This is a genomic window from Bacillus thermotolerans, from assembly GCF_000812025.2.
GTDB classification, from domain to species: Bacteria; Bacillota; Bacilli; order Bacillales; family Domibacillaceae; genus Quasibacillus; species Quasibacillus thermotolerans.
In genome coordinates this window covers 1-56392 of sequence record NZ_JWJE02000026.1, presented here as the reverse complement: position 1 = coordinate 56392, position 56392 = coordinate 1, and the positions used below count along the sequence as shown (strand labels likewise).

Below are 56392 nucleotides of genomic sequence, written 5' to 3'. Positions count from 1 at the left end.
AGTCTTTTCTATAAATGGTGTCAACGCCAATAAAACGCTGAAAAAGGGTTCGGAATAAGACTATTCCGAACCCCTTTTGTCTACAAACTGAAACCACTTCCTAGTAACCTTAGGAAGTGGTTTTTTATGTTGTCAAAATTTCCTTTCTTATATAATAAATAGGGACACCTTTATTAATATAGTGGTTGTTGATCAGGACAAGACGGAAATCCGTGTATATCCTGAATCGTATACAGATCATACTGCATTAAGGCGAATTGTGCTTGATACAGGTATTGCATAATAAGAAGCTTTCCAGCAGAGACACCGCATAAAACCCCTGAAGCTCCTGTGCCGTCTATGAATGAGACTCCAATAGGCTGATCGATTAAGTATGGGACTTTCTGTTGCCAAGGCATAGCTGATACTCCTTTTACCCTATTGTATAACCTATAGAGCTTTTAAGTGCTTGTATGAATTTAGCAGGTTTGAACATGTGTACCGTTTAGTGCATAGGTTACTGTATCTATTAAATTTATGCAGGGAGTCCAATATGAGTAGACATTATTTCAATCCAAACACGAGAGCTTCTAGTGTGGTTGTTTCAGTAACAGGCGATGTAAATGGTGACTTGATCCCCGATATTGTATACGTGACTGGTTACAGAGAAACAGATGTTTCCATTATACAGAATATGACACTCGGAATCCGGGATGGAGCCACAGGAGTGTCTGTGAATATTCCTCTGAAGAAAAATATGGGATATGATCCTATACTGTTTTTAGGAGATTTCACGGGGGATGGGATCAATGATATTTTAATTGTCATCCCTACAGGCGGCAGTGGGGGAACGACAAATAGCTATGTTTATTCCTTCGTTAATAACGAACCACGTTTGTTGTTCGATTCTGATGGGTTTAACCAAGCGTACCAATATGATGTGACCTACAAAGATAACTACAAGGTAGAAGTATTTAGTAAAAGAGATGATACAAGATATATGATCGATCTGTCACTAAGAGAGCCTGATTACTTAAATCAGATATATGATGTGGATGGTAAATTAAAGATGCCTGTCAGTGGGTGGGTGGACCCCATAAGCGGTTTATACCCGGTTGATTTTGCATTTGATAATATGTATGATCTAATTGCTTATCAGCAGATTGCTGGAACATACCATGCAGATTCTTTAGGTACTATTCAAAGCAGGTTAAAATGGAACGGCTTTATGTTTATACTGGACTACCAGGATTTAGCCATTTATGGATCCCAAGGATAGGCTGCTTTAAATGTATTAAGTATTGTGATGAGGAGTAATGAAGACGCTCTTTTTTATGCAGATTTTAATTCGGCCAGCATCATTCCAGTAAGAATATGACAGAAAAATAAAAAAGAATAGCATAATAAAACATTGAACTGAAATACAAACTGTTTGGTAATTGTGAATGCTCTCTAGCCAAGGATTGCTTTAGTATAGTTTTATTACTCACACCGCCAAAAAACTTGTGTCGATCGAAGAGGCAGAGGGGCTAAAATAAAGACTTTCAATCAATCTGACTTTAATAATATAAATGTAAAAATGACCCTTGATGAATATGTTTCAAGGGTCATTTTTTGCTATGGATTATACTATTAGAAAATTTCATAGAAATTGTAGGACGCTGTCGCTTTATCTACTGGGAGTTCCAGAGAAGAAACAAACATAAAAGAATCATCAAATTAAATTATTTACAAAGTGACTTTGCCGTGATAAACTACATTTGGGTGTTCTTTTAAACGAACAAAATGTTGTTTGTTTAGAACTTATTATCAGAAAGGTGAGGTGGAATAGCTTTAGTATATAAAGCGTATTTTGAAAAACGAGATATATCTGCCATTAAAAGTTGGGATCGATAAAAATTTTTAAGATGATTGTTCTTTATAAAGAACAAAATTACTCGTGATAGAAATAGTTACTCCCACTAAAGAAGAGACAATTAGTTATAAAGGAAAATATTTTTTTGGAGAGAGTTGAATAGTCATTCAGGAAATGCAGCAAATATTTGGATGATGGCCGTATTGCTAATTTAGCATACGCCGATGGTCATCTAGCTGTTGAACTGTTAAACCAGATGGTTAAGCATCTGAAAGAATTAGTAGGGTGAGGGAATGAGATGCAGAATTTTGATCAATTGCCAAAGTCGATTAAAAGAGCAGTACGGTACATCAAGCAGGATGCCTCTGAAGAAAAGCTAAAGCAAATTAAATACATCATGGAGAGGGCATTCCAGTTAAGGGAAGAAAAAAACCGAAGGAATATAACAGCGCCTAAGTAGCTGCTTGCTTATAAAGAAGTAAACCAGTGCATTGCTATAGAAATCAACTGCCTTAAGCAGTAGATACTATATATTTTTGAAATGAAAGCAGGGGGGCAACTTGATTGGGGCAAACATAAAAAAATTACGCCAAGAGAAAAATCTTACAATATCGGAATTTGCAAAGCGATCCGGAGTAGCGAAATCCTACTTGAGCAGTCTTGAAAGAAACAGTCAATCAAATCCATCCATAGAAGTTTTAATAAAGGTCAGTAAAGTTCTAGGCGTTTCAGTGGATGACTTGATTGAGTATGATGACTGAATAGCATTTAAGTCATTAACGTTCATTATCATACTTGTTACACCGCTTGCTTAATTCCTGTTTTACTAGCTCTTTCTCCCACTCGGGATAATTGTGATTTAGTATCCATTTTAATTGGTGTTCGTCTAGAGTAGATATCAATTTACGGAAGAAAAACCTTTTTACTTTATTTGCTATGTTCATCTCCAACCTTTATACACTGTCTATTTTAGCTATTGTTTTTTCTTAGAATTCATTCAGATATGAAAGCCCAGTTTTCAATAAAAAACTTTATCCCACTTGTTCCTGATTAAGAAATATTTTTTGCTTGTTCTTTTATGCAAAAAATGTATACCAGATTGCAAATAGAATTGTATCATAAATCAAAATCCGGAACAAATTCTGCTGAAATCGGACATTCCTAACTATTTATAGAAACGTCTATAAGCAACAGAAAGAAAGTTTTTTATTATGCTCCATTATTAACAAAGGAGAGGTTTTTTTTGAAGGATCATACAAAGAAACTCCGCGTAATGAGCAAGAGACGAAAGAAAAAAATGCGGACTATATATTTCAGGATCGTTCAGGCAGAAGATGGCCCATCGTAGTGATCCTTTCACTTATCTCATTTAGCCTGATTATAACCGTCATATCAGTCGTTGCTTATACTTTATTTAAAAGTCCAAATCTTTCTGATGTAAGCTTTAATGAACCCGTTAATATCAGTCCTCTAAATGAACGATTACTTAACCAAAGTTCGGATACAGCTGATGTGGATTTAAATAGCAGTACATATCCAAAAATTGATAAAGGTGAAATTTATGGATTCTATGTAAAGGATATTGAGCATTCAGGGGGTTCCCTGGAAACCAACATTGATTCTATGGGAGTGCTTGTTCCGAATTGGTTTACTGTAAAATCTGATGGCTCGATTGTAGAAGAATCGGAAAAGAGTATTGATTCTTTAGCTAGAAAAAATAAAGTCAAATTGATGCCTCAGCTCTCCATTCCGGATGGACAACATTCTCAAGTGATGAACGTGGTGGCCAATCCAGATTCTAGAACAAAGCTAGTAAATCAGTTATATGAACAGGTTAAAGTTGCTGACTATCGAGGAATGACTATTGATTTTAACGGCATAGAAAGTGAGCACAGGGAAGCTTTTACTGCATTTGTATCTGAACTGTCAGCTGTGTTCTCTAAAAATGGCCTCGAAGTTGCTTCCGTGGTTACAACTGACAGTGAAACATATGACTACGCAGCCCTTTCAGAATTTGCTGATCGTATCATTGTTAATCTTTATGGTGAACATCATAATGCCACACAACCGGGACCTATTGCATCCAATGAGTGGACCCAAAGGATGTTAAATGAATTACCTATCCCTGAAGAACAGTTAATCATTAGCTTCGGGAGTCATGGTTACGACTGGAACATTGGAAAATCAGAACAGACTCAATATCTCACACGTGAAGACGTTATGAAATTAGCTTCGGAGAATAACATCGACGTACAATGGGACCAATCCAGTGGAAATCCATATGCAAGATATAAGAAAAATGGTCAGGAACATATTATATGGTTTTTAGATGGAGCCACATTATATAACCAATTAATGATTAGCCTGGACTATGGAATCAAAGGGGTAGCCGTTAGCACGCTTGGTTATGAGGAGCCTTCGACATGGACATTATTACAGCATTCTGATCAACTGGACCAATATGTGAAAGGGTTAAATCATATTAAGCCTGTACTTCCCATCGTTAACGAAGGAGATGATGAATTCATTAACGTTACTTCTGCAACGAATGCAGGGTTACGACAGATAGAGGTAGATAGAAATGGTTTAATTCAGGCTGAAACGTATAAGCAATACCCTATTCCTTACTACTTCAAAAAGTATGGTGGTTCACAAGGTAAAAAGATTGCGATTTCATTTGATGATGGGCCTGATGCAGAATATACGCCTAAAATACTGGATATTTTGAGTGAAAAAGGGGTAAGAGCTAATTTCTTTGTTATTGGAAAGCAAGCAGCCCTTCATCCTGAAATTGTAGAACGGATGTATCGAGAAGGGCACGAAATCGGCTCACATACGTTTACCCATTCAAATATTGCCGAAGATAGCCCATTAACTTTACAAATGGAACTGAATTCGACTCAGTGGTTAATTCAGGAGATTACCGGACATTCAACGAGCTTATTTCGTCCGCCGTTTACGACCGATGCTGACTACGGTCCCGATGAACTGAAGAATGTGGCTGCCTTTCAAAATATGGGCTATACATTTGTTGGGTCATTAATAGACAGCCGGGACTGGGAATCGGAATCAACTGATGAGATTGTTAATAAAGTCATGAATAGGCTTGATAGTGGAAACATCATTCTGTTTCACGATTCCGGAGGTGACCGGTCGGCAACTATTGAAGCCCTGCCGATTATTATTGATCAGCTTCGGAAGAATGGATATGAATTGGTTGCGGCTAGTGAGTTGGCCGGAAAGACCCGCAGCGACTTTATGCAGCCAGTGAGTGAAAGTACAAATGCCTATATGGCATTTTATAAGATTGCTGATTCCATTTATATATTTGTCGTTACGTTCGTCAAGTGGTTTTTTATTATTAGTATCGCACTCGGAATTTTGCGTTTGCTATTCTTATTATTCTTTAGCATGAAGCATAATAGAAGATATAAAGCCAGAACTAAGCTGGGAAAGAGGAGTCCAGACTTTGCTCCGTTTGTTAGCGTAATTATCCCGGCATATAATGAAGAAAAAGTCATTAAGAATACGATTGAGTCTATCTTAAGAAGTGATTACGCAAATATTGAAATTGTCGTTGTTGACGATGGTTCGACTGACCATACAGTCAATGTAGTTACTCGGTATTTTAAACAACATCCAAAAGTTCGTCTAATCCAAAAGTCAAATGGCGGGAAACCATCTGCCATCAATAAAGGCTGCAGTGAAGCGAATGGCGAAATCATTATCATTTTTGATGCTGATACGTCGATCGCGGAGAATGCCATTTCATTGCTTGTTGATCACTTTACTGATGAAAAGGTAGCAGCTGTAGCAGGGAATGTGAAAATTGGGAATGTAAGAAACATCATGACCATGTGGCAGCATGTAGAATACGTAACAGGTGCTAATTTAGAGAAACGAGCGTTTGATGAACTAAATTGTATTACTGTCGTACCTGGAGCGATAGGTGCATGGCGTAAACGTGCGATTGCCGAAATCGGCTATTTTGAAGATGATACGTTGGCTGAGGACACAGACATTACCTTGAAACTCTTGCGCAAAGGACACCGGGTGACCTTTGAACCGAATGCGAATGCTTATACAGAAGCGCCAGAAAACATCAAGAGTTTCATCAAGCAGCGTTTCCGCTGGACTTATGGCATCTTTCAATGCATGTGGAAGCATCGTGGTGCTTTGTTTAATCCAAAGCAAAAGGGGTTAGGATTCATTGGGATACCAAATATGTGGTTCCAGTATGTCGTACAGGGCTTAGCTCCGCTGGCAGATTTATTCTTCATCGTTGGTTTATTAATCGGAGACACATCTACAGTCCTTGGATTTTATCTAGCCTTTCTCATCGTAGATTATTTTGTCGCACTTTATACCTTTAAATTGGAAAGGATAAACGTGAAACCTTTGTTACTACTATTTATCCAGCGATTTGTGTACCGTCAGTTTTTCGCGTTTACGATCTGGAAATCCGTTATCTTTGCTTTAAGGGGAGTATTAGTCGGATGGAATAAATTGAAGCGCTCTGGACATGCACAGCTGCCGGCTAAACAGTTAGAAAAGAATGCCTAGTTAAAATTAGAGGGGAAAAGCAAAAATATGATGAAGAGGAGAATGGTGTACTTGTTAAGTATTACTGCTTTTGTGACTGCAACATTCCTATTGTTCAACCTATTTAACAGACAGTCAGAGGCAGATGAAAAATATGTATTTTCCTACATTTATAATGATAGCGGTAGTCAACATACTGAAAAGCATATTGAAATCGTTAAAAAGGCTGGGGATACTGCTCATACCGTGTCCCCGTCCTACTTTAACTTAAATGCTGAAGGAATGATAGAAAACCCGGCAATCGTTGATCCTTTATTCATTAAAGCCATGCACGAAGCCTCCATTAAAGTTATTCCTTACTTAAGTGATCAGTGGAATGAGACAAAAGCCAAGGCAGCTTTTCTAAATAAGAATCAGCTGATTCCTCAAATGCTCGATTTAATTGATCAATACAACTTAGATGGTGTCCAAATAGATATCGAACATGTCACAGAGGAGGACAAAGAAGGCTATATAAATTTTGTGAAAGAATTAAGAAGCAAATTACCAAATCAAAAGGAGCTATCTGTTGCAGTTGCTGCTAACCCGAATGGGTGGAAGGAAGGGTGGCATGGTGCTTATGAATATGCTGAGTTAGCCAAATACAGTGACTACCTTATGCTGATGGCATATGATCAACACTCAATGTCCAGCCGAGAACCAGGTCCTGTTGCCAGTCTGCCTTTTGTTGAACAGTCCATTCAATATGCTTTATCTGAAGGAGTTCCTCCTGAAAAAATACTGCTGGGGATCCCTTTTTACGGAAGAATTTGGAGTGAAGATGGGAGCATTTCAGGGCTCGATGTGTCTTTAGAAATCGCAGAAGATTTAATTAAAAAATACAATGGAGAAGTCAGCTATGACCATGAATATGAGTCCCCTGTTGCTTACATAACTATTAGTCCCGAAGATGAGTGGACTATACTAGAGAAGTGGAAGGTGCCGCTTACTCCGGGAAATTATACATTATGGTATGAAAACATGAATTCTTTAAAGGTGAAACTCCAATTAGTACAAAAATATAATTTAAAAGGCACGGGAAATTGGAGTCTTGGTCAGGAGACGGAACAAGTTTGGAATAATTATAAGCAGTGGTTGAATACGCCGGAGGAGAAGTGGTAGCAAAACACACCGCCTGCAGTGTGTTTTGCTCGTAAACCTGAGCCTTGTGAGTTTCTCTCACCTGTCTCGTTCATCTCGCAGAAATCTATGCGTCTTTTATTCTAATCAACGACGGTTTATGAAGGATGGATAACCACATAACTTTCACATACATAAGAGGACAGACACTTTCAAACAGTCATATTGTCTGCATCTTTTTGTTGGTAAATTGAATGAAATTGCTTTTTAATAAATGTTTTAGCCTAGTTTCAGTTGCTCTTCTTTCCTTCTTTTTCTGACATTCAACCTGTATGAGCGTTAAGCTGCTTTCCTTCATTGATGAAAATTTGTAAATCTGAAAAAATGCTTGTACTTCAAGACCTTAATAGGTAACGAAAAAATGCAGTAAATGGCACTTCAGGAACTGTTTTGAACCAAACGACATAAAAAGCGAAAATCGATATCTAAAAGCAGCAAAAAAAAGCGGCATAAAAATAAAAAAGTGTGTTATAATTTGTCGGGAAAGTTGAAATTTCAATGACACTGTAATAAAGTAATTAAATAGAGTTGAAATTTTACTACTACTGCAAAAAACTGTTTAAATAGAAAGGAATGTGACAGAATGAGTAACGGAATCTTTAAAATCCCAACACCTAAAAACGAGCCGGGCAATACATATGCTCCAGGCACAAAGGAAAGGGAAACATTAAAAGCGGAATTAGAACGTCAATCTAATATTGTTGTCGACATCCCTGTAATTATTAATGGAGAAAATATAAAGACAGATACAGTCAAGCAAGTAGTTATGCCGCATGATCATCAGCATGTTTTAGCAAACTATTCGCAAGCTGGAGAAAAAGAATTGCGTGATGCAGTAGAAGCAGCGATGGCTGCAAAAGAATCATGGGAGAATATGCCATGGGAACACCGTGCGTCCATTTTCTTAAAAGCGGCTGATTTAATTTCTGGCCCCTACCGTGATGTAATGAATGCTGCTACTATGTTAGGACAATCTAAAACGGCATTCCAATCTGAAATTGATGCTGCACAAGAATTATCAGATTTCTTACGTTTTGGTGTTGATTGCGCTAACCAAATTTATCAAATTCAACCAGATAGCATGAAGAATATTTGGAATCGTACAGACTACCGTCCACTAGATGGTTTTGTATTAGCGATCTCTCCATTTAACTTCACAGCCATTGGTGGAAACTTGCCAGCAGCTCCTGCGATCATGGGGAACGTAGTCGTTTGGAAGCCAGCAACAACTTCCTTACTAGCAAACTACTACTTCATGCGTATTTTAGAAGAAGCAGGGCTTCCGAAAGGTGTTATCAACTTTATTCCTTCTCGTGGATCTCAAGTATCAGAAGTGGTATTAACAGATCCTCGCATGGCTGGATTCCATTTTACTGGATCAACAGATACGTTCCAAACTATCTGGAAAACAGTAGGAGAAAACATTGCGAACTATAAATCTTACCCTCGTCTAATTGGGGAAACAGGCGGCAAAGACTTTGTATTTGCTCATGAAAGTGCCCAAGCGGATAAAGTGGTAGCAAACCTTGTTCGAGGTGCATTTGAGTACCAAGGACAAAAATGTTCAGCAGCCTCTCGTGCTTACATCCCGGCAAGCATGTGGGAAGAAGTGAAAGCTGGTGTGTTAGAGGAAACAGCTAAACTTAAAGTGGGAGATGTCCGCGACTTTACAAACTTCATGGGAGCGGTCATCGATAAAGCGGCTTTTGATACAATCACAAGCTATATCGATTATGCAGCAGCTTCTGATGAAGCAGAAATTATTGCGGGCGGCACATATGATGATTCTGTTGGCTATTTCGTTCAACCGACAGTCATTGTGACAACAAATCCAAACTTCAAAACAATGGTAGAAGAAATCTTTGGCCCAGTGTTAACAATCTATGTATATGAAAATGATAAATTAGAAGAAACATTGGATGCAGTAGATACAGCGTCTATCTATGCATTAACAGGCGCGATCTTTGCACAGGATCGTCAAGCGATCATGCACCTAGAGCGCCGCTTGTCTGGCTCTGCCGGAAACTTCTATATCAATGACAAACCAACTGGCGCAATGGTTAATCAGCAGCCATTTGGCGGTTCACGTGGTTCCGGTACAAACGATAAAGCAGGCTCTGTTTTCAACATGGTTCGTTGGACAAGCCCTCGCGTAATCAAAGAAAACTTTGCACCGACTACAGATATTGCTTATCCATTTATGGATGAAGAATAATTAAAGGTAAAAGAGGTTGGAGCCAATTGGTTCCAACCTCTTTTTATATGAAGATGTCCGTGACGGGTTAGTGAGCAACCGGGTTTAGCAGGCTGCAAGGGAGGGTTTAGTTTTGGTGAATAGTATAAGTTTGTATAAAGAAGGTGTACTGTTATCAAACTAACGGAACAGGAGGGAAAAGATAAGGTGAAAGGCTATTTATTTCTATGCCTGGCTTTTAATAAGCCTCTTATGCATACTTACTAACCGATTCTATTGTATTGCACGAAGGGCATGTCTAAAGATCTTAACATTTTAATAAAGGAGGGGCCACCTTGAATGCGTTGTTAGTGATCATTAATATGATTATCTTTCTAGCTGTCATTGCTGGACTATACAGGATGCAAAAGAAACACGTCTCATTTTCAAAACGTGTCTTCGCCGGGCTGGGCCTAGGCATATTATTTGGCTTTATTCTTAACCTTTTATATGGCACAGCTTCTGATATCACTGCAACTACCATTGAATGGTTTAACATTGTCGGTTCTGGTTACGTCAAGCTGTTGCAAATGATTGTCATGCCATTAGTATTTATCTCCATTGTTGGAGCATTTACAAAGGTTAAGCTCTCAGAAAATCTTGGTAAAATCAGCTTTTATGGAATAGGAATTTTATTAGTAACCACCGGGATTGCTGCTGCGATCGGGATTGGCTCTGCCGTTGGTTTTGGTTTAGAGGGTATTCAATTGCAAGCAGGAGAAGCTGAGAATACCCGTAATGAAGAACTGACAGAGCGAGTGGCTACTGTTGAAGATTTGACGATTCCTGAACAAATTCTAGCCTTTATTCCAGCAAACCCTTTTGAGGATTTGACTGGCTCCCGTCCAACCTCTACTATAGCTGTGGTGATTTTTGCATCATTTATTGGCATGGCGTATTTAGGTGTGAGGCGGAAACAGCCGGAGCAGGCTGAGTTATTCGCGAAAATGGTAGATGCTTTATATGCTATTGTCATGCGCGTGGTGACATTAATCTTGCGGTTAACGCCTTTCGGAGTACTGGCCCTAATGACAAAAGTAGCTGCGACTAGTGATTATGAAGCGATCGTGAACTTAGGCAAATTTGTTCTAGCCTCTTATGTTGCGCTCATTGCTATGTTCCTAGTTCACTTAATACTGATTAGTCTCGCAAGGTTAAGTCCTGTCACGTATATTAAAAAAGGATTGCCTGCTCTAACGTTCGCCTTTACGTCCCGCTCAAGTGCAGGTACTTTGCCGCTTAACATCAAAACTCAAACGAACGGATACGGTGTATCTGAAGGAGTGGCAAACTTTGTCGGACCATTTGGTTTAACGATTGGACAAAATGGATGTGCGGGGATTTACCCAGCGATGTTAGCAGTCATGGTAGCTCCTACTGTCGGCATTCATCCACTAGATCCGGGCTTTATCTTAACGGTCATTGCAGTCGTTATGATCAGTTCATTTGGAGTGGCAGGCGTAGGCGGCGGGGCAACATTCGCTTCCCTAATCGTTCTTTCCGTACTAAATTTGCCTGTAGCTATTGTGGGCTTATTAATCTCTGTTGAACCTCTTATTGATATGGGCCGCACAGCATTAAACGTAAGCGGAAGCATGACATCCGGTGTGTTAACAAGTAGAATCACTGGAGACTTAGATAAAGAAGTCTATAATGATAAAACTGGTTTAGATAAGGTAGTAGAAGCGTAAACGCATAACAAGGAAGCTGTTCTGAAAGTCATGAGACTCGACTTTCAGAACAGCTTTTTTCGTTTCGGCCTATACTATGTTCACTACGCAAAAAGGATTGTCACAGATGATGAAATACTGTTTATCAGGCTTATGGTGGCGGGTAAAAGAAAATGAACACCAAGAGGAGGGAGACAATAAATATGATTCAACTGGATACAGCATTGGAAGGCAAAAGAGCATTGTATGGAGAAATCAGTCAACCGCTTAGAGAATATGGATTTGATATTGGTGGAAACTGGGACTTTGACCAAGGAATGTTTGACTCAACGTTAGCCAGCGAAGGCAGTGAGACTGTTTACTTGCGTCTGCCGTTTGATGTAGAGGAAGGTATGATGGATGAGGACGATGCGATGATTGTTTTTAAGAAGCCTTTCGTTATTAAACATGTCGCAAACATTGGTTTAGAGAAGGACGGAAGCGGTGCCCTTACAGCCACGGGGATCGAACAGTTCCAAAGTCCGGAAGACAAGGATGCTCCGATTAACCATAAGAAAGACTGGGTTCAAGAAGGGAAGGAGAAGGTTAATCAAATATTAGAAGAAGTCCCGTTAGATAAAGTGTAATCACATCTGCGATGAAGTAGAAGCCCATTGAACATACTGCTCATACATTGCGTACCGCACTCTCTGCCGTTTGCTCAATTGGCAGAGATTTTTCTATTGCTGTCTTCCTCTGTCGTTTGTTTAATTTGTTTTGTTAGGTGCGCTTGTCTTTAAATGAATAGAGAAGGAAGAGTAAGCTGCTTTCCAAAGAGGGAGGCAGCTTTTTTAACTCTGTGTACTTTGCTCCAGTCCTTCTTTATAAATACTTAATAAAACGTTACAGCAAATTAATAAGAGATTAAAAGTAGGTTGTTAACTTAATAGGCGGGGATAAGATTAGAAATACTGGAAAGATAAGAAATTACAGGGAGGCAGGAGTGTGTGGAATCGAATAAATCAGGCTTGAACGGACGGGACTTTTTGAAAGCCGGAGGAGCAGGTACATTAGCCTTAGCCTTGGGGGCAACAGGTATTTACTCCTTTACTGGTGGAGCATCCAATGCGCTTGCAGCAAGCAATAATAATCCGACTAGCGGTTTCGGCGGCTTTGGACCTCTAGTGAAAGACCCGAACGGAATTCTCGATCTTCCGAAAGGCTTTAACTATCGCATTATCTCGAAAACAGGAGATAAGATGTCTAACGGTGACCTCGTTCCTGGAGCATTAGATGGCATGGCCGCTTATAAGGGAGAAAAAAATACAACCATCCTTGTTCGGAACCATGAACTCGGAACGAACTCTGACTATCCTGTAAACGGAAAAAACCCATGGAGTATTGGAGCAGCCGGTGGAACGACTGCTTTAGTAGTAGGACCTAACCGTGAAGTAATTAAAGAGTATGTAACCAGCTCAGGGACAATCCGTAACTGTGCGGGTGGTGCTTCTACGTGGGGCACGTGGCTCACATGTGAAGAAACCCGTGAGATGGGACATGGCTTCGTTTTTGAAGTGGATCCGCTTGACCCGGAGAATGAATTATCTAAGACGCCGATCCGTGACATGGGATACTTTTCGCACGAGGCCTGTGCTGTGGACCCCGCAACAGGGATCTGGTACTTAACAGAGGATAGCAGCCCAAGCTTCCTTTACCGCTTTACACCAAATGACCGCAGTCAGCAGCGAGGCTCCCTCCAAAAGGGTGGTACTCTTGAAGCGGCAGCGATCGATGAACTGCCGTCTGCTTCTGCAAGCACCTTTGAGACGAGACAGAAGTTTGGCATAGTGTGGAAGAAGATCAATCCTGAGCGCGCTCAGCAAGATGCCAAGGATCTTGGTTGTATCCAGTTCAGCCGCCTAGAGGGAGCCTTCTTCAGTGCTGGAACCTTCTGGTTTGACGATACAAGCGCAGGGAAAGGCAACCACGGTCGAGTGTATCGCTACTTCCCGGCAACAAATACACTGGAGCTTTTCTACGAATCTACTTCTGCGAATACGCTGGAAATGCCTGATAACATTGCCATGGCCCCTTGGGGAGACCTTTGGATTGCAGAAGACGGAGGAGGAAATGACAAAATCATAGGAATGACCCCGGAAGGAAATGTGTACACGTTCGCTGAGAATCGTCTAAATGGATCCGAGTTTGCGGGACCGACTTTCTCACCTGACGGCAAAACATTCTTTGTTAATATGCAAACTCCTGGTATAACATTTGCGATTTGGGGACCGTTCGCTCGCCGAAACGCAGCACGCCAGCGGGCGATGGGGCATGCAGCCCCGCCGGCAAACCTAGGACCGGTTGTATCTGACAAGGTGGCTGCCTTTGCGGAGGAACAGGGCATTTCCACTCTAGAAGCGGCCGCGTTAGAGCGTCACGGCGCGCCAATTGTTTAATGACAGCATGATTACTATATTAGGAGGTGAGATGAATGCTTCAAAATATCGGTGTACCTGGATTGATTTTAATTCTTGTTATTGCTCTTGTTATTTTTGGTCCTTCCAAGCTGCCTGAAATAGGGCGTGCTTTCGGTAATACGTTAAAGGAGTTCAAGAAATCCACTCGTGATTTAGTGGACGATGAAGAGGAAAGTCCGAAAGAGCAAAAAAAGTTGGAGGTTGTGGAAAAGGCGGAAGAAAAAGTAGCGAAGTAAAGGGAAAGATGCAGGTAAAAGCGGCCTGCATCTTTCTTTATTAATAGCTGTCCCGATGTAGACAGGGAAGTTATGAAAAGTAAGCATTCCAATCATGGAGCACCTCTCCGATATTCCGGTTGTGAATTGTTTCATCAGCATAACCATCAAGGTCTGTTGGCTCCCTGTTAACGATGACAAGCTTTGCCCCGTTCTCTTTAGCGATAAGCGGAAATTGGTTAGCAGGTGTGACGCTCAAGGAAGAGCCGAGAACAATGAAAAGCTCCGCTTTGCTAGCCTCCTCGAAAGCCATTTGAAACGGCTCTTCCGGCAGGGCCTCCCCAAATAGAACAACAGAAGGACGGAGCACTCCGCCACATGTACAATGGTACGTGCGGTTTACATATTCTTCACTGCTGTACGTCCGACCGCACGACTGACAGAACACCGTCTGCAGGGTGCCATGCAGCTCCGCTACTTTTTGACTGCCCGCCTGCTGGTGAAAGCCATCTACATTTTGTGTAATAATCGATTGGATGATGCCCTTTTTCTCCCATTCCGCTAAAAGATCATGCCCTTTGTGCGGCTTGAACTCCTTCACGCCCAGCACCCGATTCCGGTAGAAATCAATAAATTCCTGAATATTATTATTTAAGGCATCTGTACTGGCGATCTTCTCAGGGTTTTTCTGATTCCATAATCCTTGGTTAGCTGACCGAAAATCCGGCAGTCCGCTTTCTGTAGACATGCCTGCCCCTGTAAATATGACTGTATAGTTAGAGATACTCAGCCATTCTTTCAGCAAACTAGATTCCTCCCATCCCGTTCTATATGCTTATCATTTATTATAAAACCGATGATAAGGGAAACACAAAGAAAGAAGCGTGAACTGAACAAATATCTAAATATTTTAAATATAAAGAATAATAATTGAAAACGCTTTTATGCTCATTGTATAATTTAGTGTGAAAGTTCTAGGTCCTGCATCATTGTGTAAATCTCCTGAACTCTTCATTTATAAAATCGAGGAGGGGAACCATGAACGTACCATTGACATTACCAAGCTTTCTAGACCGGGCTGTGTCGCTGTATGGAGATAAGCGGGCGGTTTATTATGAGGGGCGCGTATTTACCTACCATCAACTGAATGAAAGAGTGAATCAGCTTTCACGCGGGTTAGAGGATTTAGGAGTTGTGAAGGGAGAGCGGGTAGCCTATTTAGCTCCCAATACAGTAGAGATGCTTGAGGGCTTCTACGGCACCTTCCAGATAGGCGGCATTATGGTGCCGCTGAATATTCGTTTAAAGCCCGAGGACTATGTGTTTATTCTGAATCATAGTGAATCGAAGGTGCTGTTTGTTGATCAAGACCTCTATCCGCTAATTGAACCGATCAAGAACAAGCTGGAGACTGTTCAGCATATCATTGTTCATGATAAAAAGGCCGACACTGAAGAAATAGATTATGAGAAATGGCTGGCATCCTATTCACCTGCCCCATTTAACCGGGCAGCATTAGATGAAAACGATGTATGCAGCCTGCTCTATACGAGTGGAACGACAGGCAATCCAAAAGGCGTTATGCTGACCCATCGCAACAACTATTTACATGCGTTGAGTGCGATGCATCACCTGCGTGTCAGCGATCAAGATACATACCTGCATGTACTGCCAATGTTTCATGTCAATGGATGGGGAGCACCGTTTTATTACACGGCGAACGGAGCAACGCAAATATGCTTGAAGAAAGCGACGCCTGAGGCTATCTTTCAGGCGATTGTGGAACATAACGTATCAGTGCTGCATATGGCGCCAACCGTACTAAATGCTCTATTGCAGTATTATGAAAAGCACAAGCCGGTGATCGAGCAGGATGTTCGTGTAGTAATTGCTGGTTCAGCTCCGCCGCCCGCGTTTGTAGAGCGGGTAGAGAAGAAAATGGGATGGGAATTTATTCAAGTATATGGCATGACAGAGTCTGCGCCTCTCAGCCTGGTTTCCACTATAAGATCGGAGCTTGACGATTTACCTGAGGAGCAGCAGCTGGGATTAAAGGCAAAAGCAGGGTTCCCGATGATTGGCTCTGACGTACGGGTAGTGAACGGGAATGGAGAAGAAGTAGCACCTGACGGAAAAGAAATCGGTGAAGTTGTTACTAGAAGTCACGGTGTCATGAAGGGCTACTGGAAGAACGAAGAGGCGACGGTGGAAGCGATTCGAAACGGCTGGCTGCATACGGGAGACATGGGTACCGTAGATGAGTACGGCTATATTGACATCGTGGATCGGAAGAAAGATATCATTATCAGCGGTGGAGAAAATATTTCCTCTATTGAAGTAGAAGGTGTGCTGTATGAGCATCCATCTGTGCTCGAAGCCGCCGTAATTGCTGTTCCGCATGAGAAGTGGGGAGAAACGCCTCATGCCTACATTGTCTTAAAAGAAGGCGAAAAGCGGACGGAAGAGGAGCTGATTGCTTTCTCAAGAGAGAAACTGGCACATTTTAAGGCGATTACAAGTGTTACATTCGTCGATGAACTTCCGAAAACGGCCTCCGGTAAGATTCAAAAAGTTCATCTTCGTAATGAATATTGGAAGTCGAGCGGGCGTTCCGGGCGATTAGTCAATTAAAGATAAGAGAAGGGCTGCGCATCTAAATGATGGGCGGCTTTCTTGATGGAAAGAAGGTTTGTAATGGTCTATGTATATTTTTCCTTTTGAAGATAACGATATAGAAAGGAGGAAAGAAATTGGTTTAGATAAGGAGGAAGAGACACATGGCAATGAACGTCACACAGAAGCTGATACAATCCCATCTTGTGTCAGGTCGAATGACACCTGGCGAAGAAATCGGCTTAAGGATTGATCAGACGCTTACCCAGGATGCTACCGGTACAATGGTAATGCTGGAGTTAGAAGCGATGGGACTTGACCGTGCAAGGACAGAGGCATCTGCTCAATATGTGGACCACAATTTAATTCAGGTAGACAGCAAAAACCCGGATGATCATTTGTTTTTACAAAGTGCTGCACGCAAGTTTGGTCTTTATTATAGCCGGCCGGGAAATGGTGTCAGCCATCCTGTACATATGCAAAGGCTTGCTAAGCCGGGAAAAACATTGCTTGGGTCAGACAGCCATACATGTGCCAACGGCTGCATGGGCATGCTGGCGATGGGAGCCGGGGGAATTGATGTAGCCATGGCTATTGCTGGAGAGCCATTTTATGTGAAAATGCCCCACGTATGGGGAGTCCGTTTGACAGGCGAGTTAAATGACTGGGTCAGTGCCAAGGATGTTATTCTCGAATTGCTGCGGCGGTACGATGTGAAGGGCGGTGTCGGCAAGATCATTGAGTATTATGGGCCTGGGGTAGATACGCTGAGCGCGATGGACCGTCACGTGATTGCCAACATGGGAGCAGAGCTGGGAGCAACCGCTACAGTCTTTCCATCTGATCGGGAAATCAAGCGCTTCCTGAAGCAGCAGGGCCGGAAAGAGGATTGGATCGAATTGCAGGCTGACAGAGAAGCGAATTACGACCTTCATGAAGAGATCGATCTTTCTAAGGTAGAACCCCTTATCGCCAAACCGTCAAGCCCGGGGAATGTTGTTCCAGTTAGTGAGGTGGCGGGAACACCGATTTACCAATCCTATATCGGTTCCTCTGCGAATCCGGGCTACCATGATTTTGCAGTAGCAGCTGAAATCGTGAAAGACCGAAAAGTGGCAGAGGGCATTTCTTTTGATATTAATCCGACTTCAAGACAACTATTGACGGATTTAGTAAAGGAAAGCCGCATTGCGAGCCTGCTGGAAGCAGGGGCACGTCTTCACCAGGCAGGCTGTAATGGCTGTATCGGAATGGGGCAGGCACCGGCCACTGGTCGCAACAGCCTAAGAACCACCCCGCGCAACTTCCCGGGCCGCTCGGGGACAAAAGAGGATAGTGTCTTTTTGTGCGGCCCTGAAACTGCCGCTGCTTCTGCGTTAACGGGAGTTATTACGGATCCTCGAACGCTGGATATGGCTTATCCAAAGATAAAGGAGCCAGACCAAGCAACGATTGACACCAATCTTCTAGAGAAGCCGCTGCCTCCTGAAGAAGCAAGAAAGATAGAATTATACAAAGGGCCAAATATTGCCTCTATCCCTGAAATGGATGAGCTGCCTGACCGATTAGAACTGCCTGTCCTTTTGAAGATGGGAGATAACATTTCTACAGATGAGATTTTAGCAGGTGGGGCACGAGTGTTGCCGTATAGAAGTAATTTGCCTGAGATCAGTAAATTCACCTTTGAAATTATTGATAATACGTATTATAAGCGCGCCCAGCAAAGCACTCTCCAAGGAGGACATGCCGTACTTGGTGGCTACAATTACGGACAAGGCTCCAGCCGTGAGCATGCCGCGCTTGCACCAAGATATTTAGGGCTGCGAGTCGCGCTAGTAAAGGATTTCGCGCGTATTCATTGGCAAAACCTAATTAACTTCGGCATACTTCCGCTAACTTTCAAGAATGCGGAGGATTATGACAAGCTAGTGCAGGGAGACATATTGGAGCTCTCAAACGTGCGAACAGCTATTAGGCAGGGCCGTGACCTTTTCATTCATGTAAAAGGAAAGGACGAGCAGATACCGGTACAGCATACGCTGTCAGAGCGTCAAATTGACATCATTCTGGCAGGCGGGCTGATTAATTGGGTAAAAGCACGGAAAAAGAGAGCTAGCTAATCATTTATTATAGAAAGGATGGAAGAATATAAAATGGTCGATAGAGAACATATGTGCAAGGCATGTGAAGGCACCGGCATGTTAGCCGATGACGAAGGCTGGCAATATACATGCAGCGTCTGCCGCGGAGCAGGTACATTTATGGAAGAGAGCAGTTCACCTTCCGCTAGAGTGATGTCCGTTGATGAGAATAACCGTCTGCTGGATTGAGGGATATAAAATAATTTCAGCGATCTACAGGAGAGCAGTGTCATGCTGCTCTCTATTTTATTTTTTTATTTAAAAGAATTCCATATATTTGTACGAGTGTATTGGGAATCCGCCTATGGAAGCGTAAGGGGATATTTCCTGGGATAATATAGTTGACTTTTTTCTTGATTATTATTAGGATGTAAGGTATTCTTTTTTATTTTGGAAATCAATTATTTAAACAATAGAAGAGCTTGAAATTAGATAGGGGAGAAGTATAGTGAGAAACAAAAACAATGGAGGGTCTTTTCTCTTAAGCAAACCGCTTGTGTTTTTTACGTTAGCTGTGTTTCTTCTCTGGATGAAGACTTATACAGCTTACCAAATTGAGTTTGACTTAGGCGTGGATAACGCCATGCAAGAGTTTCTCTTGTTTATTAATCCTGTTAGCTCAGCCATCTTGTTTTTAGGGCTTGCGCTGTTTGCGAAAGGAAGAAGGTCTTTCGTATGGATGGTAGCAATTGAGCTTGTATTATCTTTCTTTTTGTATGCCAATATTGTATATTATCGTTTTTTTACGGATTTCATTACATTGCCAACTCTTACCCAAACAGATAACGTCGGTGATTTAGGGGGAAGCGTCTTAGCGCTTATGCACCCGACTGATATCCTTTATTTTCTGGATACGCTTATTTTAGCAGGATTGCTGTTTTCAAAATATGTGAAGCCTCAACCGGTTAAGCTGGAACGCCGCAAGCTGACAGCCGTATTTCTTACAGCAGCAGTCGCTTTTGTGATTAACCTGGGGCTGGCTGAAGCTGATCGTCCGCAGCTATTAACAAGAACATTTGACCGGAACTATATTGTGAAGTATTTAGGAATGTATAACTTCGCTGTTTATGATACCGTGCAAACAACGAGAGCTTCCACCCAGCGTGTACTGGCGGATAGCAGTGATATTACCGAGGTCATTAACTTTACGAAGTCCAATTATGCAGAGCCTGACCCGCAATACTTCGGATTAGCGGAAGGAAAGAATGTGATTTATATTCACCTTGAATCTATTCAGGAGTTTATTATAGATTACGAGCTGAATGGTCAGGAAGTAACTCCGTTCTTAAACTCGCTAACTCGTGATCAGAATACATTCTACTTCGATAATTTCTTCCATCAAACGAGTCAAGGAAAAACAGCAGATGCAGAGTTTATGCTTGAAAACTCCTTGTATGGTTTGCCGAAAGGTTCGGCCTTTTCTATGAAAGGACATAATACGTACCAGGCAGCACCCGCTATTTTAGGACAGAAAGGCTACACATCTGCTGTATTCCATGGAAACACGGGTTCATTCTGGAACCGTGATGTCATTTATAAGTCACTCGGATTTGACCGTTTTTATGACTCCGAGTACTATGATATGAATGAAGAAGATGTAGTGAACTATGGACTAAAAGATAAACCGTTCTTTAAACAATCTATGCCGCTCTTGCAGGCGCTGGAGCAGCCGTTCTACGCGAAGTTTATTACTCTAACTAACCATTATCCATTCACGCTTGATCCGGAAGAAGCAACTATTGAAAAGCACACAACAGGGGATTATTCTGTTGATAACTATTTCCAGACAGCAAGATACCTGGATGAGTCGCTTAAACAGTTTTTCGCTTATTTAAAAGAGTCCGGGCTGTATGAGGATACGATGGTCGTTATGTATGGGGATCACTATGGTATCTCCGACAATCATAACCGGGCCATGTCAGAAGTGCTTGGTACGGAAGTCGGTGCATTTGAGAATGCCCAGTTGCAGCGAGTGCCTCTATTCATCCATATCCCGGGTGCTGAAGGCAGTGTACAGCACCAATATGGCGGGCAGATTGACCTGCTGCCGACGGTGCTTCATTTATTAGGGGTAGATACGAAGGAATACGTGCATATGGGGACCGACTTATTCTCCTCTGAACATGATACTGTTGTACCATTCCGTAATGGTGATTTCATTAGTAAAGATGTGACAGCCATTAACGGTAAGTTTTACAATACATTGACAGGTGAAGAGATAGAGGTCACAGAGCAGATCACACAAGAGGCTGAATTAGTCCAAAGGAAGCTGCAGCTTTCCGATAAAGTTATTAATCAGGACTTGCTGCGTTTTTACACCCCAGCTGGCTTCACACCAGTGGATCCATCTCAATATGATTATTCTCCTTCTGCAGAAGGGTCTAATGAAACAGAATTAAGTGATCAATAAAGTAGTAAATAGAAAAGCGCTGCTGAGAGTTTCTCAGCAGCGCTTTTCTTATGTGTAAAATGGCTGATACAAGTCGATAGACCAAGCCTTTAAAAACTTAAATTATGTTCATTTGGCCTTCTTTGTCTGAATATACACTTCCCTGGCGATATCATCAATAAACCTTGCGCCTACTTCTCTGTTAACATACTTCAATTCTGCTGCAATCTTGATGATGAATACACACTTATCTGCAGATGAAGGGATAAGAGACAGCGTCGTGTTTAAAGCTACTAAAAACTCTTTATAATCTTTGCATTTGCCGTCGTAAATGATACAGCTATCATTATAAGTTGGTTGAACTTCATCTTCCTGGTCGGTTGGTACGTCATGAACGACGGAAAAAGAATAGGTACCGGTCATCTGCAGTTCAGGAAGGTCTGTTTTATAAAGATATTTAGCCTGTTTGACTAGCTGCTTAATCTTCTTATCCTGAAATGAGTGCTTAAGCTCCTCAATGCGGCGGGCTTCTTTGGAGTCTTTCTCTGCATAATTCCACCATATCAATAGCTTTTCGTTCATAGTACTCTCTTCTCCCTCTGTTTTGTCATCACTTTATACCCTTTTTTCTTGGAAAAAAGACTTTTTTGGAGGAAATTATTGCGAGGAACTTAATTACTATTAAGGAAGGAGTTTCTTTAAAAGAATAACAATATTTCAGTAAAATGACAATGGGAAGCTAGATGATGCGAATAAGGATTGAAGTGGGGAAAAGAGTGGTAACATATTAAAAAAGGAGCGATGCACATGAAGATGCCGTACGAAAATGACAGTCTTTCTTTGCATACCGATCTATACCAAATTAATATGGCGTATACCTATTGGAAGGATGGCGTCCATGATCGAACAGCTGTGTTTGACCTTTTCTTCCGGAAGATGCCATTTGAGAATGGATACGCGGTCTTTGCGGGGCTTGAGCGTTTAATCGCTTACGTCCAGCAGCTTCAATTTTCGGATAGTGATATTGAATATTTACGCTCGATTGGCGAATATGATGAGAATTTTCTTGAGTATGTAAGGGACTTAAAGTTCTCGGGCAATATCCGTTCCGTTAAAGAAGGAGAGGTTGTCTTTGCTAATGAACCGCTTTTGCGGGTAGAGGCACCATTAGCCGAAGCGCAGCTGATCGAAACGGCCCTCCTGAATATCGTGAACTTTCAAACGCTTATTGCTACAAAGGCTTCCCGAATGAAAACAGTTGCCAAAGACGAGGTGCTGATGGAATTTGGCACACGGCGAGCTCAGGAAATGGACGCCTCTGTCTGGGGAGCGCGGGCTGCATATATTGCCGGTTTCGATGCAACTAGCAATGTGCGTGCAGCGAAAATGTTTCACATTCCGCCAGCCGGAACGCACGCTCACTCCATGGTTCAGGCCTACCAGGATGATTATACGTCCTTTCGTAAATATGCGGAGTCTCATCGCGATTGTGTGTTTTTAGTGGATACATACGATACTTTAAAGCTGGGAGTACCAGCGGCGATTCAAGTAGCCAAGGAAATGGGGGACCGCATTAACTTTAAAGGAATCAGGCTTGACAGCGGAGATCTTGCCTATTTATCGAAGGAAGCGAGAAAGCAGCTGGATGAAGCTGGTTTTCAGGATGCTGCCATTATCGCCTCAAGTGATCTGGATGAGCATACGATTATGAACCTGAAAGCGCAGGGCGCGGAAATTAATATGTGGGGAATTGGCACCAAGCTGATTACCGCTTTTGACCAGCCGGCTCTTGGAGCTGTATATAAGATTGTAGCTATTGAAAATGAGCATGGAGAGCTTGAGGACACCATCAAGATCTCCAGCAACCCGGAGAAGGTCTCCACACCTGGCAAGAAGCGGGTGTACCGGATTATTAACCGTTCAAACGGCAAGTCCGAGGGGGATTACATCGTGCTTGAAGGGGAGAATCCAAATGAAGAAAAACGCTTAAAGATGTTTCACCCGGTTCATACCTATATTTCAAAATTTGTAACGAACTTTGAAGCAAGGGATATACATGAGGATATTTTCGTAGATGGTGAGCTGGTTTATAGTCTTCCTTCGCTTGAGGAGATGAGACTTCATTTAAATGAGAGCTTAGACCTGCTATGGGATGAGTATAAGCGAATTTTAAATCCAGAAGCCTATCCAGTCGACTTAAGTGAAAGATGCTGGAATAATAAGATGGAGCTTATTCAAAGGGTAAAAGAAAAAATAGAGAAGAAATTAGGCGATAATCATACAGAGGAGGAATAAACATGACGGATTTACAGAAGAGAATTATTGAAGAATTAAAAGTAAAGCCGGAAATTGATCCGAGGGAGGAAATTCGAAAGAGTGTGGACTTCCTGAAGGCATATATTAAAAAGCACTCTTTCTTAAAAGGTTTTGTTTTAGGTATTTCAGGCGGACAGGATTCTACACTCGCTGGCAAGCTGGCTCAGATAGCAGCGGATGAGTTAAAGGAGGAGCAGGGCTCGGATGAGTACAAGTTCTACGCTGTGCGTCTTCCAAACGGCATTCAAAAGGATGAGGAAGACTGCCAGGATGCACTTGAATTCATTCAGCCAGACGAGACCTATACTGTTAATATTAAACCGGCAGTGGATGCTAGTGAACAGGCTCTGCGTGGTGCAGGTATTGAGCTTTCGGATTTTGCCAAAGGCAACGAGAAAGCACGTGAGCGGATGAAGGTGCAGTACAGTATTGCGGCGATGAAGAGCTGTGTTGTACTCGGGACAGATCACGCAGCGGAAGCGATTACTGGCTTCTTTACGAAACATGGAGATGGAGCGGCTGACTTGATGCCGCTGTTCCGTTTGAATAAGCGCCAAGGAAGGCAGCTGTTGAAGGAGCTGAATTGCCCAGAGCATTTATACACGAAGGTTCCGACAGCAGACCTTGAGGATGAGCGCCCGATGATTCCGGATGAAGTCGCTCTCGGAGTTTCATATGAACACATAGATGATTATCTAGAAGGAAAGGAAGTACCTGAGGAAGCTAGAAAACAAATTGAGCGCCACTATTTAAATTCCCAGCATAAGCGCCATACGCCTATTACAATTTTTGATGACTTCTGGAAATAAATAACAGATAAAAAGCAGCAACCGAAAACTTCGTTGCTGCTTTTTTATGAATAAAACCGGGATTTCTTAGTCCACTAGTTCAGAAAATTTAGTTAAAGAGAGAACACCTTGACCAATCCGTACGTTAGATATAAAATGGGTTCAATTAGTTCGTGAAATCAGTTCTTCCTTCATATAATTTCGATAATATGGGTCGAAAGTTTCTACCGAATCACCTTAAATGATTGGACTATGAAGGCAGGTTCTTTGTTGAAGCAACTAGAATCCTGCTTTCTGTATGAAAATGGGTTCTAGTTGTTATTTTATATACGAGTATGATTTTATTGCACAATAGAGGAGTGGAAAGAGTGGCAGGAAAACCAGAGTTACAAAATCAAGAAATGATTCTTGTTTTAGATTTTGGCAGTCAGTATAACCAGTTAATTACCCGCCGTATTCGTGAATTTGGCGTTTATAGCGAGCTTCACCCCCATACGCTGACAGCAGCAGAAGTAAAGGAAATGAATCCAGCAGGTATTATTTTTTCGGGTGGACCGAACAGTGTCTATGCGGATAATGCCTTCCATTGTGATGAAGATATTTTCGAGCTTGATGTCCCGATTCTAGGCATTTGCTACGGCATGCAGCTGATGACGAAGCATTTTGGCGGGAAGGTAGAGAAGGCATCACACCGAGAATATGGCAAAGCAGCCATTCAAGTGGAAAAGGAATCTACAATCTTTAAGGGCTTGCCAAGCGAGCAGGTTGTCTGGATGAGCCACGGTGATTTAGTAACTGCTGCTCCTGAAGGATTCACTGTTGATGCAACCAACCCATCATGTCCAATCGCTTCTATGAGCAACGAAGAGAAGAAGCGTTATGCTGTGCAATTTCATCCTGAAGTCAAGCATTCTGTGTATGGAAATGAACTGCTTAAAAACTTCGTATTCGAAGCGTGCGGCTGTAAAGGCGATTGGTCTATGGAGAACTTTATTGAAGTGGAGACGGAGAAAATCCGTCAAATCGTAGGCGATAAAAAAGTGCTATGCGCCTTAAGCGGCGGTGTGGACTCTTCTGTTGTCGCTGTGCTGATCCATAAAGCGATCGGTGATCAGCTGACATGTATTTTCGTGGACCACGGCTTGCTTCGTAAAGGCGAAGCAGATGATGTGATGGAAACATTTGCCCAAGGGTTCAATATGAACGTTATTAAGGTAGATGCAAAAGATCGCTTCCTGAATAAGTTAAAAGGTGTGTCTGATCCAGAACAAAAGCGCAAAATCATTGGAAATGAATTTATTTATGTGTTCGATGATGAAGCAACTAAGCTTGAAGGTATTGAGTTTTTAGCGCAAGGTACCTTGTACACAGATGTGATTGAAAGTGGAACAGGCACAGCACAAACGATCAAATCACATCATAACGTCGGCGGTCTTCCAGAGGATATGCAGTTTAAGTTAATCGAGCCGTTGAACACACTATTTAAAGATGAAGTTCGTGCACTCGGCACAGAGCTGGGCATTCCGGACTTTATTGTTTGGCGCCAGCCATTCCCGGGACCTGGTCTTGGTATTCGGGTATTAGGTGAGATTACAGAGGAGAAATTAGAAATCGTTCGGGAATCTGATGCGATCTTGCGTGAAGAGGTTAGATTGAATGGATTAGAGCGAGAAATTTGGCAATACTTCACAGTACTTCCAGACATCCGCAGCGTTGGGGTTATGGGAGATGCTCGTACGTATGATTACACGATTGGTATTCGTGCGGTAACGTCGATTGACGGCATGACATCCGATTGGGCACGAATTCCATGGGATGTGCTTGAAAAGATTTCTACGCGCATTGTCAACGAAGTGTCTCAAATTAATCGGGTTGTTTATGATATTACATCTAAGCCGCCTGCCACAATTGAATGGGAATAAAAAAAGACAAAAGCAAACAGCGGTCCGTTACTGGCCGCTGTTTGCTTTTGTCTTCGTTGATTTCGCCTCAGGCCATACACAGTAAACGTGATAAAGAAGAGGTATGGGCTGCAAATAAGGCAGCAAGCCTCAATTTGGCTTTGGAAAGCAGAGCGGTCATATAAAGCCATGGGGCAACCAAATGGCCAAAGAAAGCAAAATGAGCGGCTGTGAATAGGGTGCTTCTGCCTCGTTTCTCCCCTTGTTAGCAATATATTATACTATACATTTACTTCCTTTCTTTTCTTCTTTCCCTGCTATATTTATGATACACTTACCTCATTATTTGGAAAAAAGTTTACTTTACTATGAGGAGGGGCAAGGTATGCTCGAGAACGGACTGGTCATGGTACTCATTATTTTGGTAATTAATGTTTTGTACGTATCGTTCTTTACCATTCGGATGATCTTAACATTAAAGGGTTACCGCTATGTAGCAGCTCTTGTCAGCATGGTGGAGATCGTTATTTATATCTTTGGGCTTGGGCTGGTGCTAGATAACCTGAATGAAATTCAAAATGTCATCGCCTATGCTGTCGGCTATGGGTTAGGTGTCCTATCCGGCATGAAGCTAGAGGAGAAGCTGGCGCTTGGCTACATTACTGTTAATGTCGTCACAAAGGAATACGACAGAGACTTACCTAGACAGCTAAGGGACAAAGGTTATGGTGTGACGACTTGGGCAGCAAGCGGACTTGAAGGGGACCGCATGGCATTGCAGATTCTGACTCCAAGAAAATACGAGTTAAAGCTGTATACGCAAATCAAGGAGCTAGATCCGAAAGCATTTATTATCGCTTACGAGCCGAAAACCATTTACGGAGGGTTCTGGGTGAAGAACGTCAAAAAAGGGAAGATTGAAAATGGCTAAAAAGAAAAAGTTCTACGTCGAAGAGAACGAAACCATTGATCAGTGCCTGGATCGCATGAAGAAGGAAGGCTATATGCCAGTGAGAAGGATAGAGAGGCCTGTCTTCAAGGAAGAGCTGGTAAATGGGGAAAAAAAGAACATACCCGCTGGCAGAGAAATCGTTTTTGAAGGAAAGTTAATGGTCTAAATCCGAACATTAAAAAATGAAGTTATATAATCGTTCGATTTTTTGTTGACAATCTACTTTTGCGCTTGTTAAGATGTAAGTGACAAACACAGACCTCATATAATAGCGGGAATAAGGCTCGCGAGTTTCTACCTGGTTACCTTAAATAACCGGACTATGGGGAAAGCACAACTTATCTGGAACGTACTTACATTATATTAGCAAGCTTTTGTGTCCGGATGAGCTGCTTTCTTCAAAAGAGAAAAGCAGTTCTCCGGACTTTTTTATGGAGAAATTTAAACTACTATATAATAGATGTTGGAGGGTCAATCATGTCTGCAGAAGTTGGCGTAATTATGGGCAGCGTCTCCGATTGGGAAACGATGAAGCACGCATGCGATGTACTGGATGAGCTGGGAGTAGCTTATGAGAAAAAAGTTGTCTCTGCTCACCGTACACCAGATTTAATGTTTCAATATGCGGAAGAAGCGAGAGAGCGGGGCATAAAAGTGATTATCGCAGGTGCAGGGGGCGCCGCTCATCTTCCCGGCATGGTTGCCGCTAAGACGACATTGCCAGTCATCGGTGTGCCGGTCCAATCAAGAGCGCTAAACGGATTGGATTCTTTGCTCTCTATTGTGCAAATGCCAGGAGGCGTACCGGTTGCTACTGTTGCCATCGGCAAAGCAGGAGCAACAAATGCCGGTTTGTTAGCTGCTCAAATGCTTTCTACAACGGATCAAGAGGTAGCGGCTAGGCTGGAAGAGCGCCGTCAGAAAATGAAAGAAACTGTATTAGAAAGTAGTGATCAACTTGTCTAGAAAAATGATTATGCCAGGCCAGACGATCGGAATCATCGGCGGTGGTCAGCTTGGCCGCATGATGGCTCTCGCAGCAAAAGAAGCCGGCTTTAAAATTGCTGTATTAGACCCTGGCGAGAACTCTCCCTGCGGGCAAGTAGCTGATATTGAAATCAATGCTGCTTATGACGATCCAGCAGCTTTAGATAAGCTCGCTGAGGTGAGTGATGTTATCACTTACGAGTTCGAGAACATTGACTATGAGGGGTTAAAGAAGCTTGAAGAAAAAGCATTTATTCCTCAAGGGGCGGAATTAATTCGCGTTACGCAAAACCGCGTAGCAGAAAAGGAAATAATCACGAAAGCCGGTGTGCCGGTTGCTCCGTATGAAGTGATCCAGGAAACGAAAGATATAGAAGCAGCCATTAACACACTTGGCTATCCTGCTGTATTGAAAACCGCACGTGGCGGTTACGATGGCAAAGGCCAATTTGTTATTAAAGAAGCTTCACAAATCAAAGAGGCGGCTGCACTTTTAGAGCACGGTGTCTGTGTACTTGAGAAATGGATCCCCTTCAAAATGGAGATTTCCGTTATTGTTACACGGAACTTAGAGGGAGAAGCGACATATTTTCCTGTAGGAGAAAACATTCACAAAGAAAACATTCTTCATGAAACGATTGTACCGGCCCGCACGTCAGATGACGTGAAAGCAAAAGCAGTGGAAGCGGCAGGCAAGATTGCGGAAGCTCTTTCGCTTGTTGGTACGCTGGCAGTAGAAATGTTTGTTACAGAAGACGGGGGCATTTATATTAACGAGTTAGCCCCAAGACCGCACAACTCAGGCCACTATTCCATTGAAGCATGTGATATATCGCAATTTGGCCAGCATGTCCGTGCGGTGTGTAACTGGCCGCTCAGAACACCGGAATTATTAAAGCCGGCTGTGATGGTCAACATTTTGGGCGAGCATATGGAGGGCGTATTACAGAGCATTGCTGAATACCCGGCTTGGTCCGTTCACTTATACGGTAAAGAAGAAGCGAAAGTGAAAAGAAAAATGGGACATATCACAGTATTAACAGAAGATATAGCCGCTGTGCTTCAGCAAATCGAAGCAAGCGGGATTTGGAACGAGAATGCAAAGCTGATCGGAGGACAACAAAGATGATTGAACGCTACACAAGACCAGAAATGGGCGCGATATGGACAGAGGAAAACCGCTATAAAGCTTGGCTGGAAGTAGAGATTTTGGCATGTGAAGCCTGGGCTGAGCTAGGAGAGATTCCTAAAGAGGACGTAAAAAAAATACGTGAACGTGCAGGATTCGATGTGAACCGCATTAAAGAGATCGAGGAAGAAACACGGCATGACGTCGTTGCATTCACCCGCGCGGTATCTGAAACTCTTGGTGAAGAGCGTAAATGGGTTCATTACGGACTGACTTCTACAGACGTAGTGGATACAGCTTTATCTTACCTGCTGAAACAAGCAAATGAAATTTTATTAAAGGACTTAGAAAACTTTGTCAGCATTCTTCGTGATAAAGCGAAGGAGCATAAATATACAGTTATGATGGGCCGGACACACGGGGTGCATGCTGAGCCGACAACGTTTGGGTTAAAGCTGGCACTTTGGCATGAAGAAATGAAGAGAAACCTTGAGCGCTTTAAGCAAGCAGCTGAAGGCGTAGAATACGGAAAGATCTCAGGAGCGGTCGGAACGTACGCGAACATTGATCCTTTTGTTGAAAAGTATGTGTGCGAAAAGCTAGGAACAAAACCGGCCCCGATTTCTACGCAAACACTTCAGCGTGACCGTCATGCTCACTACATGAGCACTATTGCGCTGATTGCCACATCTATTGAAAAGTTTGCTGTAGAAATTCGCGGATTGCAAAAAAGTGAAACACGTGAGGTGGAAGAGTTCTTCGCCAAAGGGCAAAAAGGTTCTTCTGCGATGCCTCATAAGCGTAACCCGATTGGTTCAGAGAATATGACGGGAATCGCACGTGTGATCCGGGGACATATGCTCACAGCATATGAGAATGTACCACTTTGGCATGAACGTGATATTTCTCACTCTTCAGCTGAGCGCATCATTCTTCCAGACGCAACGATCGCTTTAAATTACATGCTGAACCGCTTTGGCAATATCGTAAAGAACTTAACGGTATTTCCTGAAAATATGAAGCGCAATATGGACCGTACTTTAGGTCTAATCTATTCACAGCGTGTGCTTCTAGCCTTGATTGACAAAGGAATGGCACGTGAAGAGGCGTATGACACAGTGCAGCCAAAAGCAATGGAAGCATGGGAGAAGCAAGTTCCATTCCGAGAGCTGATTGAAGCAGAGGAGAAGATTACATCACAGTTGTCGGCTGAGGAGATTGCCGATTGCTTCGATTACAACTATCACCTGCAGCATGTGGATACAATCTTTACCCGCCTTGGGTTAGACGATTAATAGATGGTTATAAAGAGAGGGCTCGCGAGAGTTCAGGGCCTTCTCCAAGTTAAATTATTCATACTTTTCATACATTAATAGGGGGAATCACCGTGGAAAAGGGCTTACTGCTTTACGAAGGAAAAGCGAAACAGATATATGCAACCGATCAAGAAGACGTTGTCTTAATTTCCTATAAAGATTCAGCAACTGCTTTTAATGGAGAGAAGAAGGCAGAGCTTGCAGGAAAGGGCAAATTGAACAATGAAATCAGCAGCCGCATCTTCTTAAAGCTTAAAGAGCTCGATATTCCCTCTCACTTTATTGAACGGCTTTCTGAATATGAGCAGCTCGTGAAGCGCGTAAGCATCGTACCACTTGAAGTAGTAACAAGAAATAAAGCGGCTGGAAGCCTGTCCAAGCGTTTAGGCTTAGAAGAAGGAACACCCTTTGATCAGCCGCTCGTTGAGTTTTATTACAAAAATGATGAACTGCAGGATCCGCTTTTAACAGAAGAGCATATTCAGCTCATGAAGATTGCTTCAGTTGAGGAAGTAGCCGAAATGAAACGGCAGGCACTGCGAATTAATGAATTGCTAGTGTCCGTGTTTGCAGAGATGGACATTGATTTAATTGATTTTAAGATTGAGTTTGGCAGAGACAAAGATGGCTCTATCCTGCTAGCGGATGAGATTTCTCCGGACACCTGCCGCCTGTGGGATCAAAAAACTGGCCGTAAGCTGGATAAAGATGTGTTTCGACGTGATTTAGGCAATTTAGTAGAAGTATATAAAGAAGTGCTTCAAAGATTAGGGGGAAACCAACATGTATAAAGTAAAAGTATTCGTTACATTAAAGGAAAGCGTGCTAGATCCACAGGGAAAAGCTGTGCAGCAATCATTAACAAATCTTGGCTACCAAGGTGTACAAGACGTTCGAATCGGCAAATACATGGAGCTCTCCATTGACGGAAGCAGCCAGGATGTTGAAGCAACGGTTAAAGAAGTATGCGAAAAGCTATTGTCTAACCCGGTTATTGAAGATTACCGATATGAGATCGAGGAGAGTGTTCAGCAGTGAAATTTGCAGTAGTTGTATTCCCGGGCTCCAATTGTGATGTGGATATGCTTCATGCAGTAAAGGATGAGCTTGGTCAAGAAGCAGAGTATGTATGGCATGATGCAGATGACTTAAGCCAATATGACGGTATTTTACTGCCGGGTGGTTTTTCTTACGGTGACTATCTTCGTTCCGGAGCGATCGCTCATCTTTCTAAGGTAATGGCAGAAGTAAAAAAGGCAGCGGAAGCAGGAAAGCCGGTTCTTGGCGTATGTAATGGCTTCCAGATTCTTTTAGAATCAGGATTGCTTCCTGGTGCGATGCTGCGCAACAAAAATTTGAAATTTATCTGCAAGCCGGTTGAATTGAAAGTAGAGAACAACGAAACCATGTTCTCCTCTTTATATGAAAAAGGCGAGAGCATTAAGGTTCCTGTCGCTCATGGTGAAGGAAACTACTATTGTGATGAGGAAACGTTACGGGCACTGCAAGAGAACAATCAGATCGTCTTTACTTATGCTGACGATGTGAACGGGAGCCTGCAGAATATTGCAGGCATCGTGAACGAACGAGGCAATGTGCTTGGTATGATGCCTCACCCGGAGCGGGCAGTAGATGAGCTGCTTGGAAGTGCGGACGGATTAAAATTATTTCAATCAATTGTGAAACAATGGAGGGAGTCTCATGTCGTTAATGCTTGAACCAAACGCAGCGCAAATTAAAGAACAGAAAATCTACCGAGAAATGGGCATGACGGATGAGGAATTCGCCAAGGCGGAACAAATTCTAGGAAGAACGCCGAACTACACAGAAACAGGGTTGTTCTCTGTTATGTGGTCTGAGCATTGCAGCTACAAGAATTCGAAGCCGGTTCTTCGCAAATTCCCAGTCAAAGGCGAGCGCGTGCTTCAAGGACCAGGCGAAGGTGCCGGAATCGTTGATATCGGCGATGAGCAAGCTGTTGTATTTAAGATCGAGAGCCATAACCATCCATCTGCTATTGAACCTTATCAAGGTGCAGCAACTGGTGTCGGCGGAATCATCCGCGATGTGTTCTCCATGGGAGCGCGTCCCGTTGCTATGCTGAACTCTTTACGTTTCGGTGAACTGACATCCAGCCGTGTAAAATTCTTGTTTGAAGAAGTGGTAGCAGGAATCGCGGGCTATGGCAACTGTATTGGTATTCCGACTGTTGGCGGGGAAGTACAGTTCGATCCTACTTATGAAGGAAATCCTCTTGTTAATGCGATGTGCGTCGGATTGATTGACCATAAGGATATTCAAAAGGGCCAAGCAAAAGGCGTCGGCAATACAGTGATGTATGTCGGAGCAAAAACAGGCCGTGATGGTATTCATGGAGCTACATTTGCATCAGAAGAATTGAGCGAGCAATCAGAAGAGAAGCGTCCAGCTGTTCAGGTCGGCGATCCATTTATGGAGAAGCTTCTGCTAGAAGCCTGCTTAGAACTTGTAAAGAACGATGCGCTTGTTGGTATTCAGGACATGGGTGCAGCAGGGCTGACTAGCTCTTCTGCAGAAATGGCAAGTAAGGCGGGCTCTGGAATCGAAATGAATCTTGACCTTGTTCCGCAGCGTGAAACGGGCATGACTCCTTACGAAATGATGCTGTCAGAATCACAAGAACGTATGCTGATTATCATTGAGAAAGGCCGCGAACCAGAAGTTGAAAAGCTGTTCGAAAAGTACGGTTTAGAAGCTGCTTCTATCGGCCGTGTAACAGATGACGGCATGCTTCGCCTGCTTCATAAAGGAGAAGTAGTAGCAGAAGTTCCTGCTGATGCACTCGCAGAAGATGCACCGGTTTATCATAAACCATCCACAGAACCTGCTTATTATCGTGAGTATCAAGAAATGGAGCAGGAAACACCACAAGTGAACGATTACAAAGAAACGCTTGTTGAGCTTCTTTCTCAGCCGACAGTAGCCAGCAAAGAGTGGGTATACGAGCAATACGATTACCAGGTTCGTACGAATACAGTCGTAGCACCTGGGTCGGACGCAGCAGTTATTCGTGTACGCGGAACAAATAAGGCTCTTGCCATGACAACGGACTGTAACTCCCGCTACTTATATCTGGACCCTGAAATAGGCGGCAAAATTGCCGTAGCAGAGGCTGCTCGCAACATTGTCTGTTCAGGTGGAGAGCCATTAGCGATTACAGACTGTCTAAACTTTGGAAACCCTGAAAAACCAGAGATCTTCTGGCAGCTTGAGAAAGCAACAGACGGCATGAGTGAAGCATGCCGCACGCTGAATACACCTGTTATCGGCGGAAACGTTTCTCTATATAACGAAACAAACGGTACGGCTGTCTATCCAACACCAGTAGTAGGTATGGTTGGGTTAATTAAAGACTTATCTCACATTACAACACAAGGCTTCAAGCAAGCAGGTGATCTTGTATATGTAATTGGCGAAACGAAAGAGGAGTTTGGCGGCAGTGAACTGCAAAAGCTGCAAAACAATGGCCAGATTTTTGGCAAAGCACCTGCACTGGACTTAGAAACAGAAGAAAAAAGACAAAAAGACCTGCTTCAAGCTATTCAAGCCGGTACGGTACAATCAGCACACGATGTAGCAGAAGGCGGATTTGCTGTAGCCCTTGCAGAGAAAGCGTTTGGCACTGGTCTTGGAGTCGACGTAACTATTAACGAAAGCACAGAGAAGACCGCTGCTTTATTCAGTGAAACGCAATCCCGCTTTATTGTGACGGTTAAGGAAGAAAACCAAGCGGCGTTTGAGGAACTTATCGCAGATGCACAGTTAATTGGAAAGGTTACTCAGGAAGAGAAGATTGTGATCAAACAACAGAGTGAGACAATTATTGAAGCAGAGGTCCGTGAATTGGAAGCGGCCTGGAAAGGAGCTATCCCATGCTTGCTGAAATCAGAGGCTTAAATGAAGAGTGTGGCGTGTTTGGTGTATGGGGACACGAGGATGCAGCACAGATCACATATTATGGCCTGCAAAGCCTTCAGCACCGTGGACAAGAGGGGGCTGGCATCGTTGTTTCCGACGGCCAGAGCCTGCGCGGTGTAAAAGGTGAAGGGCTTGTAGCCGAAGTATTCAACCAGAAGAAGATCCAGGAGCTTCCGGGACACGGTGCGATCGGTCATGTGCGGTATAAGACAGCAGGCGGCGGCGGATATGAAAATGTCCAGCCGCTCCTCTTCCATTCTCAAACTGGCAGCTTGGCACTTGCTCATAACGGCAACTTAGTGAATGCAACAGCCTTAAAGCACCAGCTTGAAGGACAAGGAAGCATCTTTCAAACGACTTCAGATACTGAAGTGTTGGCGCATTTAATCCGCCGCAGCGGATTTGGTTCTATGAAAGACCAAGTGAAGAACTCTTTATCCATGCTAAAAGGCGCCTATGCTTTCTTAGTTATGACAGAAAACGAGCTAATGGTCGCTCTTGATCCGAATGGATTGCGCCCGCTTTCACTTGGTCAGCTTGGTGATGCTTTCTGTGTCGCTTCAGAAACATGCGCATTCGATATTATCGGTGCGGAATTTGTTCGTGACGTGGCTCCAGGCGAGCTTTTGATTATCAATAAAGACGGCGTACATTCCGAGCGTTTCTCAATGGCGACGAATCAAGCGATCTGTACGATGGAGTATGTGTACTTCTCCCGTCCGGATAGTGATATTCACGGCATCAATGTTCACAGTGCGAGAAAGCGTCTAGGTATACAGCTTGCTAAAGAAATAAATATTGAAGCGGATGTTGTCACGGGTGTACCGGACTCCAGCATTTCCGCTGCCATTGGTTTTGCTGAACAGACAGGCATTCCATACGAAATGGGACTTATCAAGAACCGCTATGTGGGACGAACATTTATCCAGCCTTCTCAGTCTCTGAGGGAACAAGGCGTTAAAATGAAGCTGTCTCCTGTACGCGGCGTAGTAGAGGGGAAACGGGTAGTTATGGTAGATGACTCCATCGTTCGAGGCACGACAAGCAAGAGAATCGTCCGTATGCTCAAGGATGCCGGGGCATTAGAGGTTCATGTATGCATCAGTTCACCGCCAATCAAAAACCCGTGTTACTACGGAATTGATACGTCGACTAAATCGGAGCTTATTGCTGCTTCCCATACGGAAGAGGAGCTTCGAGAGCTGATTGGTGCAGACTCTTTAACTTTTTTAAGTGTAGAAGGAATGGTTGAAGCAATTGGTCATGAGAAGCAAAATGGCCACTGTGGTCAATGTCTTGCCTGCTTCACAGGGGAATACCCAACAGAGATTTTGCCGGATACGATGCATCCGCATGATAAAGAATTAATTCGTTAATAGATACAGCAGACGTGTTTACAGGGATGAGGACGTAAGGAGGAGCTTGAAATGGCAGAGTCGTATAAAGCGGCAGGAGTAAATATTGAAGCGGGCTACGAAGCCGTTGAGAGGATGAAGAAGCACGTAGAGCGTACGAGCCGCGCCGGTGTCATGGGCGCGCTTGGCAGCTTTGGCGGAATGTTTGATTTATCCTCTGTCGATGTGAAGGAGCCAGTACTTGTTTCTGGAACGGATGGAGTCGGAACCAAACTGAAACTTGCTTTTATGATGGATCGTCACGACACGATCGGTATTGACTGCGTGGCTATGTGTGTCAATGATGTAGTGGTGCAAGGAGCGGAGCCGCTTTATTTTCTTGATTACATTGCCTGCGGACAGGCGGCGCCTGAAAAGATCGAGCAAATTGTTAAAGGTGTAGCTGACGGCTGTGAGCAGGCAGGCTGTGCTTTGATTGGCGGGGAAACGGCCGAAATGCCGGGAATGTACAGCGAAGGTGAATATGACATTGCTGGCTTTACTACTGGTGTGGCAGAAAAGAGCAAGCTTATTACAGGAGAAGAGATTCGAGAAGGCGATGTTATTATTGGATTGCCGTCAAGCGGACTGCACAGCAACGGCTTTTCACTTGTGCGTAAGATCTTTTTTACAGACTGCGGATTTACGCCGGAAACTGAGCTGGAGGAGCTTTCAAAGCCGCTTGGCGAAGTGCTTTTGACACCAACTAAGATCTATGTCAAGCCGGTGCTTGAAGTGTTGAAAGAGGCAGCGGTGAAAGGCATGGCTCATATTACAGGCGGCGGTTTTGTAGAAAACATTCCGCGCACGCTGCCAGAAGGACTGGGAGCAGAAATTCAAGAAGGTACCTGGGATGTACCAGAGATATTTCATGCGCTAAGAACACATGGCCAGCTGGATTTCAAAGAAATGTACAACATCTTCAACATGGGCATCGGGCTTGTCATGATTGTCTCAGCTGAAGATGAAGAGCGAGTGAAACAGCTGATTGAACAAGCAGGGGAACAAGCTTATACGATTGGACGTGTGATTTCTGGAGAAGGGGTTCAATTTAAGTCATGAGCGAAGCCAGTGTAACGCGCATTGCTGTCTTTGCTTCCGGAAGCGGGAGCAATTTTCAGGCGATTGCCGACTCAATTGTTCGAGGAGAAGTGCCAGCAGAAATCGCCTTGCTGGTATGTGATCAGCCGGATGCCTATGTGGTAGAGCGAGCAGCAAGCCTAAATATACCAGTCTTTTCTTTCCGAGCAAAAGATTATTCTGCTAAGGCAGAATTTGAACAGGAAATCGTTAATAGACTCCGGGAAACCGGAGTTGACTTTATTTTCCTGGCTGGATACATGCGTTTAATCGGTGAGACATTGCTGAATGCCTACGAAGGCAGAATTGTGAATATCCATCCTTCTCTGCTGCCAGCTTTTCCTGGCAAGGATGCGATTGGACAAGCGTTTCAAGCAAAAGTGAAAATCACTGGCGTGACGATTCATTATGTAGATGCAGGAATGGACACCGGACCAGTGGTCGAACAGGAAAGTGTAAGAATTGCAGAGGATGACACCCGAGAGTCACTTCAGCATAAGATTCAGCATATTGAACATACGCTATACCCGAAAGTAATTAACAAGCTTTTAACTGAAGCAGCTATGGAGGAGACAAACGAATGAAAAAACGGGCTTTACTAAGTGTATCGGATAAAAGCGGCATTGTAGATTTAGCGAAAGAACTAATCAGCTTGGACTTTGAAATTGTGTCCACGGGCGGCACGAAGAAGATGATTGAAGAAGCAGGACTTCCGGTAATGAGCGTAAGTGAAGTAACAGGCTTCCCGGAAATTCTGGAAGGCCGCGTAAAAACCTTAAATCCATTCATTCATGGCGGTCTTTTAGCGAAGCATGGAGAAGAGAGCCACGCGAAGCAATTGCAAGAGCAAAACATCACACCCATTCATCTGGTTTGTGTGAATCTGTATCCATTCCAACAGACGATTGCAAAGCCGGATGTAACGGTAGAGGATGCCATTGAAAATATTGATATCGGCGGTCCAGCAATGCTGCGCGCATCTGCGAAAAATCATGAGTACGTGACAGTTGTTGTAGATGCAGCTGATTACGATACAGTCTTGTCTGAACTAAAGGAAAATGGTGAAACAACGAAAGAAACAAGAAGAAGGCTTGCAGCGAAAGTATTCCGTCACACAGCAGCTTACGATGCGATGATCGCTGGCTATATGACGGAGCTGGCTGGTGAAGAGCAGCCGGAAAAAGCAACATTTACATATGAACTGAAGCAGACGCTTCGATATGGAGAGAACCCTCATCAGAAAGCGGCGTTCTATGAGCAGCCGCTAGGCTCAGAGTTCTCGATTGCACGCGCAAAACAGCTTCACGGGAAAGAGCTTTCCTATAATAATATTCGAGATGCTGATGCCGCTTTGCAAATTGTAAAAGAATTCTCTGAGCCGGCAGCCGTAGCTGTGAAGCATATGAATCCATGCGGTGTTGGTGTAGGTACGACGATCCAAGAAGCGTATGAGCGTGCATATGAGGCGGATTCTACGTCTATTTTTGGCGGTATCGTAGCCTTGAACCGTCCGGTTGACCAAGTTCTTGCTGAGAAGCTTCATGAGATTTTCCTTGAGATCATCATTGCTCCTGAGTTTACAGAAGAGGCGCTTTCTGTCCTAACAGTGAAGAAAAATATCCGTCTTCTGACGCTTCCATTTGATCAAAATACGAAAGAGCAAAAGGTACTGACTTCTGTAGAAGGCGGCTTGCTGATCCAAGATCTGGACAGCTACTCACTTGAGGAGGCAGACATTCGCGTGGCGACAAAGCGTGAGCCAACAGAAGAAGAGTGGGCAGCCTTGAAGCTTGGCTGGAAAGTAGTTAAGCACGTAAAGTCTAACGCGATTGTAGTAACGGATGATCAAATGACATTAGGTGTTGGCGCAGGCCAAATGAACCGTGTCGGTGCAGCCAAAATTGCACTTGAGCAGGCCGGAGAAAGAGCTAACGGAGCCGCTCTTGCTTCAGACGCTTTCTTCCCAATGGACGATACGGTAGAAGCAGCAGCTAAAGCAGGTGTAACAGCAATCATCCAGCCAGGCGGATCCATCAGAGATGAAGACTCCATCAAAAAGGCAGACGAATATGGCATCGCCATGGTTATGACAGGCGTTAGACATTTTAAACATTAATTACGCAGGAGGAATGAAATGAATATTCTCGTTGTAGGACGCGGCGGCAGAGAACATGCCATTTGCAAAAAGCTCTCGGAAAGCCCGCAGGTGACGCAGGTGTTTTGTGCACCGGGAAATGCCGGTATTGCGCAGGATGCTGAGTGTGTCAACATTGACGAAATGGACTTTGAGGCATTAAGCAATTTTGCGGCAGGCCGAGAGATTGATTTGACCGTCGTTGGTCCTGAAAATCCGCTTTCTGCTGGAATCGTTGATTTCTTCGAGGAAAAAGGCTTAAAGGTGTATGGACCTAATCAAGCAGCAGCAGAGCTCGAAGGCAGTAAGTCGTTTGCGAAAATGATGATGGAGAAGTACAATATTCCGACTGCCCGGTATGCGGCATTTCATGATTATGACGAAGCAAAATCTTATATTCAAGAGCAGGGAGCACCGATCGTGCTGAAAGCGGACGGACTAGCAGCCGGCAAAGGTGTAACGGTAGCCATGACTCTTGAAGAGGCGCTGTCCGCGCTTGAAGAAATGATGGTCGACAGGAAGTTCGGCGAAGCCTCTTCCAAGTTAGTCATCGAGCAATATTTAGAAGGCGAAGAGTTTTCCTTAATGGCTTTTGTTAACGGAGAGAATGTGTATCCGATGGAAGCAGCCCAGGACCATAAGAGAGCCTTTGATCATGACAAAGGCCCGAATACAGGTGGTATGGGTGCCTATTCGCCGATACCTCATATCTCTAAGCATATCGTCGATCAATCTGTTGAGGAAATCCTGCTTCCGATCGCCAAAGGCTTAGTTGCGGAAGGGCGTCCATTTACGGGGATTATTTTTGCTGGCTTGATGCTGACAAACGAGGGGCCAAAAACCATTGAGTTTAATGCTCGCTTCGGTGACCCGGAAACTCAAGTAGTGCTCCCGCGCCTAGAGTCAGATCTTGCACAGGTCTTCCTAGATGTACTAGACGGAAAAGATCCAAAGCTCAGCTGGAAAGAGGAGTCTGTACTAGGTGTCGTGCTAGCATCCAACGGTTATCCGGAAGGCTATGAAAAAGGCCACCCTATTAAAGGGCTGGAAAGTATAGACTCGGCAAGCGTGCTTCATGCAGGAACGATGAGAAACGAAGAGGGTGCCATTTGTGCAAATGGCGGGCGTGTGCTTCTTGTGACAGGAAAGGGTGGATCCACTCAAGAAGCAAAAGAGGCAGCCTATGCTAAAATGAGCACCATCGCGACAGACCATTTCTTTTATCGGAAGGATATTGGCAGCAGAGCGATTGCCCAAGCCTCTTCCTCTAATCGTTAAACTAAGAGGTATATATGTCGGTTGATAAAAAGGAGCTGTTCTTTACTTAGGAAAAAGAACAGCTCCTTCTTTATAGACTTTGCCTAATGATTCACATATTTTTCACAAAAAGTTTCATTCTTTAATGCGGTAAACTATAAAATATGTTAAGATGGCAGTAATTTAGAATATGGAATGAAAGCGTTCCTTTAGAGGAGTGTTTAAATAAATGCTGGAACATAGACAACGTTGGAGAAATAAACAATTAAGAGAGCATGTAGCTGTAGTTGACGGAGAACTCACTCCCACCCTTGTTTTGCAAAATGCCCGCTTTCTGCATTCAGGGCTAAAGCAATGGATGACTGCTAATATATGGATATATGAAGACCGTATTGTATACATCGGTGATGAAATGCCGAAGAACAAGGCGGAAGAGGTATATAATTGCCAAGGAAAAACCCTCGTTCCAGGCTATATTGAGCCGCATGTGCACCCTTTCCTGCTATACAATCCGCACAGCTTTGCAGAGTTCGCTGCTAAAACTGGTACAACAACATTGATCAATGACAACCTCATGCTTTTTTTGTTATTGGAAGAAAAGAAAGCGTTTTCTTTACTTGAAGAATTTCATTCTCTTCCTGTAAGCATGTATTGGTGGTGCCGGTATGACGGACAAACAGAGCTGAAGAACGAAGAAGAAGTATTTTCTAATGCCAAAATAAAGGCATGGATTGAGCATGAGTCTGTAGTGCAAGGCGGAGAGCTGAGCAAATGGCCAAAGCTTTTAGAAGGCGATGACATGATGCTGCACTGGATTCAAGAGACAAAAAGACTTCGAAAGAGAATTGAAGGGCACTTTCCAGGTGCTTCTGCCAAGACACTGACCAAGATGGCACTCCTTGGAGCAGACAGTGACCATGAAGCACTCAATGGAGAAGACATATACAAGCGGCTTATGGCTGGTTATATGGTTTCCCTTCGCCACTCATCCATCCGGCCTGATCTGGAAATTCTGCTTCAAGATATGAAGGATATGGGTCTTAATCAATATGACATGATGATGTTCACGACTGATGGGTCCAGCCCCTCTTTATATAAAGAAGGAATTCTGGACTGGATGATTAAGAAGGCGATGGAATATGGAATCCCTCCGATTGATGCTTATCATATGGCCAGCTACAATGTGGCGAAATACTATCGCATGGAGCATTTGCATGGCATGATCGCGCCTGGGCGGGTAGCAAATATCAATATTTTAGAAGATGAATTCAACCCTTCGCCTGTGTCTGTTCTGGCAAAGGGACAATGGCTGCGCAAAGATGGAAAAAGTATATCTCTGCCTTCTATCGACTGGGAAAAAGCCGGGCTTCCGCCATTAAATCTTCAATACGAACTGGACGATGAGGATCTGCAGTTCTCCATGCCGATTGGGATTGAATTGAAAAACAGTGTCATCACCCAACCGTACTCGTTAGAAAAAGACATGTCCGTAGAAGAAATCTCTGCGGCCAATGATGAAAGCTTTCTGGTTCTGCTCGATCGTAACGGCGAGTGGCGGATCAACACCGTATTAAAAGGGTTTACCTCCGAAGTAGCAGGGTTTGCCTCCTCTTTTTCCAATACAGGGGATATTATTTTGATCGGAAAGTGCAAGCAAGAGATGCATCGGGCGTTTAACCGCATGAAAGAATTAGGCGGCGGGATCGTGATGGCGGAGAACGAAGAAATTATATACGAGATTCCTCTTGCCCTTTCGGGTGTCATGTCTGATCAGCCGGTGGAGACGCTGATTGAGAAAGAAGAAAAGTTCAAGGAGCTGCTGGCTGAAAGAGGGTACGCTTACCACGACCCGCTGTATACAATCCTATTTCTATCCTCTACGCATTTGCCGTATATACGGGCTACATCGGAAGGGATGTACGATGTAATGAAGAAAACGGTACTCTTTCCGTCTATAATGCGTTAAAATAGTAAAGTGAAGAGAAAGTTAATAGGAGTTCACTTATGAAGAAAATGGTTATACTGTCTTCAATAGCAGGTGCTCTACTGATGAGCGGCTGCGTAAGTACGGAGGAAAAAGGTACAGAAGAAGGCAGTGAGCAAAAGGCTATACAAGAACATACGAAAGAGTACACCTTTCCGTTGACGGGAAAGCCGGTGAAAGAGCAGCCGGAACAGCGGGCGGTCGCTGTCGTCATTAATAATCATCCAAAAGCTCGTCCGCAAACCGGTTTAGCTGAGGCTGATATCGTATATGAGGTCTTAACGGAAGGAAATATTACAAGGTTCCTGGCGATTTATCAAAGCAGCCAGCCTGAGAAAGCCGGTCCGGTCCGAAGTGCCCGAACGTATTTCATCGACTTAGCGAGAGGATACGATAGTTTATTTATCGCTCACGGCTACAGTCCTAATGCGCGCGAACGGCTCTTCAGCGGCGAGATAGAAGAACTGAATGGCATACAATACGACGGGACTGCTTTCGAAAGAGATCCCTCCCGACAGGCTCCGCATAATTCCTATATTGATTTCGCGCAAGTGTTTGATAAAGCGGAACAAAGAGGGTACCACATAACAGGCGCGCCTGATCCTTTAAGCTTTGCTCGTGTTTCTCAATCGGCAGAAGGGGAAGCGGAAGCGGTGCGGATTAATTATTCAAGTCATCCCGACTTTCAAGTCGAGTATAAATACAATGCTAAAACCGGGGAATATGAGCGGTTTTCTGGAGGAAAGCAGCAGTTTGATCGGGAAACGGATCAGCCGCTAAGCGCTTCGAATCTGTTAATCATTGAAGCGGAGCACCGGCTCGTGGATGGACAAGGCCGGTTGGATATCGATGTTTCCTCCGGAGGCAAAGCCTACTTTTTGCAGGGCGGGGCTGCCTATCTGGCGGACTGGTCTAACGTAGAAGGCCGGATTTTGCCTTTTAAAGATGGGGCGCCTATCAGCTTTGCTGAAGGGAAGACCTGGATTCATGTTATTCCTGCCTCTAAGGGCTTAAATCAAATGGTAGATGTCAAGGACAATTAGAAGAAAGGGGTTGAAGGGAACATGCAAATTGAAAAGCTGCGCGGAAAAGAATTAGATCAGCTGTTTAATGCTATTCTTTCTCTTCGCGACTTAGAAGAATGTTACTTATTTTTCGACGACCTGTGCACGGTAAATGAAATCCAGTCCCTGGCGCAGCGCTTGGAAGTAGCTCGCATGCTGAAAGAAGGGAAAACATATCATAAGATTGAGAACAGCACGGGTGCCTCTACTGCTACGATCTCAAGAGTTAAGCGCTGCCTCAACTACGGAAATGATGCTTACCAGCTCGTCCTTGACCGAATCAAAGATGAAACAGCACCTGAGGAAGAACAAGCCATTGGAGAAAAATAATCGAAAAAGGGTCTGGCCCTGTTGCATGAAATCATTAGTGCAGCTAGGGTCAGACCTTTGTTTTAGTGGAGAAAAACAAGTGTTATAATGGTGGGGTGCAAAGTCACCGGCGAATAGCAGCCGGCATGGATAAAAGAATGGAGGAGTTTGTTGGATGTATGATGTGCATGAGTGGCGTCATGTATTTAAGCTGGATCCAAATAAAGATATAGATGATTCTACCTTGGAAGAAGTGTGCGAATCAGGAACAGATGCGATTATTATCGGGGGCAGTGACGGAGTAACGGTAGATAACGTGCTTAACTTAATGGCACGCGTACGCCGCTACACAGTACCTTGTGTACTCGAAGTATCTACTGTTGACTCCATTACACCAGGGTTTGATTCGTACTTTATCCCGGTCGTATTAAACAGCAAAAATACAGAGTGGGTGACTGGCCTGCATCATGAGGCTGTAAAGGAATATGGAGAGCTGATGGATTGGGATGAGATCTATACGGAGGGTTACTGCATCGCTAATCCTGACTGTAAAGCAGCGAGCCTGACAGAAGCCAAAGCCCCGCTCAGTGTAGAGGATATACAGGCCTATGCGATGATGGCAGAAAAAATGTTCCGGCTTCCGCTCTTTTACCTGGAATACAGCGGAACATACGGCGATTTAGAAGCCGTCCGATCAGTGCGCGAGACGTTAAAGGAAACGACCTTTATTTATGGCGGCGGTATCCAGGGGCCAGAGCAGGCAAAGGAGATTGCTCAGTACGCAGATATCGTTGTTGTGGGCAATGCTGTATATGAAAATACAAAAGAAGCTTTAAAGACAGTCAAAGCAGTGAAAGATCATGTATAATAAGAACAAATGTTCTAACAGGCGGTGAATGTATGCAATTTCTAACTGAAAGATTATTAAACGGGTTAAATGATCAACAGCAGGAAGCAGTAAAGGCAACAGAGGGCCCGCTCCTTATTATGGCGGGCGCCGGCTCAGGAAAAACAAGGGTGCTGACCCACCGAATTGCTTATTTGATGGTGGAAAAAGGAGTGAACCCTTACAATATTCTGGCCATTACCTTCACGAATAAAGCGGCTCGTGAAATGAAGGATCGGATTGGCACCTTGCTCGGCGGAGCAGCGGAAGAAGTGTGGATCTCCACCTTCCACTCCATGTGTGTACGTATTCTGCGCCGGGATATTGACCGGATCGGCTACAATCGAAACTTTACTATTTTAGATACAACCGATCAGCAATCCGTCATTAAAAACATTCTTAAAGATAAAAATCTGGATCCGAAAAAATTTGATCCACGCGGCATTCTTGCAGCAATCAGTTCAGCGAAGAATGAACTGATTGATCCTGAGACGTTCAGCAAGAGACAAGGCGGTTATATGGACCAGGTAGTCAGTGAGGTCTATACAGAGTATCAGAAGCGCCTGAAAAGAAACCAAGCGCTTGATTTTGATGACTTGATCATGGTGACGATCCAGCTCTTCCAGCGAGTGCCGGAGGTGTTGGAGTTCTATCAGAGAAAGTTCCAATACATTCATATTGACGAGTACCAGGATACAAACCGGGCTCAGTATATACTTGTCAAGCTGCTGGCCAGCCGCTTTCAAAACCTATGTGCGGTTGGAGATTCTGATCAGAGCGTGTATGGCTGGCGGGGAGCAGATATCGCTAACATTCTTTCCTTTGAAAAGGATTACCCTCAGTCCCGCACGATTTTCCTCGAGCAAAACTACCGCTCTACAAAACGGATCTTGCAGGCGGCTAATGAAGTCATTAAAAATAACTTTAACCGAAAGCCGAAAAGTCTCTGGACCGAAAACCCAGAAGGCCGCAATATTGCTTATTACCGGGCTGATACACAGCAGACAGAAGCTCAGTTTGTGGCAGGGAAAATTCAGGAGCTGACATCAAGAGGAAAGAGAAAACGGTCAGACATCGCGATTTTGTATCGAACGAATGCCCAGTCCCGTGTTATTGAGGAAGTATTAATGAAATCCAATATTGACTATAACATTGTAGGGGGCATCAAGTTCTACGACCGTAAAGAGATTAAAGATGTCCTGGCTTACTTGCGGCTGATTGCAAATCCGGCGGATGATATCAGCTTGCAGCGCATCATTAACGTGCCTAAGCGGGGGCTTGGCTCCACATCGGTTGACAAGATTTCCCGCTATGCGCAGGAGAATGATCTAACGATATACGAGGCATTAGCTGAAGCAGATTTCATGGGGTTGAGCGGAAAAGCAGCCAAGGCTGTGCTTGAGTTTCGCAGGCTGATCGAGACGTATACCCAGCAGCAGGAATATTTATCGGCGACTGAGCTCGTAGAAGAAGTACTGGAGCGCTCCGGTTACAGGGATATGCTAAAGGCAGAAAAAACACTCGAATCGCAAAGCCGGCTAGAGAATATTGAAGAATTTTTATCTGTAGCAAAAGCCTTTGAAGATAACAGTGAGGATAAGAGCTTAATTGCTTTTCTAACAGACTTGGCACTCGTCGCGGATATTGACCAGCTCGATAAAGAAGAGACCGTTCAGGACTCGGTCGTATTGATGACGCTGCATGCGGCAAAGGGCTTGGAGTTCCCGGTCGTCTTCCTGATGGGAATGGAGGAAGGTGTCTTTCCTCATAGCCGTTCACTTATGGATGATAACGAGATGGAGGAAGAGCGGCGGTTAATGTATGTCGGCGTGACTAGAGCAGAGGAAGAGCTCTATTTAACCAATGCCCAAATGCGAACATTGTACGGCCGAACAAATATGAACCCGGTTTCCCGGTTTATTGGTGAAATCCCTGCTGATCTCATTGATGACTTGGCCGCAGGCGAGAAAGTCACTACCTCGTTTGGCTTAAAAACAAAGCCAGCCCGTCGTCCGGTTACACGTCCGCAGCCGAAAGCTGCTGGTTCCGCTGAAGCTTGGAGCGTTGGCGACAAAGTGAAGCATAATAAGTGGGGGACAGGTACAGTTGTCAGTGTGAAAGGCAGCGGAGAAAGCACAGAGCTCGATATCGCTTTTCCGAGCCCAGTTGGTGTCAAGCGCCTGCTTGCACAGTTTGCCCCTATTGAAAAAGCGTAAATGAAGGAGTGGACGAGATGGACATCAAAACTGCTGAAAAAAGAGTGCAGGAACTTCATAATCTATTAAATCAATATAGTTACGAGTACTACGTGTTGGATCAGCCGTCTGTTCCTGACTCTGAATATGACCGGCTGCTGCAGGAGCTTGCACAGCTTGAGGAAGCATTTCCTGAGCTGCAGTCGCCCGATTCTCCTACACAGCGTGTGGGAGGAGAAGCGCTTGATACCTTTCAGAAAGTTCGCCACGATGTGCCGATGCTCAGCCTTGCGAATGCATTTAATGAGGAGGACCTGCGAGACTTTGACCGCCGAATCAGGCAGGCGCTTGATGAGGACAGCTACTCCTATGTGTGTGAGCTGAAGATTGATGGGCTGGCCGTTTCCTTAAAGTATGAAGACGGGTTATTTGTCCAAGGGTCTACCCGCGGAGATGGAACAGTTGGAGAAGACATTACAGCAAACTTAAAGACCATTCGCTCTATCCCTCTTCGAATGAAAGAACCTTACACAACGGAGGTTCGAGGCGAAGCTTATATGCCAAAGCAATCGTTTATCGCGCTAAATGCCGTGCGGGATGAGAAAGGAGAGGAGCCGTTCGCTAACCCTCGCAATGCGGCAGCAGGCTCTCTTCGGCAGCTTGACCCCCGTATTGCTGCTTCCCGCAATCTGGACATTTTTCTATACGCCGTCGCGGATGCTGAGAATCTAGGCGTCAAGACACATAGTGAAAGTCTGGACCTGCTGGATCGCCTTGGCTTCAAGACGAACAAAGAGAGAAAAGTGTGCCGTTCCATCGATGAAGTAATTGAATATATCGGCAGCTGGATGGACAAGCGGCCGAAGCTCCCTTACGAAATTGATGGGATTGTAGTGAAGGTCGACTCGTTCGAGCAGCAGAAGGAGCTGGGGGCTACTGCCAAAAGTCCGCGCTGGGCTATTGCCTTTAAGTTCCCGGCTGAAGAAGTCGTCACGAAGCTCGTGGATATTACGCTAAGCGTAGGACGTACGGGTGTCGTTACGCCGACGGCTATCCTGCAGCCGGTCCGTGTGGCAGGAACGACTGTCCAGCGGGCTACTCTTCACAATGAAGACTTAATTAAGGAAAAGGATATCAAGCTTGGTGATTATGTCGTCATCAAGAAAGCGGGAGATATCATTCCTGAAGTAGTGAATGTCGTAACCGAACGACGCACCGGAGAAGAAGTGGACTTTTCTATGCCGGACAATTGTCCGGAGTGTGACAGTGAGCTTGTCCGCTTAGAGGGTGAGGTGGCTCTGCGCTGCATGAACCCGAAGTGCCCCGCGCAGATCCGGGAAGGCCTGATTCACTTCGTTTCACGTAATGCTATGAATATTGACGGCTTAGGCGAGAAGGTTATTACACAGCTTTACCGCACAGGTCTTGTACAGGATGTATCTGACCTCTACAGCCTAACGAAAGAGCAGCTGGTAGCTCTTGAGCGGATGGGCGATAAATCCGCTGATAATTTATTGCAAGCTATCGAAGCATCTAAATTAAACTCCTTAGAAAAGCTGCTGTTTGGACTGGGGATTCGCCATGTAGGTGCCAAGGCGGCTAAGACGCTGGCACAGCACTTTGAAACGATGGATACCCTGGCGTCCGCTGATATGGAACAGCTGACAGCGATCCATGAAATCGGCGATAAGATGGCGGATGCCATTGTGGCTTACTTTGAACTGCCGGAAGTAAGCGAACTAATTCGCAAGCTTAAGGATGCCGGCGTCAATATGACCTACAAAGGGCCAAAGCTGGCGGCAGCAGAAGCTTCTGACTCCTTTTTCGCAGGCAAAACCGTCGTGCTGACAGGAAAGCTGCACGAGCTGACACGAAATGAAGCGAAAGAACGAATCGAAGCTCTTGGCGGAAAGGTGTCCGGCAGTGTAAGCAAAAATACTGATCTCGTCATAGCTGGAGAAGAAGCGGGCTCGAAATTGGACAAAGCGGTGCAATTGAATGTGGAAGTATGGGATGAGAAGCAACTGCTGGATGAACTTAATTAAGTAAGAGGTGGCTCGTTTGAACAAGAGAATCTTTTCGGCGGCACTTGCTGTTATGCTGCTCATTAGCGGCTGTGCGCCGGATGATATAGAGAACGAAAAGGAAGTCATTCAAGGAGACGGAGAACAGGAGAAGGCGATTATTCCAAATTATCAGCTGTCTGAGAGCTATTATCGAACGATTGTGCCATATAAGCCAGGCAAGGCTAGGGGAATGGTTGTCTCTAATTTAAACACCCGCTACGACATAGTGGAATTTGAAACAGGTTTAATGAGGATCGCCCAGGAGCATTTTTCTCCTGATACCTATTTATTCCAGGAAGGGCAAATGATTGAAGCGAATACGATAAGATCGTGGCTTTCTCGAAAGTATACGGAAGAGCAGCTTAAGGAAAGAGAGCTCAAGCCGGAAGAAAACCTCGGCTTGAATCCAGTAGATAATGAAGAAGGCTCGGTTGAAGAGCGTAATGAGAAGAGTCCCATTTATTTAGCTCATATTATGGAGCATAACTATCTAACGAAAACAGAGGATAACTCGCTGCAGCTGTCAGGCGCAGTGATTGGTCTTGCGTTAAATTCTGTTCATTACTATACGAAAGAGAAGTATGGCGCTGTGTATGATTATGAAATACCTGATGAGGTCGTGGAACGGGAAGGAAAGAAAATTGCTGAAGAAGTAGCGAAGCGGGTACGGCAGATGGAAGGACTGAAGGATGTGCCAGTGACGATTGCATTATTCAAGCAGGAGTCCCGGGATTCGGTCGTTCCAGGAAACTTTATTGCCTACACCCACCTCGAGAAAAATGAAAATGCGATCAAAAGCTGGGAAACAGTCAACGAGAAGTACTACCTGCTTCCATCTGATGAAGCGGAGAGAGACCATCGGGATGATGCCACATATTTTCTGAACTTTAAGCAGGATATAGAAGAGCAATTTGATAATCACAATGGTATTGTTGGTACAGCTCTTTATAATGGTGATCAGCTCGTTGATTTGAAAATTGATATTCCTATCGAGTTCTACGGGAAGGCGGAAGCAACCGGGTTTACTCAATACGTGACGGGGCTTGTGATGGATCATTTTCCTGCTTATGTGCCGATCGAAGTCAATATTTATTCCAATAGCGGACCAGAAGCTTTAATTGTGAGAGAAGCGGAAAATCAGGAACCCCGTGTGTATGTGTACAAGTAAAAGAAGAAATATATCTAGTAAATTAAGTTTATTTCAGCTGTCGAGACAGGTCGACAGCTGTTTTTTTTTATGATTGTCGAATAAAAATTTAAAATTATTAGAAAAAGGGGTTCCTATTTCCGGCATTCTGTTATATAATACAAATAACAACAAGTTACTGTAGTACAACAAACAAGGGAGGCTTCACTGAAACTACACGGCATCAAGGATTTCTGACCACGTGAGAATGCAGCACTGTTACATAATTTCTGTACTACAGGAGCTGTGAAACTATAAACACTTTGGAGGAATGAAAAATGACAAATGAGCGTGTACAACAGTTAAAAGAGCAATGGGCAAAGGAAGAAAGATGGCAAGGGATCACACGTCCTTATACAGCAGAAGATGTAATCAAATTGCGCGGATCAATCGATATTGAGTATACACTTGCACGTCGCGGAGCAGAGAAACTATGGAACTATCTAAACACAGAAGACTTCATTAATGCTCTTGGTGCTTTGACTGGTAACCAAGCGGTTCAACAAGTAAAAGCCGGGTTGAAAGCTATTTATCTGAGCGGCTGGCAAGTAGCAGCGGATGCCAACCTTTCTGGTCAAATGTATCCTGACCAGAGCTTATATCCAGCAAACAGTGTACCGCATGTAGTAAAACGCATTAATCAATCTCTTCAGCGTGCTGATCAAATCGCTCATATGGAAGGTGACGATTCTATCGATTACTTTGCACCGATTGTAGCTGACGCAGAGGCTGGATTTGGCGGACAGCTGAACGTATTCGAGCTGATGAAAGGCATGATCGAATCTGGTGCAGCAGGCGTCCACTTTGAGGATCAGCTTTCTTCAGAGAAGAAGTGCGGACACCTGGGAGGAAAGGTTCTTCTCCCAACAAAAACAGCTGTTAAAAACCTGATTTCTGCCCGCCTTGCAGCGGATGTAATGGGAACGCCAACCATACTGATTGCCCGTACAGATGCAAATGCAGCTGACTTAATTACAAGTGACTTTGATCCGGCAGATGCACCATTTATTACTGGTGAACGTACGCCAGACGGCTTCTATCGTACAAAAGCAGGTCTTGACCAAGCGATTGCCCGCGGCCTTGCTTATGCTCCATATGCCGACCTTATCTGGTGCGAAACGTCCGAACCGAACCTTGAAGAAGCCCGCCGCTTTGCTGAGGCTATTCATGAGAAGTTCCCAGGCAAAATGCTTGCTTATAACTGCTCTCCTTCCTTTAACTGGAAAGCGAAGCTGGATGATGAAACAATTGAAAACTTCCAAGTTGAGCTCGGCAAGATGGGCTATAAGTTCCAATTCGTTACACTTGCAGGCTTCCATTCTCTCAATCACAGCATGTTCCAGCTAGCGAACGGCTACAAGGACCGCGGAATGGGCGCTTACTCCGAGCTTCAACAAGCAGAGTTTGCTTCTGAGAAAGATGGTTACACAGCTACTCGTCATCAGCGTGAAGTGGGTACTGGCTACTTTGATCAAGTATCTATGGTCGTATCAGGCGGGGAGTCTTCTACAACAGCTCTTAAAGGTTCAACAGAAGAGGAACAATTCCAAGCTCAAAAAGCATAATAACATAGTGGCTGCCTTCCTTAACGGGAGGCAGCTTTTTCGTTTTACAAAAAATTTTCGAAAACGAGTGTTTTAGCTGCCGGTCATATTGCTAGTGAAGATTGAAGTTTGATAAGATAAGTAGTATTGTGAGCGTTTTTTAATTATTGTGGAGGTGAAGGGAATTGTCACGAATTTCCGAAGAACAGGTTAGACACGTTGCTCATCTTGCTCGCCTAGCAGTGACGGATGAAGAGGTAGAAAGATTCACCGCTCAGCTTGACAGCATTATTGAATTTGCTGAGCAATTAAATGAGCTTGATACAGAGAATGTGAAGCCAACAGCTCACGTGTTGGATATGAAGAACGTACTGCGTGAAGATAAATCTGCTCCGGGACTGCCGCGTGAAGAAGTACTGAAAAATGCCCCGGATCATGAAAACGGGCAAATTAAAGTTCCGTCTATCATTGAGTAAGGAGAGAAAAGGATGTCACTATTTGATCATACATTGACTGAGATTCATGATCTTTTACATAAGAAAGAAATCTCTATCCCTGATTTAGTGGATGAGTCTTATAAGAGAATCAATGAAGTGGAAGATAAAATCAAAGCGTTTATTACCTTAAATGAGGAAAACGCCCGCAAGCAGGCGGAGGAGCTGCAAAAGAAAATTGATACAGACGAAGCAAAAGGCCTGCTATTCGGTATGCCGATCGGGATTAAAGATAATATTGTCACAAAGGGCCTGCGTACGACGAGCGGCAGCCAGATTCTGAACAACTTCGATCCGATTTACGATGCGACTGTCATGACAAAGCTTCATGAAGCACAGACGATCACGATTGGAAAGTTAAATATGGACGAATTCGCTATGGGCTCCTCTACAGAGAGCTCAAGCTTCCAAGCAACAACAAACCCATGGAATACAGAAAGAGTGCCAGGGGGATCCTCAGGCGGTTCGGCCGCAGCTGTAGCAGCAGGAGAAGTACCGTTCTCGCTTGGTTCCGACACAGGCGGCTCGATTCGCCAGCCGGCTGCTTATTGTGGCGTAGTCGGATTAAAGCCGACTTACGGACGAGTATCCCGTTATGGGTTAATTGCGTTCGCCTCATCGCTTGACCAAATCGGTCCGATTACGCGCAGCGTCGAAGATAATGCACGGCTGCTTGAAGCCATTTCTGGCGTAGATGCTTTCGATGGCACTTCCGCGAATATCCCGGTTGACCGTTATTCCGAAGCTTTAACCGGCGATGTGAAAGGCTTGAAAATTGCCGTTCCGAAAGAGTATTTAAGTGAAGGAGTCTCTGAGGAAGTACGTCAATCTGTTTTAGATGCCTTAAAGGTGCTAGAAGGGCTGGGTGCTACGTGGGAAGAGGTCTCTCTGCCTCACTCCAAGTACGGCTTGCCTGCCTACTATGTCCTTGCTTCCTCTGAAGCCTCTTCTAACCTTGCCCGCTTTGACGGTATCCGCTACGGCTACCGGGCAGAAGGGGCAGAGAACCTGATTGACCTTTATAAGAAAACACGAGCAGAAGGCTTTGGCGATGAAGTCAAACGCCGCATTATGCTTGGTACATTCGCGCTAAGCTCAGGCTATTATGATGCGTATTACAAGAAGGCCCAGAAAGCACGTACGTTAATTAAGAAGGATTTTGAAGATGTGTTCGAAAAGTACGATGTCATCATTGGTCCAACAACACCGACGCCAGCCTTTAAAATCGGCGACAATATTGATGATCCGTTAACGATGTATGCGAACGATATTCTGACGATTCCGGTTAACCTTGCAGGGGTCCCGGGAATTTCTGTGCCGTGCGGATTCTCAGATGGCATGCCGCTTGGTCTGCAAATTATCGGCAAACACTTTGACGAGAAAACCATCTATCGTACGGCTTATGCTTATGAGCAAGCAACTAACTTTCATCAACAGAAACCATCGCTGTAAGGGGTGACGAACATGAATTTTGAAACGGTGATTGGACTAGAGGTCCATGTCGAATTAAAAACAGAATCGAAAATCTTTTCTTCCGCTCCTGCCCATTTCGGAGCGGAGCCAAACACGAATACAACGGTTATCGACCTTGGTTATCCTGGTGTTCTTCCAGTTCTAAACAAGCGGGCTGTGGAGTTTGCTATGAAAGCAGCGATGGCGCTGAACTGCGAAGTTGCAACAGAAACGAAGTTTGACCGCAAGAACTATTTCTATCCAGATAATCCAAAAGCCTATCAGATCTCTCAATTTGATCAGCCGATCGGTGAAAATGGCTGGATCGAAATTGAAGTAGATGGCCAAAAGAAAAGAATTGGTATTACCCGCCTTCATTTAGAAGAAGATGCTGGTAAGCTGACACACACAAAAGACGGCTATTCACTTGTTGATTACAACCGCCAAGGCACGCCGCTGGTGGAGATTGTTTCTGAGCCGGATATCCGCACACCGGAGGAAGCATACGCTTACCTGGAAAAGCTGAAGTCCATCATTCAGTATACAGAGGTATCTGATTGTAAGATGGAAGAGGGCTCGCTTCGCTGCGATGCGAATATCTCCTTGCGTCCATACGGCCAGGAGGAATTTGGCACGAAGACGGAGCTGAAAAACTTAAACTCTTTCAACTTTGTTAGAAAAGGCCTAGAGTACGAAGAGAAGCGCCAGGCAGACGTATTATCCTCCGGCGGTGTGATCGAGCAGGAAACCCGCCGCTTTGATGAAGCAACGGGCAAAACCTTGCTGATGCGTGTCAAGGAAGGATCGGATGATTACCGTTACTTCCCTGAGCCGGACCTGGTTGAGCTGTATATTGACGATGAATGGAAAGAGCGGGTGCGCGCTTCCATTCCTGAACTGCCGGACCAGCGAAAAGAGCGCTATATGAATGAGCTTGGATTGCCGGCGCATGATGCGAAAGTGCTGACGCTGACGAAGGAAATGGCCGATTTCTTTGAAGCGACGGTTGAAGAAGGCGCAGACGCTAAGCTCGCTTCCAACTGGATGATGGGTGAAGTATCAGCTTATCTGAATGCAGAAGGTAAAGAACTGAGCGAGGCGGCACTAACACCACAAAGCTTGGCAGCGATGATCAAGCTGATTGAAAAGGGAACCATCTCTTCTAAAATTGCCAAGAAAGTATTTAAAGAGCTGGTTGAAAAAGGCGGCGATCCAGAGAAGATCGTGAAAGAAAAAGGTTTGGTACAAATTTCAGACGAGAGCGAATTGCTGAAGTTTGTAACTGAAGCCATCGACGCGAATCCGCAGTCTGTAGAAGACTTCAAAAACGGTAAAAACAAAGCGATTGGTTTCCTTGTTGGCCAAATTATGAAGGCTTCAAAAGGACAGGCGAATCCGGCTGTTTTAAATAAGCTGTTAATGGAAGAAATTAAGAAGCGGTAAATAGATGAATGACCCCTGCCGGAAAAGTCCGGCGGGGGTTTTTTATGAGGAAGGGGTTAAAGGAACAGAAAAGGGGAAAGTAAACTTTAAATCCTAGTTGACTTATAGGATATGAAGGATTAAAATGTATTTAACCAATAAAATTACTAGGAATTAAAGGAGGAGCCACCATGAACGAACAATTTTCAGTAATCCCTGGCGCGGAGTCATTTTATTTTGAAGGAAATGAGATTGGTATTTTGCTTTCTCACGGGTTTGTTGGTACGCCGCAAAGTGTGCGTTACTTGGGAAAGAAGCTGGCTGAGCAAGGGTTTACAGTGCTGGCTCCTCGCTTAAAGGGACATGGAACTCATTACTTAGATATGGAGAAATGCACGAAAGAAGACTGGTATGAAAGTGTGAGAGAGGCCTATCTGCAGTTAAAAGCACGGGGCAAAAGAGTTTTTGTGATGGGGCAGTCCATGGGAGGGGCATTGGCATTGCGGCTTGCTTCCGAACATAAAGACATTGAAGGCATTATCACGATCAATGCAGCTCTCTCCTTGCCGGCTTTCGATCAGTATAGAGAGGTGTCTGCTCCCCGCTTCATTGAGGAAGGAGAGCCGGACATCAAGGCAAAGGACGTTGTTGAAATTGCTTACGAGAAGGTGCCTCTCCGGGCGGTTCATGAGTTGCAGGAACTAATGAGGGAAACATGGCCTGTCGTTAGCCGTGTTGATACACCCGCCTTATGCATCAAGTCGGCTATTGACCATGTGGTACCTCCCGAAAATACAACGTTTATTTACCGGTCACTCGCTTCTAAAAACAAAAAGCTTGTTACCTTGCCGAATTCTTATCATGTTGCTTCGATGGATTATGATAAAGGCACGATCGCTGAGCAGGCGATTCGCTTTATTCATGCACATACGGCAAAGGGGCAATACGCCGCAAAATAAATAATAAAAAACCGCCTGCTGTATGATCTCTCATACTAAAGTGTACCCTTTGTAAAGGACATTTTAAAAAAAGCCTAGGCAGTTTTAAGAAGATGATCTCTGTATTGAACAGGGGTCATCTTTTTTAAATTCCATTGATATCTATAGTGATTGTAATAGATCATGTATTGTTTTATTTCTTTTTTTAATTCATCTAATGTTGTACATGCTTTAATAGAGGCTTCATCTTTAAGATGGCCAAAGAATGACTCTTGGGGGGCGTTATCCCAACAGTTTCCTCGTCTTGACATAGAGTGGCGTAACCCTAATTTCTTCACTGCTTTTTGAAAGATTGGACTTGTATAATGA

General features: G+C 44.1%; 47 protein-coding genes and 2 riboswitches. Of the genes, 43 read left to right on the top strand and 4 right to left on the bottom strand.

Annotated elements, in window-relative coordinates; translation table 11 throughout:
* Positions 1–173: 173 nt before the first annotated feature.
* Entirely contained in the window at positions 174–398 is a 225-nt protein-coding gene (locus QY97_RS11280) for a hypothetical protein (protein WP_039237486.1), read from the bottom strand.
* 134 nt (positions 399–532) lie between these two features.
* On the opposite strand from QY97_RS11280, the gene QY97_RS11275 reads away from it, so the two are divergent.
* From QY97_RS11275 to QY97_RS11235, 10 genes are all read left to right on the top strand, one after another.
* Positions 533–1258 carry a hypothetical protein gene (locus tag QY97_RS11275; protein ID WP_039237485.1) on the top strand — a complete coding sequence of 242 codons (726 nt, stop codon included), beginning with the start codon at positions 533–535 and terminating at the stop codon, positions 1256–1258.
* Positions 1259–2132: 874 nt separating this feature from the next.
* On the top strand, positions 2133–2294 hold the full coding sequence (locus QY97_RS20670; RefSeq protein ID WP_166701691.1) for a hypothetical protein: 162 nt from the start codon (positions 2133–2135) through the stop codon (positions 2292–2294).
* A gap of 100 nt (positions 2295–2394) precedes the next feature.
* Positions 2395–2595 carry a helix-turn-helix domain-containing protein gene (locus tag QY97_RS11270; protein WP_039237490.1) on the top strand — a complete coding sequence of 67 codons (201 nt, stop codon included), beginning with the start codon at positions 2395–2397 and terminating at the stop codon, positions 2593–2595.
* A 751-nt stretch (positions 2596–3346) separates the two neighbouring features.
* Positions 3347–6397, top strand: coding sequence for a glycosyltransferase (locus QY97_RS11265; protein WP_157761892.1), 3051 nt, complete (start codon positions 3347–3349; stop codon positions 6395–6397).
* Between the two features lie 27 nt (positions 6398–6424).
* Positions 6425–7537 (top strand): glycosyl hydrolase family 18 protein, encoded by a 1113-nt coding sequence (locus QY97_RS11260; protein WP_083965859.1) that lies wholly within the window; start codon positions 6425–6427, stop codon positions 7535–7537.
* A gap of 601 nt (positions 7538–8138) precedes the next feature.
* Entirely contained in the window at positions 8139–9770 is a 1632-nt protein-coding gene (pruA, locus tag QY97_RS11255; RefSeq protein WP_039237480.1) for an L-glutamate gamma-semialdehyde dehydrogenase, read from the top strand.
* 314 nt (positions 9771–10084) lie between these two features.
* Complete coding sequence (locus QY97_RS11250; RefSeq protein WP_039237478.1) at positions 10085–11479, top strand: L-cystine transporter; 1395 nt, start codon at positions 10085–10087, stop codon at positions 11477–11479.
* A gap of 182 nt (positions 11480–11661) precedes the next feature.
* The gene (locus QY97_RS11245) at positions 11662–12084 is read left to right on the top strand and encodes a YugN family protein (RefSeq protein ID WP_039237476.1); all 423 of its coding nucleotides are present in this window, start codon (positions 11662–11664) and stop codon (positions 12082–12084) included.
* 360 nt (positions 12085–12444) lie between these two features.
* On the top strand, positions 12445–13893 hold the full coding sequence (locus QY97_RS11240) for an alkaline phosphatase PhoX (protein ID WP_039237475.1): 1449 nt from the start codon (positions 12445–12447) through the stop codon (positions 13891–13893).
* A 35-nt stretch (positions 13894–13928) separates the two neighbouring features.
* A complete protein-coding gene (locus QY97_RS11235) occupies positions 13929–14150 on the top strand; it encodes a twin-arginine translocase TatA/TatE family subunit (protein WP_039237474.1) in 222 nt (73 codons plus the stop codon).
* Positions 14151–14220: 70 nt separating this feature from the next.
* Here the strand turns inward: QY97_RS11235 and QY97_RS11230 are convergent, their stop codons facing one another.
* Complete coding sequence (locus QY97_RS11230) at positions 14221–14934, bottom strand: NAD-dependent protein deacylase (RefSeq protein WP_039237473.1); 714 nt, start codon at positions 14932–14934, stop codon at positions 14221–14223.
* 233 nt (positions 14935–15167) lie between these two features.
* Between QY97_RS11230 and QY97_RS11225 the strand changes: the two genes are divergently transcribed.
* The 4 genes from QY97_RS11225 (at position 15168) to QY97_RS11215 (ending at position 21293) form a co-directional block, all read left to right on the top strand.
* Positions 15168–16760 (top strand): long-chain-fatty-acid--CoA ligase, encoded by a 1593-nt coding sequence (locus QY97_RS11225; protein WP_039237472.1) that lies wholly within the window; start codon positions 15168–15170, stop codon positions 16758–16760.
* A 146-nt stretch (positions 16761–16906) separates the two neighbouring features.
* Positions 16907–18862 carry an aconitate hydratase gene (locus tag QY97_RS11220; protein WP_039237469.1) on the top strand — a complete coding sequence of 652 codons (1956 nt, stop codon included), beginning with the start codon at positions 16907–16909 and terminating at the stop codon, positions 18860–18862.
* A 33-nt stretch (positions 18863–18895) separates the two neighbouring features.
* Positions 18896–19072, top strand: a complete 177-nt coding sequence (locus QY97_RS20665; RefSeq protein ID WP_166701689.1) for a hypothetical protein — start codon at positions 18896–18898, stop codon at positions 19070–19072.
* A gap of 340 nt (positions 19073–19412) precedes the next feature.
* Positions 19413–21293 carry an LTA synthase family protein gene (locus tag QY97_RS11215; RefSeq protein ID WP_083965860.1) on the top strand — a complete coding sequence of 627 codons (1881 nt, stop codon included), beginning with the start codon at positions 19413–19415 and terminating at the stop codon, positions 21291–21293.
* A 108-nt stretch (positions 21294–21401) separates the two neighbouring features.
* On the opposite strand, the gene QY97_RS11210 is transcribed toward QY97_RS11215, so the two are convergent.
* Positions 21402–21854 carry a hypothetical protein gene (locus QY97_RS11210; protein ID WP_039237466.1) on the bottom strand — a complete coding sequence of 151 codons (453 nt, stop codon included), beginning with the start codon at positions 21852–21854 and terminating at the stop codon, positions 21402–21404.
* Positions 21855–22079: 225 nt separating this feature from the next.
* Here QY97_RS11210 and QY97_RS11205 point away from each other — a divergent pair, with 225 nt between their 5' ends.
* From QY97_RS11205 to QY97_RS11065, 29 genes are all read left to right on the top strand, one after another.
* On the top strand, positions 22080–23567 hold the full coding sequence (locus tag QY97_RS11205) for a nicotinate phosphoribosyltransferase (protein ID WP_039237465.1): 1488 nt from the start codon (positions 22080–22082) through the stop codon (positions 23565–23567).
* A gap of 2 nt (positions 23568–23569) precedes the next feature.
* Positions 23570–24397, top strand: coding sequence for an ammonia-dependent NAD(+) synthetase (gene nadE / locus QY97_RS11200; RefSeq protein WP_039237464.1), 828 nt, complete (start codon positions 23570–23572; stop codon positions 24395–24397).
* A 150-nt stretch (positions 24398–24547) separates the two neighbouring features.
* Positions 24548–24649, top strand: a riboswitch (purine riboswitch).
* A gap of 128 nt (positions 24650–24777) precedes the next feature.
* Positions 24778–26298, top strand: coding sequence for a glutamine-hydrolyzing GMP synthase (guaA, locus tag QY97_RS11195; RefSeq protein ID WP_198402936.1), 1521 nt, complete (start codon positions 24778–24780; stop codon positions 26296–26298).
* A 364-nt stretch (positions 26299–26662) separates the two neighbouring features.
* Positions 26663–27208, top strand: a complete 546-nt coding sequence (locus QY97_RS11190; RefSeq protein WP_039237462.1) for a DUF2179 domain-containing protein — start codon at positions 26663–26665, stop codon at positions 27206–27208.
* On the top strand, positions 27201–27395 hold the full coding sequence (locus QY97_RS11185; protein WP_039237460.1) for an NETI motif-containing protein: 195 nt from the start codon (positions 27201–27203) through the stop codon (positions 27393–27395). The genes QY97_RS11190 and QY97_RS11185 overlap by 8 nt, the downstream gene beginning before the upstream one ends.
* 75 nt (positions 27396–27470) lie before the next feature.
* Positions 27471–27572, top strand: a riboswitch (purine riboswitch).
* 134 nt (positions 27573–27706) lie between these two features.
* Positions 27707–28195 (top strand): 5-(carboxyamino)imidazole ribonucleotide mutase, encoded by a 489-nt coding sequence (gene purE / locus QY97_RS11180; protein ID WP_039237458.1) that lies wholly within the window; start codon positions 27707–27709, stop codon positions 28193–28195.
* The gene (purK, locus tag QY97_RS11175; protein WP_039237456.1) at positions 28188–29345 is read left to right on the top strand and encodes a 5-(carboxyamino)imidazole ribonucleotide synthase; all 1158 of its coding nucleotides are present in this window, start codon (positions 28188–28190) and stop codon (positions 29343–29345) included. Before purE ends, purK begins: the two co-directional genes overlap by 8 nt.
* Positions 29342–30640, top strand: coding sequence for an adenylosuccinate lyase (gene purB / locus QY97_RS11170; protein ID WP_039237454.1), 1299 nt, complete (start codon positions 29342–29344; stop codon positions 30638–30640). Before purK ends, purB begins: the two co-directional genes overlap by 4 nt.
* 92 nt (positions 30641–30732) lie before the next feature.
* Positions 30733–31452 carry a phosphoribosylaminoimidazolesuccinocarboxamide synthase gene (gene purC, locus QY97_RS11165; protein WP_039237452.1) on the top strand — a complete coding sequence of 240 codons (720 nt, stop codon included), beginning with the start codon at positions 30733–30735 and terminating at the stop codon, positions 31450–31452.
* Positions 31445–31699 (top strand): phosphoribosylformylglycinamidine synthase subunit PurS, encoded by a 255-nt coding sequence (gene purS, locus QY97_RS11160; protein ID WP_039237450.1) that lies wholly within the window; start codon positions 31445–31447, stop codon positions 31697–31699. The genes purC and purS overlap by 8 nt, the downstream gene beginning before the upstream one ends.
* On the top strand, positions 31696–32379 hold the full coding sequence (purQ, locus tag QY97_RS11155; protein WP_039237448.1) for a phosphoribosylformylglycinamidine synthase subunit PurQ: 684 nt from the start codon (positions 31696–31698) through the stop codon (positions 32377–32379). The genes purS and purQ overlap by 4 nt, the downstream gene beginning before the upstream one ends.
* Positions 32363–34597, top strand: a complete 2235-nt coding sequence (purL, locus tag QY97_RS11150; RefSeq protein WP_039237446.1) for a phosphoribosylformylglycinamidine synthase subunit PurL — start codon at positions 32363–32365, stop codon at positions 34595–34597. Before purQ ends, purL begins: the two co-directional genes overlap by 17 nt.
* Positions 34573–35994 (top strand): amidophosphoribosyltransferase, encoded by a 1422-nt coding sequence (gene purF / locus QY97_RS11145; RefSeq protein WP_039237444.1) that lies wholly within the window; start codon positions 34573–34575, stop codon positions 35992–35994. The genes purL and purF overlap by 25 nt, the downstream gene beginning before the upstream one ends.
* A 51-nt stretch (positions 35995–36045) precedes the next feature.
* Positions 36046–37074 carry a phosphoribosylformylglycinamidine cyclo-ligase gene (gene purM, locus QY97_RS11140; RefSeq protein ID WP_039237442.1) on the top strand — a complete coding sequence of 343 codons (1029 nt, stop codon included), beginning with the start codon at positions 36046–36048 and terminating at the stop codon, positions 37072–37074.
* On the top strand, positions 37071–37676 hold the full coding sequence (gene purN / locus QY97_RS11135) for a phosphoribosylglycinamide formyltransferase (RefSeq protein ID WP_039237440.1): 606 nt from the start codon (positions 37071–37073) through the stop codon (positions 37674–37676). The genes purM and purN overlap by 4 nt, the downstream gene beginning before the upstream one ends.
* Entirely contained in the window at positions 37673–39208 is a 1536-nt protein-coding gene (gene purH / locus QY97_RS11130) for a bifunctional phosphoribosylaminoimidazolecarboxamide formyltransferase/IMP cyclohydrolase (protein WP_039237438.1), read from the top strand. The genes purN and purH overlap by 4 nt, the downstream gene beginning before the upstream one ends.
* Before the next feature lie 18 nt (positions 39209–39226).
* Complete coding sequence (purD, locus tag QY97_RS11125; protein WP_039237436.1) at positions 39227–40504, top strand: phosphoribosylamine--glycine ligase; 1278 nt, start codon at positions 39227–39229, stop codon at positions 40502–40504.
* A gap of 208 nt (positions 40505–40712) precedes the next feature.
* The gene (locus tag QY97_RS11120) at positions 40713–42449 is read left to right on the top strand and encodes an adenine deaminase C-terminal domain-containing protein (RefSeq protein ID WP_039237434.1); all 1737 of its coding nucleotides are present in this window, start codon (positions 40713–40715) and stop codon (positions 42447–42449) included.
* 38 nt (positions 42450–42487) lie between these two features.
* Complete coding sequence (locus QY97_RS11115) at positions 42488–43510, top strand: DUF3048 domain-containing protein (protein WP_039237433.1); 1023 nt, start codon at positions 42488–42490, stop codon at positions 43508–43510.
* Positions 43511–43531: 21 nt separating this feature from the next.
* Positions 43532–43861: a YerC/YecD family TrpR-related protein gene (locus tag QY97_RS11110; protein ID WP_039237430.1), complete on the top strand. Its 330-nt coding sequence runs from the start codon at positions 43532–43534 to the stop codon at positions 43859–43861.
* Positions 43862–44015: 154 nt separating this feature from the next.
* A complete protein-coding gene (gene pcrB / locus QY97_RS11105) occupies positions 44016–44708 on the top strand; it encodes a heptaprenylglyceryl phosphate synthase (protein WP_039237428.1) in 693 nt (230 codons plus the stop codon).
* 32 nt (positions 44709–44740) lie between these two features.
* Positions 44741–46942, top strand: coding sequence for a DNA helicase PcrA (gene pcrA / locus QY97_RS11100; RefSeq protein WP_039237426.1), 2202 nt, complete (start codon positions 44741–44743; stop codon positions 46940–46942).
* A 17-nt stretch (positions 46943–46959) separates the two neighbouring features.
* A complete protein-coding gene (ligA, locus tag QY97_RS11095) occupies positions 46960–48966 on the top strand; it encodes an NAD-dependent DNA ligase LigA (protein ID WP_039237423.1) in 2007 nt (668 codons plus the stop codon).
* Positions 48967–48982: 16 nt separating this feature from the next.
* Positions 48983–50155 carry a CamS family sex pheromone protein gene (locus QY97_RS11090; RefSeq protein WP_039237421.1) on the top strand — a complete coding sequence of 391 codons (1173 nt, stop codon included), beginning with the start codon at positions 48983–48985 and terminating at the stop codon, positions 50153–50155.
* 296 nt (positions 50156–50451) lie between these two features.
* Positions 50452–51738: an isocitrate lyase gene (gene aceA / locus QY97_RS11085; protein WP_039237419.1), complete on the top strand. Its 1287-nt coding sequence runs from the start codon at positions 50452–50454 to the stop codon at positions 51736–51738.
* Positions 51739–51902: 164 nt separating this feature from the next.
* Positions 51903–52193, top strand: a complete 291-nt coding sequence (gene gatC, locus QY97_RS11080; RefSeq protein WP_039237417.1) for an Asp-tRNA(Asn)/Glu-tRNA(Gln) amidotransferase subunit GatC — start codon at positions 51903–51905, stop codon at positions 52191–52193.
* Positions 52194–52205: 12 nt separating this feature from the next.
* A complete protein-coding gene (gene gatA / locus QY97_RS11075) occupies positions 52206–53663 on the top strand; it encodes an Asp-tRNA(Asn)/Glu-tRNA(Gln) amidotransferase subunit GatA (protein WP_039237415.1) in 1458 nt (485 codons plus the stop codon).
* 12 nt (positions 53664–53675) lie between these two features.
* Positions 53676–55106 (top strand): Asp-tRNA(Asn)/Glu-tRNA(Gln) amidotransferase subunit GatB, encoded by a 1431-nt coding sequence (gene gatB / locus QY97_RS11070; protein ID WP_039237413.1) that lies wholly within the window; start codon positions 53676–53678, stop codon positions 55104–55106.
* 170 nt (positions 55107–55276) lie between these two features.
* Positions 55277–56044, top strand: coding sequence for an alpha/beta hydrolase (locus QY97_RS11065; protein WP_039237410.1), 768 nt, complete (start codon positions 55277–55279; stop codon positions 56042–56044).
* Between the two features lie 74 nt (positions 56045–56118).
* Here the strand turns inward: QY97_RS11065 and QY97_RS11060 are convergent.
* A partial coding sequence (locus QY97_RS11060; RefSeq protein ID WP_046128730.1) for an IS3 family transposase occupies positions 56119–56392 on the bottom strand: 274 nt, incomplete at its 5' end.

Coding starts and splice junctions, on each gene's coding strand:
- QY97_RS11280 (WP_039237486.1), bottom strand. CDS start 398: ATGCCTTGGCAACAGAAAGTCCCATACTTAATCGATCAGCCTATTGGA.
- QY97_RS11275 (WP_039237485.1), top strand. CDS start 533: ATGAGTAGACATTATTTCAATCCAAACACGAGAGCTTCTAGTGTGGTT.
- QY97_RS20670 (WP_166701691.1), top strand. CDS start 2,133: ATGCAGAATTTTGATCAATTGCCAAAGTCGATTAAAAGAGCAGTACGG.
- QY97_RS11260 (WP_083965859.1), top strand. CDS start 6,425: ATGATGAAGAGGAGAATGGTGTACTTGTTAAGTATTACTGCTTTTGTG.
- pruA (WP_039237480.1), top strand. CDS start 8,139: ATGAGTAACGGAATCTTTAAAATCCCAACACCTAAAAACGAGCCGGGC.
- QY97_RS11245 (WP_039237476.1), top strand. CDS start 11,662: ATGATTCAACTGGATACAGCATTGGAAGGCAAAAGAGCATTGTATGGA.
- QY97_RS11235 (WP_039237474.1), top strand. CDS start 13,929: ATGCTTCAAAATATCGGTGTACCTGGATTGATTTTAATTCTTGTTATT.
- QY97_RS11225 (WP_039237472.1), top strand. CDS start 15,168: ATGAACGTACCATTGACATTACCAAGCTTTCTAGACCGGGCTGTGTCG.
- QY97_RS11220 (WP_039237469.1), top strand. CDS start 16,907: ATGGCAATGAACGTCACACAGAAGCTGATACAATCCCATCTTGTGTCA.
- QY97_RS20665 (WP_166701689.1), top strand. CDS start 18,896: ATGGTCGATAGAGAACATATGTGCAAGGCATGTGAAGGCACCGGCATG.
- QY97_RS11215 (WP_083965860.1), top strand. CDS start 19,413: ATGAAGACTTATACAGCTTACCAAATTGAGTTTGACTTAGGCGTGGAT.
- QY97_RS11210 (WP_039237466.1), bottom strand. CDS start 21,854: ATGAACGAAAAGCTATTGATATGGTGGAATTATGCAGAGAAAGACTCC.
- QY97_RS11205 (WP_039237465.1), top strand. CDS start 22,080: ATGAAGATGCCGTACGAAAATGACAGTCTTTCTTTGCATACCGATCTA.
- nadE (WP_039237464.1), top strand. CDS start 23,570: ATGACGGATTTACAGAAGAGAATTATTGAAGAATTAAAAGTAAAGCCG.
- guaA (WP_198402936.1), top strand. CDS start 24,778: ATGATTCTTGTTTTAGATTTTGGCAGTCAGTATAACCAGTTAATTACC.
- QY97_RS11190 (WP_039237462.1), top strand. CDS start 26,663: ATGCTCGAGAACGGACTGGTCATGGTACTCATTATTTTGGTAATTAAT.
- QY97_RS11185 (WP_039237460.1), top strand. CDS start 27,201: ATGGCTAAAAAGAAAAAGTTCTACGTCGAAGAGAACGAAACCATTGAT.
- purE (WP_039237458.1), top strand. CDS start 27,707: ATGTCTGCAGAAGTTGGCGTAATTATGGGCAGCGTCTCCGATTGGGAA.
- purB (WP_039237454.1), top strand. CDS start 29,342: ATGATTGAACGCTACACAAGACCAGAAATGGGCGCGATATGGACAGAG.
- purS (WP_039237450.1), top strand. CDS start 31,445: ATGTATAAAGTAAAAGTATTCGTTACATTAAAGGAAAGCGTGCTAGAT.
- purL (WP_039237446.1), top strand. CDS start 32,363: ATGTCGTTAATGCTTGAACCAAACGCAGCGCAAATTAAAGAACAGAAA.
- purF (WP_039237444.1), top strand. CDS start 34,573: ATGCTTGCTGAAATCAGAGGCTTAAATGAAGAGTGTGGCGTGTTTGGT.
- purM (WP_039237442.1), top strand. CDS start 36,046: ATGGCAGAGTCGTATAAAGCGGCAGGAGTAAATATTGAAGCGGGCTAC.
- purN (WP_039237440.1), top strand. CDS start 37,071: ATGAGCGAAGCCAGTGTAACGCGCATTGCTGTCTTTGCTTCCGGAAGC.
- purH (WP_039237438.1), top strand. CDS start 37,673: ATGAAAAAACGGGCTTTACTAAGTGTATCGGATAAAAGCGGCATTGTA.
- purD (WP_039237436.1), top strand. CDS start 39,227: ATGAATATTCTCGTTGTAGGACGCGGCGGCAGAGAACATGCCATTTGC.
- QY97_RS11120 (WP_039237434.1), top strand. CDS start 40,713: ATGCTGGAACATAGACAACGTTGGAGAAATAAACAATTAAGAGAGCAT.
- QY97_RS11115 (WP_039237433.1), top strand. CDS start 42,488: ATGAAGAAAATGGTTATACTGTCTTCAATAGCAGGTGCTCTACTGATG.
- QY97_RS11110 (WP_039237430.1), top strand. CDS start 43,532: ATGCAAATTGAAAAGCTGCGCGGAAAAGAATTAGATCAGCTGTTTAAT.
- pcrB (WP_039237428.1), top strand. CDS start 44,016: ATGTATGATGTGCATGAGTGGCGTCATGTATTTAAGCTGGATCCAAAT.
- pcrA (WP_039237426.1), top strand. CDS start 44,741: ATGCAATTTCTAACTGAAAGATTATTAAACGGGTTAAATGATCAACAG.
- ligA (WP_039237423.1), top strand. CDS start 46,960: ATGGACATCAAAACTGCTGAAAAAAGAGTGCAGGAACTTCATAATCTA.
- aceA (WP_039237419.1), top strand. CDS start 50,452: ATGACAAATGAGCGTGTACAACAGTTAAAAGAGCAATGGGCAAAGGAA.
- gatA (WP_039237415.1), top strand. CDS start 52,206: ATGTCACTATTTGATCATACATTGACTGAGATTCATGATCTTTTACAT.
- gatB (WP_039237413.1), top strand. CDS start 53,676: ATGAATTTTGAAACGGTGATTGGACTAGAGGTCCATGTCGAATTAAAA.
- QY97_RS11065 (WP_039237410.1), top strand. CDS start 55,277: ATGAACGAACAATTTTCAGTAATCCCTGGCGCGGAGTCATTTTATTTT.